The 55,415-nt window shown below is 67.7% G+C and carries 48 protein-coding genes (1 of these 48 only partly in view); 31 read left to right on the top strand and 17 right to left on the bottom strand.

What is annotated here, in order from left to right; all coding sequences use genetic code 11:
- The first annotated feature begins 497 nt into the window (after positions 1-497).
- The 11 genes from A5771_RS10530 to A5771_RS10480 all read left to right on the top strand — a co-directional run bounded on the left by A5771_RS10530 (position 498) and on the right by A5771_RS10480 (position 13,278).
- The gene (locus A5771_RS10530; RefSeq protein WP_064855154.1) at positions 498-926 is read left to right on the top strand and encodes a VOC family protein; all 429 of its coding nucleotides are present in this window, start codon (positions 498-500) and stop codon (positions 924-926) included.
- A 46-nt stretch (positions 927-972) separates the two neighbouring features.
- Positions 973-1,422 carry a hypothetical protein gene (locus A5771_RS10525; RefSeq protein ID WP_064855153.1) on the top strand — a complete coding sequence of 150 codons (450 nt, stop codon included), beginning with the start codon at positions 973-975 and terminating at the stop codon, positions 1,420-1,422.
- A gap of 10 nt (positions 1,423-1,432) precedes the next feature.
- Positions 1,433-2,959 carry a class I adenylate-forming enzyme family protein gene (locus A5771_RS10520; protein WP_064855152.1) on the top strand — a complete coding sequence of 509 codons (1,527 nt, stop codon included), beginning with the start codon at positions 1,433-1,435 and terminating at the stop codon, positions 2,957-2,959.
- Complete coding sequence (locus A5771_RS10515; protein WP_064855151.1) at positions 2,956-6,087, top strand: carboxyl transferase domain-containing protein; 3,132 nt, start codon at positions 2,956-2,958, stop codon at positions 6,085-6,087. The genes A5771_RS10520 and A5771_RS10515 overlap by 4 nt, the downstream gene beginning before the upstream one ends.
- Before the next feature lie 29 nt (positions 6,088-6,116).
- Complete coding sequence (locus A5771_RS10510) at positions 6,117-7,361, top strand: DNA recombination protein RmuC (protein ID WP_064855169.1); 1,245 nt, start codon at positions 6,117-6,119, stop codon at positions 7,359-7,361.
- Between the two features lie 9 nt (positions 7,362-7,370).
- Complete coding sequence (locus tag A5771_RS10505) at positions 7,371-8,021, top strand: TetR/AcrR family transcriptional regulator (RefSeq protein WP_064855150.1); 651 nt, start codon at positions 7,371-7,373, stop codon at positions 8,019-8,021.
- 61 nt (positions 8,022-8,082) lie between these two features.
- On the top strand, positions 8,083-8,898 hold the full coding sequence (locus tag A5771_RS10500; protein WP_064855149.1) for an SDR family oxidoreductase: 816 nt from the start codon (positions 8,083-8,085) through the stop codon (positions 8,896-8,898).
- A gap of 22 nt (positions 8,899-8,920) precedes the next feature.
- Positions 8,921-10,138 carry an acyl-CoA dehydrogenase family protein gene (locus A5771_RS10495; RefSeq protein WP_064855148.1) on the top strand — a complete coding sequence of 406 codons (1,218 nt, stop codon included), beginning with the start codon at positions 8,921-8,923 and terminating at the stop codon, positions 10,136-10,138.
- The gene (locus A5771_RS10490; RefSeq protein ID WP_064855147.1) at positions 10,135-10,911 is read left to right on the top strand and encodes an SDR family oxidoreductase; all 777 of its coding nucleotides are present in this window, start codon (positions 10,135-10,137) and stop codon (positions 10,909-10,911) included. Before A5771_RS10495 ends, A5771_RS10490 begins: the two co-directional genes overlap by 4 nt.
- A 22-nt stretch (positions 10,912-10,933) precedes the next feature.
- Positions 10,934-11,929, top strand: a complete 996-nt coding sequence (locus A5771_RS10485) for a phosphotransferase family protein (RefSeq protein ID WP_064855168.1) — start codon at positions 10,934-10,936, stop codon at positions 11,927-11,929.
- Complete coding sequence (locus tag A5771_RS10480; protein WP_064855167.1) at positions 11,926-13,278, top strand: MFS transporter; 1,353 nt, start codon at positions 11,926-11,928, stop codon at positions 13,276-13,278. The genes A5771_RS10485 and A5771_RS10480 overlap by 4 nt, the downstream gene beginning before the upstream one ends.
- A 13-nt stretch (positions 13,279-13,291) precedes the next feature.
- Here the strand turns inward: A5771_RS10480 and A5771_RS10475 are convergent, their stop codons facing one another.
- From A5771_RS10475 to A5771_RS10465, 3 genes are read right to left on the bottom strand one after another with little or no spacing between them, the layout of a single operon-like run.
- Positions 13,292-14,824, bottom strand: a complete 1,533-nt coding sequence (locus tag A5771_RS10475; RefSeq protein ID WP_064855146.1) for an FAD-dependent monooxygenase — start codon at positions 14,822-14,824, stop codon at positions 13,292-13,294.
- 2 nt (positions 14,825-14,826) lie between these two features.
- Entirely contained in the window at positions 14,827-15,450 is a 624-nt protein-coding gene (locus tag A5771_RS10470) for a TetR/AcrR family transcriptional regulator (RefSeq protein ID WP_064855145.1), read from the bottom strand.
- A gap of 52 nt (positions 15,451-15,502) precedes the next feature.
- Positions 15,503-16,258, bottom strand: a complete 756-nt coding sequence (locus tag A5771_RS10465) for an alpha/beta fold hydrolase (RefSeq protein ID WP_064855144.1) — start codon at positions 16,256-16,258, stop codon at positions 15,503-15,505.
- Positions 16,259-16,301: 43 nt separating this feature from the next.
- On the opposite strand from A5771_RS10465, the gene A5771_RS10460 reads away from it, so the two are divergent.
- Genes A5771_RS10460 through A5771_RS10450 form a run of 3 tightly spaced genes read left to right on the top strand, consistent with a single transcriptional unit; the run spans position 16,302 to position 18,804 of the window.
- Positions 16,302-17,102 carry a thymidylate synthase gene (locus A5771_RS10460; RefSeq protein ID WP_064855143.1) on the top strand — a complete coding sequence of 267 codons (801 nt, stop codon included), beginning with the start codon at positions 16,302-16,304 and terminating at the stop codon, positions 17,100-17,102.
- Complete coding sequence (locus A5771_RS10455; protein ID WP_064855142.1) at positions 17,099-17,581, top strand: dihydrofolate reductase; 483 nt, start codon at positions 17,099-17,101, stop codon at positions 17,579-17,581. Before A5771_RS10460 ends, A5771_RS10455 begins: the two co-directional genes overlap by 4 nt.
- On the top strand, positions 17,581-18,804 hold the full coding sequence (locus tag A5771_RS10450) for a winged helix-turn-helix domain-containing protein (RefSeq protein WP_064855141.1): 1,224 nt from the start codon (positions 17,581-17,583) through the stop codon (positions 18,802-18,804). Before A5771_RS10455 ends, A5771_RS10450 begins: the two co-directional genes overlap by 1 nt.
- Before the next feature lie 14 nt (positions 18,805-18,818).
- Here the strand turns inward: A5771_RS10450 and A5771_RS10445 are convergent, their stop codons facing one another.
- Together A5771_RS10445 and A5771_RS10440 are read right to left on the bottom strand one after the other, a co-directional pair.
- Positions 18,819-19,541, bottom strand: a complete 723-nt coding sequence (locus tag A5771_RS10445) for a DoxX family protein (RefSeq protein ID WP_064855166.1) — start codon at positions 19,539-19,541, stop codon at positions 18,819-18,821.
- 90 nt (positions 19,542-19,631) lie between these two features.
- Positions 19,632-19,868, bottom strand: a complete 237-nt coding sequence (locus tag A5771_RS10440) for a CsbD family protein (protein WP_064855140.1) — start codon at positions 19,866-19,868, stop codon at positions 19,632-19,634.
- A gap of 269 nt (positions 19,869-20,137) precedes the next feature.
- On the opposite strand from A5771_RS10440, the gene A5771_RS10435 reads away from it, so the two are divergent.
- The 4 genes from A5771_RS10435 to A5771_RS10420 are packed head-to-tail and all read left to right on the top strand — an operon-like array spanning position 20,138 to position 24,229.
- A complete protein-coding gene (locus A5771_RS10435; RefSeq protein WP_234783019.1) occupies positions 20,138-20,827 on the top strand; it encodes a sensor domain-containing protein in 690 nt (229 codons plus the stop codon).
- Positions 20,828-20,858: 31 nt separating this feature from the next.
- Positions 20,859-21,611 (top strand): FAD-dependent thymidylate synthase, encoded by a 753-nt coding sequence (gene thyX / locus A5771_RS10430; RefSeq protein WP_064855165.1) that lies wholly within the window; start codon positions 20,859-20,861, stop codon positions 21,609-21,611.
- A gap of 32 nt (positions 21,612-21,643) precedes the next feature.
- Positions 21,644-22,546 (top strand): 4-hydroxy-tetrahydrodipicolinate synthase, encoded by a 903-nt coding sequence (dapA, locus tag A5771_RS10425; protein ID WP_064855138.1) that lies wholly within the window; start codon positions 21,644-21,646, stop codon positions 22,544-22,546.
- A gap of 6 nt (positions 22,547-22,552) precedes the next feature.
- Complete coding sequence (locus A5771_RS10420; protein WP_064855137.1) at positions 22,553-24,229, top strand: ribonuclease J; 1,677 nt, start codon at positions 22,553-22,555, stop codon at positions 24,227-24,229.
- A 1-nt stretch (position 24,230) separates the two neighbouring features.
- Here A5771_RS10420 and A5771_RS10415 read toward each other — a convergent pair whose 3' ends face one another.
- Complete coding sequence (locus tag A5771_RS10415; RefSeq protein ID WP_064855136.1) at positions 24,231-25,040, bottom strand: mycofactocin-coupled SDR family oxidoreductase; 810 nt, start codon at positions 25,038-25,040, stop codon at positions 24,231-24,233.
- The gene (locus tag A5771_RS10410) at positions 25,040-25,357 is read right to left on the bottom strand and encodes a putative quinol monooxygenase (RefSeq protein WP_064855135.1); all 318 of its coding nucleotides are present in this window, start codon (positions 25,355-25,357) and stop codon (positions 25,040-25,042) included. Before A5771_RS10410 ends, A5771_RS10415 begins: the two co-directional genes overlap by 1 nt.
- A gap of 152 nt (positions 25,358-25,509) precedes the next feature.
- Here A5771_RS10410 and A5771_RS10405 point away from each other — a divergent pair, with 152 nt between their 5' ends.
- Entirely contained in the window at positions 25,510-28,011 is a 2,502-nt protein-coding gene (locus A5771_RS10405; RefSeq protein ID WP_207545424.1) for a DNA translocase FtsK, read from the top strand.
- Here the strand turns inward: A5771_RS10405 and A5771_RS10400 are convergent.
- Positions 28,008-29,363: a wax ester/triacylglycerol synthase domain-containing protein gene (locus tag A5771_RS10400; protein ID WP_064855134.1), complete on the bottom strand. Its 1,356-nt coding sequence runs from the start codon at positions 29,361-29,363 to the stop codon at positions 28,008-28,010. The genes A5771_RS10405 and A5771_RS10400 overlap by 4 nt on opposite strands.
- Positions 29,364-29,541: 178 nt before the next feature.
- On the opposite strand from A5771_RS10400, the gene A5771_RS10395 reads away from it, so the two are divergent.
- Positions 29,542-30,051 carry a DUF421 domain-containing protein gene (locus A5771_RS10395; RefSeq protein WP_064855133.1) on the top strand — a complete coding sequence of 170 codons (510 nt, stop codon included), beginning with the start codon at positions 29,542-29,544 and terminating at the stop codon, positions 30,049-30,051.
- Here A5771_RS10395 and A5771_RS10390 read toward each other — a convergent pair.
- Complete coding sequence (locus A5771_RS10390) at positions 30,048-30,572, bottom strand: amino-acid N-acetyltransferase (RefSeq protein WP_064855132.1); 525 nt, start codon at positions 30,570-30,572, stop codon at positions 30,048-30,050. The genes A5771_RS10395 and A5771_RS10390 overlap by 4 nt on opposite strands.
- Positions 30,573-30,627: 55 nt before the next feature.
- Here A5771_RS10390 and pgsA point away from each other — a divergent pair, with 55 nt between their 5' ends.
- The 4 genes from pgsA to pspM all read left to right on the top strand — a co-directional run bounded on the left by pgsA (position 30,628) and on the right by pspM (position 33,418).
- The gene (gene pgsA / locus A5771_RS10385; RefSeq protein WP_064855131.1) at positions 30,628-31,221 is read left to right on the top strand and encodes a CDP-diacylglycerol--glycerol-3-phosphate 3-phosphatidyltransferase; all 594 of its coding nucleotides are present in this window, start codon (positions 30,628-30,630) and stop codon (positions 31,219-31,221) included.
- Positions 31,222-31,341: 120 nt separating this feature from the next.
- Positions 31,342-31,665, top strand: coding sequence for a transcriptional regulator ClgR (clgR, locus tag A5771_RS10380; protein WP_064855130.1), 324 nt, complete (start codon positions 31,342-31,344; stop codon positions 31,663-31,665).
- 82 nt (positions 31,666-31,747) lie between these two features.
- On the top strand, positions 31,748-32,572 hold the full coding sequence (gene pspA / locus A5771_RS10375) for a phage shock protein PspA (RefSeq protein ID WP_064855129.1): 825 nt from the start codon (positions 31,748-31,750) through the stop codon (positions 32,570-32,572).
- Between the two features lie 3 nt (positions 32,573-32,575).
- A complete protein-coding gene (gene pspM, locus A5771_RS10370; RefSeq protein WP_064855128.1) occupies positions 32,576-33,418 on the top strand; it encodes a phage shock envelope stress response protein PspM in 843 nt (280 codons plus the stop codon).
- Here pspM and A5771_RS10365 read toward each other — a convergent pair.
- Together A5771_RS10365 and A5771_RS10360 are read right to left on the bottom strand one after the other, a co-directional pair.
- Positions 33,415-33,828 (bottom strand): DUF5313 domain-containing protein, encoded by a 414-nt coding sequence (locus tag A5771_RS10365; RefSeq protein WP_064855127.1) that lies wholly within the window; start codon positions 33,826-33,828, stop codon positions 33,415-33,417. The genes pspM and A5771_RS10365 overlap by 4 nt on opposite strands.
- A 6-nt stretch (positions 33,829-33,834) precedes the next feature.
- The gene (locus tag A5771_RS10360; protein ID WP_064855126.1) at positions 33,835-34,275 is read right to left on the bottom strand and encodes a limonene-1,2-epoxide hydrolase family protein; all 441 of its coding nucleotides are present in this window, start codon (positions 34,273-34,275) and stop codon (positions 33,835-33,837) included.
- 42 nt (positions 34,276-34,317) lie between these two features.
- Here A5771_RS10360 and A5771_RS10355 point away from each other — a divergent pair, with 42 nt between their 5' ends.
- Both A5771_RS10355 and A5771_RS10350 read left to right on the top strand, forming a co-directional pair.
- Positions 34,318-35,490 (top strand): glycosyltransferase, encoded by a 1,173-nt coding sequence (locus A5771_RS10355; protein WP_064855125.1) that lies wholly within the window; start codon positions 34,318-34,320, stop codon positions 35,488-35,490.
- Between the two features lie 10 nt (positions 35,491-35,500).
- Positions 35,501-35,695: a DUF3046 domain-containing protein gene (locus A5771_RS10350; RefSeq protein WP_064855124.1), complete on the top strand. Its 195-nt coding sequence runs from the start codon at positions 35,501-35,503 to the stop codon at positions 35,693-35,695.
- Here A5771_RS10350 and A5771_RS10345 read toward each other — a convergent pair.
- Positions 35,686-36,336, bottom strand: coding sequence for a TetR/AcrR family transcriptional regulator (locus A5771_RS10345; RefSeq protein WP_064855123.1), 651 nt, complete (start codon positions 36,334-36,336; stop codon positions 35,686-35,688). The genes A5771_RS10350 and A5771_RS10345 overlap by 10 nt on opposite strands.
- Positions 36,337-36,408: 72 nt before the next feature.
- On the opposite strand from A5771_RS10345, the gene A5771_RS10340 reads away from it, so the two are divergent.
- The 5 genes from A5771_RS10340 to A5771_RS24645 all read left to right on the top strand — a co-directional run bounded on the left by A5771_RS10340 (position 36,409) and on the right by A5771_RS24645 (position 42,697).
- Positions 36,409-37,620, top strand: coding sequence for an oxygenase MpaB family protein (locus A5771_RS10340; RefSeq protein WP_064855122.1), 1,212 nt, complete (start codon positions 36,409-36,411; stop codon positions 37,618-37,620).
- A 176-nt stretch (positions 37,621-37,796) separates the two neighbouring features.
- Entirely contained in the window at positions 37,797-39,938 is a 2,142-nt protein-coding gene (gene recA / locus A5771_RS10335) for an intein-containing recombinase RecA (RefSeq protein WP_064855121.1), read from the top strand.
- Entirely contained in the window at positions 39,904-40,443 is a 540-nt protein-coding gene (gene recX, locus A5771_RS10330) for a recombination regulator RecX (protein WP_109401093.1), read from the top strand. The genes recA and recX overlap by 35 nt, the downstream gene beginning before the upstream one ends.
- Before the next feature lie 98 nt (positions 40,444-40,541).
- The gene (locus tag A5771_RS10325; protein WP_064855119.1) at positions 40,542-40,838 is read left to right on the top strand and encodes a hypothetical protein; all 297 of its coding nucleotides are present in this window, start codon (positions 40,542-40,544) and stop codon (positions 40,836-40,838) included.
- Between the two features lie 119 nt (positions 40,839-40,957).
- Positions 40,958-42,697 carry a serine/threonine-protein kinase gene (locus A5771_RS24645; RefSeq protein WP_428844402.1) on the top strand — a complete coding sequence of 580 codons (1,740 nt, stop codon included), beginning with the start codon at positions 40,958-40,960 and terminating at the stop codon, positions 42,695-42,697.
- Between the two features lie 34 nt (positions 42,698-42,731).
- Here the strand turns inward: A5771_RS24645 and A5771_RS10315 are convergent, their stop codons facing one another.
- The 5 genes from A5771_RS10315 to A5771_RS10295 all read right to left on the bottom strand — a co-directional run.
- On the bottom strand, positions 42,732-44,948 hold the full coding sequence (locus A5771_RS10315; RefSeq protein WP_064855117.1) for a UvrD-helicase domain-containing protein: 2,217 nt from the start codon (positions 44,946-44,948) through the stop codon (positions 42,732-42,734).
- A complete protein-coding gene (locus A5771_RS10310) occupies positions 44,949-51,266 on the bottom strand; it encodes a DEAD/DEAH box helicase (RefSeq protein WP_064855116.1) in 6,318 nt (2,105 codons plus the stop codon).
- A 2-nt stretch (positions 51,267-51,268) separates the two neighbouring features.
- Entirely contained in the window at positions 51,269-51,787 is a 519-nt protein-coding gene (locus A5771_RS10305; RefSeq protein WP_342707868.1) for an NYN domain-containing protein, read from the bottom strand.
- Between the two features lie 629 nt (positions 51,788-52,416).
- Positions 52,417-54,276, bottom strand: coding sequence for a DUF262 domain-containing protein (locus A5771_RS10300; RefSeq protein WP_064855114.1), 1,860 nt, complete (start codon positions 54,274-54,276; stop codon positions 52,417-52,419).
- Position 54,277: 1 nt separating this feature from the next.
- On the bottom strand, positions 54,278-55,415 hold the 3' end of the coding sequence (locus A5771_RS10295) for an Eco57I restriction-modification methylase domain-containing protein (protein WP_064855113.1). The gene runs 3,548 nt beyond the window's last position; only the last 1,138 of its 4,686 coding nucleotides appear in the window; the start codon falls outside the window, past its right edge — the gene reads right to left on this strand; it ends in the stop codon at positions 54,278-54,280.

Raw genomic sequence — 55,415 nt, 5'->3', positions numbered from 1 at the left:
GTGCGACGCGCCACCAGCTCACCGATCGCCGCCAACCGGCGCGCCGAGGCCGCAGCCTCCACCCGGGACCACCCGGCGATGGCCGCCACCAGCAGGTTGTCGTCGGCATCCTCCAACGCCTCCGGCCCCGGCAACCCATTATCGAACATGTGTTCGAGTATACATGAATCCACTGACCGTGTTGACTCACCAGAAATGCGCGCGAATGGGCGATTCGTTGCCCCATTGAAAAATGCGCGCTTAGGCCCAATTGATCGGGTTGACCTTGGCCGAGCGCAGGCGGTGACGGAGACGATCGCACCGGACATGCTGGCGAGCAAGCGCGAGACGAGTCGGATTCTGGACGAGTTGTGTGCCACGACGGGTTGACATCGCAACCATGCCCGTAAGGCGCTGAAGTCTTTTGGGGGCTTCGGACAAGTCACTTCCCGGACCTACCAGCAGCGACACTACAACCGGGCACTTGACATAGAGAGGCGCCGTCTACGCTTCGCGGCATGGATCAGCAGGTGCATTTCGTCACCGTCGCTGCAACCGACCTCGATGCCACCCGACGGTTCTACGCTGCCCTGGGCTGGAAACCGCTGCTGGACGTCGAGGGGGAGATCATCTTCTACCAGAGCGCGCCGGGGCAACTGGTGGGCTTTTTCGACGCGGACAAGTTCAACGAAGATCTGGCACTGCCCGGCGACCATCCCCGGGTCTCCGGGGTCACCCTGGCGCACAACGTCAGCAGCCCGCAGGACGTGACCGCGCTGACCGAGGCCATGGCCGCTGCGGGCGGCACCGTCCTCAAAGCGCCGCAACCGGGCCAGTTCGGTGGCGTGTTCCACGCGCATGTCCAAGACCCCAACGGTCTGATCTGGGAGATCGCACACAACCCGAACTGGCGAATCGAGCCCGACGGCACAGTAAAGCTCAGCTGACGTCGTAGGGTTGCGCGGGTAGGAGCGCGAAAGGAACGACACGACGATGCCCACTCTGCTGAGCATGGCGCTGGGCGCGGCGCCGATCTTCGGTGGAGCGCTGCTGACCGCGGCGGCCGGGCAGCTCAAGGGTCCGGATCTGCGGGGGCTGATCAAGCAGGATCTCGACCTGCTCGACCGGATCCCGGCGGAGCAGGCCACGCGGCGCGCCGAGCTGCAACGCACCATCGACGAGCGGGTCGACGACCTGGTCGCCGCGTCCGATCGGGGCCGGGCCCTGCGCGCCGCGGCGCTGTCCTATCAGGGCAACTGGCGCGACGCGGTGCTGTTCCTGTGCTCTGTGCTGTTCACCTACGTCTGGTGGCACATCAACCATGAGCGTGGCAACTGGCTGCCCATGTTCGTGGTGCTGCTCGTCGCATGCGCCACGACCGCGGTCTACGCGTTGCGCGGGACGCTGCGCAGCCTGGCCCACCGCCGTCGGAGCCGGCGATGACGGGCCGCTCATGACGAACGTCGTCGAGATTTCGCGGCAGCACAACCCTTTTCCGGTGACCGGGGTGATCCGCGACCGCACCGGCGTCCCACATTATGAGCAGCTGCCGGCCACCCTGATCGATCTGCTGGCCGAGCAGGCTGAGCGCCGGCCCGACAGTGAGGCCGTGGCGGAGCTCGGTGTCGGGTCGCTGACCTATCGGCAGCTGTGGCAGCAGGCGGCGCGGGTGGCCGGCGGGCTGCGCGCTGAGGGCCTTGGGCGCGGCGACCGGGTCGGCGTGCGCTATCCCGCTGGGCTGCACTGGGTGCTGGCGTTCTGGGGGACCGTGATGGCCGGTGGCATACCGGTGGCCGTCAACACCCGCTCGGCCGCACCGGAGGTCGATTTCGTGCTCGCCGACGCCGGGGTTCGGGTGGATCTGGCGCCGGGCATCCCGCTGCCCGACGGCCAACCCTATGTGGTCGACGGGCTCGAACCGGCCGACATCGCGGCGCTGTTCTACACCTCGGGTACCACCGGGCGGCCCAAGGGGGTGCCCACCACCCACGAGGCGTTCTTGACCAACGCCGAGAACATGATGCGCTCCATGGGCCAGACCCGGCGGCTCGGCGAGGAGATGCGCACCTTGATCTCGGTGCCGCTGTTTCACGTGACCGGATGCAACTCGCAGCTGTTGGCCGCTGCCTACGCCGGGGGTGCGGCGGTGATCATGCCGGCGCTGAGCCTTCCCGAGTTGATCGCCGCCCTTCCGTCGCAACGGATTTCGTCGATGGTGACCGTGCCTGCGGTCTACGCACTGTTGCTGCGGCATCCGGAGTTCGCCCGCGTCGACGTGACCGGGGTTCGCTGGGTCGGCTACGGAGGCGCCCCGACGGCGCCGGCCCTGGTGCGCTCGCTGCGCGAGGCGTTCGGTGCGGCAACGGTGTTCAACGGATACGGCATGACCGAAACGGCGTCGCTGATGACGGTGCTACCGGACTCCGACGCGGTCGCCCACGCGGACTCGGTCGGCTATGCGGTGCCGTCGGGAGATATCGGTGTCGTTCCGATCGGTGATGATCCGGCCACCGGCGAGCTGGTGGTGCGCGGGGCGAATGTGATGAGCGGGTACTGGAAGCGGCCCGACGCCACCGCAGCGGCCATCATCGACGGATGGCTGCACACCGGTGATGTGGTCCGTGTCGACGACGCCGGCCGGGTGCACATCATCGACCGGCTCAAAGACATCATCATCCGCGGCGGCGAGAACGTCTCGAGCGTCGAGGTGGAAGCCGCGCTGCTGTCGGCGCCCGGCGTCGCCGACGCCTGCGTGCTGGCGGTGCCCGACGAGGTGATGGGCGAGAAGGTCGGCGCCGTCCTGCTCGGAGACAATATCGATGTGGCCGCGGTGCTCGACTATTGCCGCGGCCAACTGGCGGACTTCAAGGTGCCGCAATACATCACGGTGGTGGCCGAGGAACTGCCGCGCACCGCCAGCGGCAAACTGCTCAAGGGGCAGCTGCGTGCGCAGGTGCAGTGGGGTGACCCGCTGCGGTGACGACCCCGGTCCCGGCGCCCAAGACGGTGCTGATCGCCAACCGCGGCGAGATAGCGCTGCGGATCGTTCGCACCGCAACCGAATCGGGCTATCGCACGGTGGCCGTCTACGCCGAGGACGACGCCGGCAGCCCACACGTGCACGCCGCAGATGACGCGATCGCGCTGCCCGGCGCAGGTCCCTCGTCCTACCTTGACCAGGCCGCCATCCTGGCCGCCGCAGAGAAGTCCGACGCCGAGCTGATCCATCCCGGCTACGGATTCCTTTCGGAGAATGCGGCATTCGCCCGAGCCATTGAGGCGGGGGGACGCACCTTCGTCGGGCCCGCCCCGGAACTGCTCGAGACCTTCGGCGACAAGTCCGCGGCGCGCCGCGCCGCGATCGGCGCCGGCCTGCCGGTGCCGGCGGCCACCGACGGGGCCGCCGGCACCGAGCAGATCCGGGAGTTATTCCGCGCCCATCCCGGTGGAATCATGGTGAAAGCCTTGGCCGGAGGCGGGGGCCGGGGGATACGCACCGTCCGCGCTGCCGACCAGATCGAGGACGCCTTTCGGTGGTGCGCCGCCGAGGCGCGAGCCGGGTTCGGCGCGCCGACAGTGTTCGCCGAAGAACTCATCGAGGGTGCCCGCCACATCGAGGTGCAGATCGTCGCCGACGGCGTGCGGGCATCGGCGGTGGGTGATCGCGACTGCAGCATCCAGCGCCGCTATCAGAAGCTGATCGAGATCGCACCCGCACCGGGGATCTCCGCCGAATTGCGTACCGAGCTACACCGGGCAGCCGCGCGGCTGTGCTCAACAGTCGGGTACCGGGGGCTGGCGACGGTGGAATTCCTGGTCACCGGAGACGATTTCGTCTTCCTCGAAGTCAACCCGCGCATTCAGGTGGAGCACCCGGTCACCGAGGCCGTCACGGGGCTGGACCTGGTGGCGGTCCAATTCCGGATCGCCGGGGGAGCGACAGTCGACGACTTGGAGCTGCCGGCCGGCGCGCACGGGATCGCGATCGAATGCCGGGTCAACGCCGAAACGGTCGCCGCCGACGGCACGGTGCAACCCTGCGTCGGCACCGTGACGGCGTTCACCCCGCCGAGCGGGCCCGGGATCCGGGTCGACACCTACGCCCGGCCGGGCCTGACCATCGGCCCGCGCTATGACTCGCTGCTGGCCAAGGTGATCACCCACGTGCCCGGCGACTCGTTCGTAGCGGCGTTGCGCAAGGCGCGTACCGCACTGGCGGAGTTGGCCATCGTCGGCGTCGGTACCAATGTGGGGTTGCTGGACGCGGTGTTGGCCGACGAGGCGCTGCGCGACGGCGTCGTGACGACCGGTTGGCTGGACCGCCGACTGCCCGCGCTGGTGGCGGACTTGGCGCCAAGACCCGACGAGCGTCGGCCGCACACAACGGTTCTCGGCGCGGGCGAACAGGTGCTGTACGCGCCGATGGCCGGCACCGTTGTCGAGGTGGCGCCCGACGTCGTGCTGGAGGCGATGAAGATGCAGCACGTGCTTGCTGCTCCCGGCGCGACGGTGCGCGCCCTGGTCACCGTCGGGCAGGTCGTCGGCGCCGGAGACCCGCTGCTGGTGTTCGTTTCGGCAGGTGACCACGACACTGACGGCCCCGATGCCGGCCCAGAGCTGGATTCCCGACGCGGTGATCTCGATGAGGTCATCGAGCGGCACCGGCTCACCCGTGACGAAGGTCGCCCGGAGGCCGTCGCGAAACGGCACCGGCAGGGCCGTCGCACCGCGCGGGAGAACATCGCCGATCTGGTCGATCCCGGCAGCTTCGTCGAATACGGGGCGCTGGCGGTGGCGGCGCAGCGCAGCCGGCGCTCGGAGGAGGACCTGATCACCAACACGCCGGCCGACGGACTGGTCGCCGGGTTGGCGACGATCGGCGCGGCGCCGGTGGCGGTGGCCTCGTACGACTACACCGTGCTGGCCGGTACCCAGGGCATGCGCAACCACGCCAAGACCGACCGGCTCTTCGAAGTGGCTGCCCGCCGGGGACTTCCGGTGGTGCTGTTCGCCGAGGGCGGCGGCGGACGTCCCGGCGACACCGATGTCGCGGGCATGGCCGGGCTGGACCTCATGACGTTTCGCGCGCTGGCCGCGCTGAACGGCCAGGTGCCCCTGGTGGCGGTCGTCTCCGGCCGCTGTTTTGCCGGCAACGCCGCGTTGGCCGGGGTGTGCGACGTGATCATCGCGACTCCGGACGCCAACATCGGCATGGGCGGCCCGGCGATGATCGAAGGCGGTGGGCTGGGCGTGTACCGGCCCGAGCAGATCGGGCCGATCGAGGTGCAGCGCCGCAACGGGGTGGTTGCGCTGGCGGCACGCGATGAGCCGGACGCGGTGGCGCTGGCCAAACGCTACCTGTCCTACTTCGGTGAGGCGGTGACCGACTGGGCCGAACCCGATCCGAGGCTGGCCCGGCACGTGGTGCCGCAGAACCGATTACGCGCCTACGACGTGCGCCGAGCGATCGAGGCGATCGTCGACGCCGATTCAGTGCTGGAACTGCGACCGGATTACGGGGTCGGGGTCGTGACGGCGCTGGTGCGGGTGCACGGCGTGGCCCACGGGCTGGTGGCCAACAACAGCCATCACCTCGGCGGCGCGATCGACGCGGAAGCCGCCGACAAAACCGCCGATTTCTTTGCGCTCTGCGAATCGTTCCGGTTGCCGGTGGTGACGTTGTGCGACACACCGGGATTCATGGTCGGACCGGATGCCGAACGGGAGGCCACCGTGCGCCGGTTCAGCCGGATGTTCATCGCCGGAGCGCGGCTGACGGTGCCGATGGGAATGATCGTGCTGCGCAAGGGCTACGGCTTGGGTGCGATGGCGATGGCGGGCGGGTCGTTTCACGCCCCGCAGTTCACCGTCGCCTGGCCGACCGGTGAGATCGGCGGGATGGGACTGGAAGGGGCGGTGCGGCTGGGGTTCCGCAAGGAACTTGCCCACGTCGCCGATCCCGACCAGCGCCAACAGCTCTTCGACCAGCTGGTGGAGGCGGCCTACCGGCGTGGGCGGGCACTGAGCGCGGCGATGACCTTCGAACTCGACGATGTGATCGACCCGGCGCAATCCCGGGCGTGGATCGCGAGGCTGTCCGACGGCTGAATGTCGGTGCCCCGCGCTACCGTGCGGCCATGGACACGGCCCTGTTGATCCTCCTGACGTCACTCGCGTTGCTGGCGGTGATCCTGCAGGTCGTAGCGCTGCTGCGTCCCGGCGGGGCGATCGCGCCCGAGCAACTCTCCGCGCTGCGCGGCGACAGTGAGCGGGTGGAGCGAACGCTCCGCGAGGAGCAACATGCCGGGCGGGCCGAACTCGCCCAGGCCTTCCACCATTGGCAGACGACGCTGCACCGGTTCGGTGCGGCCCAGCAGGACACCCTGGAGAAGCTGGGCTCCACCCTGGATCGGCAGCTCAAGAGCCTGCAGACCGACAACAGTGCGCAACTGGAGAAGATGCGCGCGACGGTGGACGAGAAGCTGCAGGCGACCCTGGAAACCCGGCTTGCTCAATCGTTCACGCAGATCTCGGAACGCCTGGAAGCCGTGCAGCGCGGTCTCGGTGAGATGCAGACGCTGGCCACCGGGGTGGGCGATTTGAAGCGGGTGCTGACCAACGTCAAGACCCGTGGCATCTTCGGGGAGGCGCAACTGGCCGCGCTGCTGGCCGAGACGCTGACACCCGAGCAGTACGCCACCAACGTGGCCACGGCGCCGGGATCGACTGCGCGGGTGGAGTTCGCGATCCGGTTGCCCGGTGGGACCGGTGCCGGCGAGGTGCTGTTGCCGATCGACGCCAAGTTCCCGCGTGAGGACTTCGAGCGCCTGCTCGACGCGCAGGAGAACGCCGACGCCGCTGGGGAGGCGGCCGCGCGGCAGGCGTTGGTCCGGCGGATCGAGGCCGAAGCCGGAGACATCTGCGACAAATACCTCGCGCCGCCGCACACCACCGACTTCGCGATCCTGTTCCTGGCCACCGAGAGCCTCTACGCCGAAGTGCTGCGCCAGCCGGGGCTGTTCGAGCGGATTCAGGCCAAGTACAACGTCACCCTGGCCGGGCCCACGACGCTGGCGGCCCTGCTCAACAGCCTGCGGATGGGCTTTCGCACGCTGGCGATCGAGCAGCGCAGCAGCGAGGTGTGGCAAGTGCTCGGCGCCGTCAAGACCGAGTTCGGCAAGTTCGCGGCCGTACTGGAGAAGACCCGCAAGCAACTCGACACCGCCCGCAACACCATCGACACCGCCGGCGTCCGTACCCGAGCCATCGAGCGCAAGCTGCGCGGAGTGGAATCACTACCCGAACCGGAGGCCGACGCCATGCTGGCGGACCTCGCCGACTGCGCCGGCCCAATGGACGAACTTGACGTCGGATTCAGTTAGGATCTTCCGATGGACGCCGTTCCGATCGCCCCGGCCCGCCAGCTGCCGGCGACGGTGCGCGGGGCGCGCACGCGGGCGGCACTGGTCGCGGCGGCGCGCAAGGTTTTCGAGCGGGACGGCTATCTCGACGCCAAATTGATCGACATCACCAAAGCGGCCGGCTGCGCCACCGGGTCGTTTTACACCTACTTCGCCAACAAGGAAGAGATCTTCGCCGCCGTCCTCGAGCAGGCGCAGCAGGACATGATGCATCCGGGCATGGGCCGGGTGAGCGGAGCCGATGATCCCTACGCGGTACTCGAGGCGAGCAATCGGGCGTATCTGGAGGCATATCGGCGCAACGCGAGGCTGATGGGGCTGCTGGAGCAGGTGGCTCAGATCGATCCGAAGTTCCGCGCCTTCCGGTCCCAGCGCGCCGATGCGTTCATTCAGCGCAATGCCGCCGGAATCGCCGACCTGCAAGAGCGCGGGTTCGCCGCCGCCGACGTCGATCCGCTGCTGGCATCCCGGGCGCTCTCGGCGATGGTCAGCCGGCTGGCGTACAGCGTCTTCGTGCTCGAGGAGGCCACCGAGGGCGCCGGTGCGGACTTCGAGGTGCTGGTCACCACCGTCACCCGGCTGTGGGCGAATGCCCTGCAGTTCCGCTCGAACAGCAATTGAGTATGAGGCCGGATTCAACTAGGGTCACTGTCGCTGCGAACCCCAAGAGCAAGGATTGCCCATGAAGGTTGCGGAACGGGTCGCCATCGTCACCGGCGGCGGCGGCGGCATCGGCGGCGCGCTGGCGGCGGCGCTCGCCAAGGCCGGGGCGCGGGTGGTGGTGGCCGACCTGGATGCCGATGCCGCGACCGCGGTGGCAGAGGCGATCAACACCGAGCAGCCGGGCGCGGCGGTGGGTTGCGGCGGCGACGTCGCCGACACCGACGTGATCCGGGAGCTGATCGCCACGGCCGAGGGCCACTACGGGCCGGTCGATATGTACTTCGCCAACGCCGGCATCACCGGCGCGCCTGGTCTGGATGCCGGCGAAGCCGACTGGGACCAGGCCATCGACGTCAATCTGCGCGCCCACATCCGCGCCGCGCAGTTGTTGGTTCCCGGTTGGGTGCAGCGCGGTGAGGGGTACTTCGTGTCCACCGCATCGGCGGCCGGTCTGCTCACCCAGCTGGGCGCGGCCGCCTACGCCGTCACCAAGCATGCGGCCGTCGGATTCGCCGAATGGCTCAACATCACCTACGGCGACCAGGGGGTGCGGGTCAGCTGCCTGTGCCCGATGGGCGTCAACACCAAGCTGCTCTACGCCGGTGAGCAATCCGGCGAGGCGCTGGGCGATCTGGCCACCCGCGCGGTCACCGCGGCCGGCGAGGTTCTCGAACCGGCCGCCGTCGCCGACGAGGTGCTCGCCGCCCTCGACGATGAGCGCTTCCTGATCCTGCCGCATCCGGCGGTGCTGGAGATGTACCGGTTCAAGGGAACCGATTACGACCGCTGGCTGCGCGGCATGCGCCGCTACCAGAGCGGCCTGCTCAATACGTAAGTGTCCTAGGTGAGGAGTCGGCATGTCCCTGTTCGATGTCTCGGAGCGCGCAGCCAAATACCGGTCCGATCTGCTGGAGTTCATGAACTCCGCGGTGTATCCGGCCGAGTCGGTCTACGAGACGCAGATGGCCGAGGCCGGCGACCCGCACTTTCAGCCACCCATCCTGGAGGAGCTGAAGGCGCAGGCGCGCGAACGCGGTCTGTGGAATCTGTTTCATCCCCATCCGGAATGGGGGCCGGGGCTGACCAACCTCGAATACGCTCCGCTGGCCGAGATCATGGGCCGCAGTCCGCATCTGGCGCCGGAAGCCTGCAACTGCAGCGCTCCCGACACCGGCAACATGGAGGTGTTCACCCTCTTCGGCAGTGACGAGCACAAGGAGAAGTACCTCAAGCCGTTGCTGGAGGGCACCATCCGGTCGGCGTTCGTGATGACCGAACCGCAGGTGGCCAGCTCGGACGCCACCAACGTGCAGATGTCGATGGCCAAAGAGGGCGATGAGTATATCCTCAATGGCCGTAAGTGGTTCGCCTCCAACGCATTGCACGCCCATTGCAAAGTCATGATCGTGATGGGCAAGACCGACCCCGACACCGCGACCCATCGGCAGCAGTCGATGATGGTGGTGCCCATCGACGCCCCGGGCGTCACCATCATGCGGGGTCTGCCGGTCTTCGGCTACCAGGACCGGGAGGGCCACGCCGAGATCGACTTCCGTGATGTTCGGGTGCCGGCCAAAGACGTGCTCAAGGGCGAAGGCGAGGGGTTCGCGATCGCCCAGGCCCGGCTCGGGCCGGGCCGCATCCACCACTGCATGCGGGCCATCGGCATGGCCGAGCGGGCACTGGAGCTGCTGTGCAAGCGCGCCCAGTCCCGGGTCACCTTCGGCAAGCCGATCTCCGACAACGCCAACATCCGCGACTGGATCGCCGAGGCGCGCATCGACATCGAGATGATTCGCCTGCTCACCCTCAAGGCCGCCTACCTGATGGACACCGTCGGCAACAAGGCGGCGCAGGTCGAGATCGCGGCGATCAAGGTCGCCGCACCCGAAATCGCGCTGAAGATCGTCGACCGGGCCATCCAGGTACACGGTGCCGGCGGCGTCACCGACGACTTCCCGCTGGCAGCCTTCTGGGCGCACCTGCGGACCCTGCGGCTCGCCGACGGCCCCGACGAGGTGCACAAGCGCGCCATTGCCCGCCAGGAACTGGCCAAGTACAAGGAGGCACGATGACCACACCGGACCTGCGGGGACGCACCGCGATCATCACCGGCGGGTCCCGCGGCATCGGTCTGGCGATCGGCCAGCGCCTGGCCGAGGCGGGCGCCAACGTGGTGCTGACCTCACGCGATCAGGACAGCGCCGACGCGGCGGCGGCCCAGGTCGACGGCAACGCGCTCGGGGTGGCCGCGCACGTCGCCCAAGACGATGCCGCGCAGCGCTGCATCGATCTCACCCTGGAGCGGTTCGGCAGCATCGACATCCTGGTCAACAACGCCGGCACCAATCCCGCGTTCGGTCCATTGCTCGACCAGGACCACGCCCGGTTCGCCAAGATCTTCGACATCAACCTATGGGGTCCGCTGCTGTGGACGTCGTGCGCGGTCAAGGCGTGGATGGGGGAGCACGGCGGCGCTGTGGTCAACACCGCCTCCATCGGCGGGCTGAGCTTCGCCCCGCTGATGGGCATGTACAACGCCACCAAGGCCGCGCTGATCCACGTCACCAAGCAATTGGCACTGGAACTCTCACCGAAGGTGCGGGTCAACGCGATCTGCCCCGGAGTGGTGCGCACCAGGCTGGCAGAGGTGCTCTGGAAGGAGCATGAGCAGGCACTGTCCACGGCGATACCGCTGGGCCGGATCGGCGAGCCCGTCGATGTGGCCGACACGGTCGCGTTCTTGGTGTCCGACGCCGCGAGCTGGATCACCGGGCAGACGCTGGTGATGGACGGCGGCCAGATCCTCGGTGACGCAACCGGGTACCGGGCGGGCTCCGGTGGCTGAGGTTGTCGGTGTCGACCCGGCGATGGTGGCGCGCTGGATCGCGCAACTGGGCATTCCGGTCACCCGCCCGCTGAAATTCGAGCGGATCGGGATCGGGCAGTCGAATCTGACCTACCTGGTTTCCGACGCCGCCGATCACCGCTGGGTGCTGCGCCGCCCGCCGCTGGGCAAACTGCTGGCCTCGGCCCACGACGTCGCCCGGGAGGCGCGGATCCTGTCCGCCCTGGAGGACACCGACGTGCCCACCCCGCGGGTGTACGGGCTGATGCGCGATCCGGAAGATACGCCGCTGCTGTTGATGGAGTTCGTCGACGGCGTGGTGGCCGACCGGATGTCGGTGGCCGAGTCGCTGACACCGCAGCGGCGCCGGGAGATCGGGCTGTCAATGCCCAAGACCCTGGCCAAGATTCACGCCGTGGAGATCGACGCCGTCGGCCTCGCTGATCTGGCCAGCCACAAGCCGTACGCCCAGCGTCAGCTCAAGCGCTGGTCCGGTCAGTGGGAGAAATCCAAGACGCGGGAGCTGCCGGCACTCGACGACCTGACCCGGCGGCTGGTCGCGGCGGCCCCGCCGCAGCAGGAACTGACCTTGGTGCACGGCGACTTTCACCTGCGTAACGTGATCACCTCACCGCAGAGCGGGAAGGTCGTCGCCGTGCTGGACTGGGAGCTGTCCACCCTCGGCGAACCGCTGGCCGACATGGGCAGCCTGCTGGCGTACTGGCCGCAGCCCGGCGAGGAGCACATCGCCGGGGAGTTCGTCATCAGCACGCTGGACGGCTTCCCGGACCGCGCCGAGCTGGCCCGGGTGTACTTGGAGCAGACCGGGCGCGACGCGGCGACCCTGCAGTACTGGCATGCTCTGGGACTGTGGAAGGTCGCGATCATCGCCGAGGGGATCGTCCGTCGGGTGCTGGACAACCCGGAGAACAAAGCCGCTGCGGGTACCCCGATCACCGCGTGGATCGATGCGCTTGTGGACAAGGCCCGCGAGGTGGCCGAGCAAGCGGGCATCTGAAAGCGGAGTCCGACCTCGTCGACGGGGTGCCGCGCCGCCGGATCGCGGTGGCGTCGCTGGTCGGCACCACCATTGAGTTCTACGACTTCTACGTCTATGCCGCCGCGGCCGTCACCGTCTTCCCGCACCTGTTCTTCCCGTCGGGAAACGCCCGCGCGGCACTGCTGGCGTCGCTGGCGACGTTCGGACTGGCATTCGTGGCCCGGCCGGTGGGGTCGGTCCTGTTCGGCCACTTCGGCGATCGGCGCGGCCGCAAGACCACGCTGGTCGCCTCCCTGCTGGTCATGGGCGTGGCCACCTTCCTGATCGGGCTGCTGCCGACCTATCACCACATCGGCCTGGTGGCACCGGTGTTGCTGGCCGCCCTGCGGTTCTGCCAGGGGCTGGCCCTCGGTGGGGAATGGAGCGGTGCGGCGTTGCTGGCCACCGAGACCGCCAAACCGGGCCGACGGGCCTCGGCGGGAATCTGGCCGCAACTGGGTGCACCGTTGGGCTTTCTGCTCGCGACCGCGATCTTCCTCTTTCTGCTGCGATGGCCGGAGCAGTTCCTCACCTGGGGGTGGCGGATTCCGTTCCTGCTGAGCGCCGTGATGGTGGTCGTCGGGCTGTATGTCCGGGTACGGCTTACCGAGACCCCGGTTTTCGCGCAAGCCATCGAAACCGGCCAGCGGGTCGTTGCGCCGATCGCCGAGGTGATTCGCGGCAGCTGGCGCCAGCTGATCATCGGCACGCTGGTGATGGTGGCGACCTACACGCTGTTCTACACCGTGACCACCTGGACGCTGAGCTACGGCACCGGCCGGCGCCCGCCCGAGGGCACCGGGCTGGGCTACAGCTACGCCGACTTCCTGGGACTGCAACTGATCGCGGTGCTCTTCTTCGTGGGCGTGCTGCCGCTGTCGGGGGTGCTGGCCGACCGCTTCGGCCGCCGCCCGGTGCTGCTGGTCTTCACCGCGGGAATCATGCTGTACGGAACCACTTTCGGTGCTTTTTTGGCTCCGCACCGATCCGCGGGGGCGATACTGACGTTCCTGATCATCGGGATGACCTTGATGGGGTTGGCATTCGGCCCGATGAGTGCGGTGCTGCCGGAGTTGTTCCCGACCAACGTCCGCTATACCGGCTCCGGTGTCTCCTACAACGCGGCGAGCATTCTGGGGGCGGCGGTGGCGCCGTTCATCGCCACCTGGCTGGCCACCGAACATGGCGTGCGTTGGGTCGGCGGGTATCTGTCGGCCGCGGCCGCGCTGTCCTTCGCTGCGCTGCTGGTGATGCGCGAGACGCGCGACACCGCGCTGGATGGTGTCAATATCGCCGACCACGTCGGGGACGCCCTGCATCCCGGCTGATCCGGTACTGATGTCAGCGGCGTGGCGCGCCGAACCACCTCGCCAACGCGGCCTCCAGTACTGGCTGCTGCCCAGCATCGAAAGCATCTGTCGCCCAAGCAATGTAGCCGTCGGGCCGGATCAGGAGGGCCGCTGCGGGCGGCTCCGGCAGCGCAGCGCGGATGGCGTCGACTCGGCCGGCCCACGGGCGTGCCACGGTTGCCGCGGTGCCGTCGGCCAGGTCGAGCAGCACCGCGCGCCCACGGTGCAACAGCGCGGCGACCCGGCGGCCGTCGTCGAACGTAAGGTCCGGCACCTGCCACCCGGACAGTCGGTGGTCGTCGCCGACGTGGTAGCGGATATCGGTGCCGGCGAGCAGTTCGGCGATGTGCGCCGACACCTGTGGGATGGCGATCAGCTCACCGAAGAGCTCGCGCAGCGCGCCGACCTGGGGCCCGGGCGAGATCAGCGCGGTCTGGGCCATGGAGTGCATCATCACCCGCTGTCCCAGCGGCTGGCGTTCCGACTCATAGGTGTCCAGCAGTCCCTCGGGTGCCCAGCCGTTGATCTGGGCAGCCAACTTCCAGCCGAGGTTGACGGTGTCCTGCAACCCCAGATTCAGCCCCGGCCCGCCCATCGCGCTGTGGACATGAGCCGCGTCGCCGAGCAGCAACACCCGTCCGGCGCGGTAGCGCTCGGCTTGCCGGCTGTTCTGCCCGTCGATTCGGCGGAGCGCATGCGGGCCCGGACCCAACGGTTCGCCCACCGCGATATCGACGTCGAGGATGCGCTGCAGGCTTTCTCGCAGTTCGGTGATCGTCATCGGGCCGCTGTCGGTCGTCGGGCCGAACTCCAGCGTGGCCAACAGTGCCCGGCCGGGCTCGAATTCACCGAACAGCACCATGCCGCGGTCGAACCGGTTGTGGCCATGAGCTATCCGGCCGACACCGGGTATCGCCAGGCTGCGGTCGGCGGCGCGCAGGCTTTCCGGAATCTGCACGTGCGCCAGCCGGGCGACGGTCGGTGCCGTCGTACCCGGAAACGCGATCCCGGCTGTCTTGCGCACTATGCTGCGGCCGCCATCGGCGCCCACCAGATAATCGGTAGCCACCTCGTAGTCGCCGTGCGCGGAGGTGACCGTGGCCAGCACCGTGTCGTCCCGCGCGTCCAGACCGGTGAGCCGGTGGCCCCAGCGCACGGCCACGCCGAGCTCGGCGGCCCGCTCGACAAGCAGCCGCACCAACTGCGGCTGGGCCACCGGCAGCACGTACATCGGATTGGCCCGCGCGTCGCTGAAGCTGAGCGACAGATCCAGTGCCATCCCGGAGAACATCCACGCCGGAACCGGCTGTGGGGGTCCCGCCACGCCACTGAACCTGTTGTAGAGCCCCCGCAGATCGAGCGTCCGAACCACTTGCCCGACAAGGCCGTTGGCCTTCGGCTCAGAGCTGGGTCCGGGCAACCCGTCGAGCACCACTGGCCGGACACCGGCCAGCGCCAGTTCGCACGCCAGCATCAGCCCGTTGGGGCCGGCGCCCGCGATGACGACGGGGGCGTCTGCGGCCATGCTCAGACCTTTCGCCCGACCGGCGGGGGAAGCCCGGCGGCGACGTCGGCGAACGCGGAGCGCAGCAACCGCGGGTAGGCGACCGGCGGATCCAGCGTGGCGTAGGTGTCCATGGTGGCCTCGACGACTGCGTGCAGGACTGCGGCGGCCAGACGCGGAAAGGAGTCGCGGTGCGGATCAGTACCGGTGCGTTCGGCGATCACCGCGACGAACTCGTCAAACAGGGCGCGGGGGAACGCGCCACGAATATCGCTGTTCATCAGGACCTTGCGAACTTCGGCAAGCTCAGCGCGGGTCGGCGTGCTGTTCTCATCGGCTTCCGCGGCGGCGAAGTCGTCTTCGATGGGCCCGAGCACCGCCTCGGTGATCGACGTCCATAGCGCCTCGTCCCCGGGACGCTCACGCAGCAGGGCGATGCTACGTCGCAGACGTTCGGTCTGCCGGTAGGCCAGCGCCTCATACTTGGTGGAGAAGTAATTGCTGAAGGTCCGCAGCGACACCCCCGCGAGGTCAGCGATGTCTTCTCGGGTGACGTTGTCCAAACCGCGTTCGAAGGTCAGTTGCAATGCGGCGTCGGATAGCGCGCGGCGGGTATCGGCCTTCTTGCGCTCTCGCAACCCGGACATGGCGCCACGGTACAGAAATATTGCCTAATAGGCAATAATGCCTAGTGGGCAATTAGGCGCCGGGCCTAGAGCCGCCCAGCGCGTTGCCGAACACCTGCCGCATTGCCGCCCAGTGCCGGGCCGCGGCGTCGGCGTCATAGGGCGCATTGTCGGGGACGGCGAAGCCGTGCGCGGCGGGATAGAACTCGACGGTGTGCTCCACACCGGCGGCGGCCAGCGCGTCGGCCAGCGTCGCGGCGTGGGCCTTGGTGAACGAGGCGTCGTTCTCGGCGCCGGCCACATAGATGGTGGCGCGCATCCGATCGGCCGCCAGGTGCGGGCTGTCCGGGGTGTCGGTGACCAGGCCGCCGCCGTGGAACGACGCCGCCGCTGCCACCCGATCGGGAAGGCGCCCGGCCACCACCACCGAGGTGCGCCCACCCATGCAGTAGCCGCAGACCCCGAACTTCTCACCGCGCACTTCGGGCCGGCCGGCCAGATAGTCGAAGAACGCCGCCGCATCGGTCGCCATCCGGTCGAAGGTGACGCTGCCCAGCATCGACATGAGCCGGCCCCGCTCCTTGGCGTCGCTGAACGCCGTGGCCATGTCGAACGGCGCCCACTCGCCGTGCCGGTAGTACATATCCGGCAGCAACACGGCGTAGCCGGAACCGGCCAGCTCGGCGGCCATCTCGGCGAAGGTCTGCCGCACCCCGCCGGCGTCGGGATACATCACCACGCCGGGCCAGGGGCCGGGGCCCTCCGGGGTGAACAGCTGCACCGGGCAGCGCCCGTCGGGTGTGGTGATGAGGTCGGTTGTTGTGGGCATGGCTTCCGTTGTACTACGTCGCCGCGGCGCTAGGCTGGGCGGCGTGTCGATCGCCACACCCTATGAGGATCTCCTGGCCCTGGTGCTCGAGCGTGGGACCCCGAAGGCCGATCGCACCGGCACCGGCACCCGCAGCCTGTTCGGCCACCAGCTGCGCTACGACCTGTCGGCGGGCTTCCCGCTGATCACCACCAAGAAGGTGCACGTGCGCTCGGTGGTCTACGAGCTGCTGTGGTTTCTGCGCGGCGACTCCAACATCGCCTGGCTGAACGAACACGGCGTCACCATCTGGGACGAATGGGCTTCGGTGACCGGCGATCTCGGGCCGGTGTACGGGGTGCAGTGGCGCTCCTGGCCGGCCCCGAGCGGGGAGCACATCGACCAGATCGCGCGCGCGGTCGAGTTGTTGCGCACCGATCCGAATTCGCGCCGCATCATCGTCTCGGCGTGGAACGTCAGCGAACTGGACAAGATGGCGCTGGCACCGTGCCACGCCCTGTTCCAGTTCTACGTCGCCGACGGGCGGCTGTCCTGCCAGCTGTATCAGCGCAGCGCCGACCTGTTCCTCGGGGTGCCGTTCAACATCGCCAGCTATGCGCTGCTCACCCACATGATGGCCGCCCAGGCCGGGCTGGACGTCGGGGAGTTCGTCTGGACCGGCGGGGACTGCCACATCTACGACAACCACGTCGAGCAGGTGCGCCAGCAGCTGTCCCGAGAAGCCCGCGCCTATCCGAAACTGGTGTTGGCGCATCGGGATTCGATCTTCGACTACACCTTCGACGACATCGGGATCGTCGACTACGATCCGCATCCGGCGATCAAAGCACCCGTGGCGGTATGAGCGCGCTCGCGTTGATCTGGGCGCAGTCGGTGTCCGGAGTCATCGGCCGTGCCGGCGGCATCCCCTGGCGGTTGCCCGAGGACCAAGCGCGCTTTAAGGAACTCACGCTGGGGCATCGGGTGGTGATGGGCAGGCTGACCTGGGAATCCCTACCGGCCTCGGTGCGGCCCCTGCCGGGACGCACCAACGTGGTGGTGACCCGCGACCCGGACTACCGCGCCGACGGCGCCGAGGTGGTCGGCACGATCGACGCTGCCCTGGCCGATGCCGAGACCTGGGTGATCGGCGGCGCACAGATCTACGCGCTGACGCTGCCGCTGGCCACCCGCTGCGAGGTGACCGAGGTCGAGATCGAGCTACCCCGCCAGGACGCGGACGCCGTCGCGCCGGTTCTCGACGAATCCTGGCGGGGCACCTCGGGGCCGTGGCTCAGCAGCGACAGCGGCTTGCGCTACCGGTACCACAGCTACCGTCGCTGATGGCGGTGTCCCGCGCTGGGCTCACGGCTTTGCAGGCGCGCCGGATCGCCGTCGCCGCACAGGGATTCGCGGCGTTGAAGCCGCAAGACGCTGTCACCCGGGCGCACCTGAAGCGACTGATCTCCCGCATCCAGGTGCTGCAACTGGACTCGGTGTCGGTCGCGGTGCGTGCGCACTACGCCCCGGTGTTCAGCCGGCTGGGTCCCTATGACCGCGGCGTGCTGGATCGGGCCGCGTGGAGCCACAGCGCGCGGTCCCCGCGGCTGCTGGTCGAATACTGGGCGCACGAGGCGGCGCTGATGGCCGTCGACGACTGGCCTCTGATGCGCTGGCGGATGGCGCAATACACCCACGGCCGGTGGGGCAACGTAGCGCCCAACCCGGAGCTGGCCGACGATATCGTCGCCGCCATCGCCGAGCTGGGCCCGAGCACCGCCGGGCGGCTCGAGGACCACCTGGCCGCCAGGCCCAAAGGCAGCAAAGGAACCTGGTGGAATCGCAGCGACACCAAGTGGGTGGCCGAGGCGCTGTTCGCCGCCGGCGTGCTGACCACCGCCACCCGGATCGGGTTCGCCCGCCACTACGACCTGGCGCAGAACGTGCTCCCGCCCGATGTGCTCGCCCGCCAGGTCGACGACGACGAGGCGGTGCGGGAGCTGGTGCTGCGGGCGGCAACAGCACTGGGCGTGGGCACCGAGGCCGATCTGCGCGACTACTTCCGGCTCTCAGCCGCCCAGGCCAAACCGGCGATCGCGACGCTGGTGGCTACCGGTGAGCTGGAGCCGGTGGCGGTGACCGGTTGGGATGCGCCGGCCTATCTTCGTGCCGGGCAGACGATTCCGCGGACCGATCGGGGTAGCGCGCTGCTGTGCCCGTTTGACCCGCTGATCTTCTTCCGGCCCCGGGTGCAGCGACTGTTCGGCTTTCATTATCGACTGGAGATCTACACCCCGGCGCACAAGCGCCGATTCGGCTACTACGTGTGGCCGTTCTTGCTGGACGGGGAACTGGTCGCCCGGGTGGACCTCAAAGCCGACCGGACCCGCGACGCCCTGCACGTCGTTGCGGCGTTCGCCGAAGACGGCCGGGACCGGGAGCGGGTGGCGATCGCGCTGCGCGCAGAGCTGGAGTCGATGGCCTCCTGGCTGGGGCTGAACGATATCAGCGTGGGCGAGCGCGGCGATCTGGTCGCCGAGCTACGCCGAACCCGACCACGGCGGTAGACCGCAGCACCGGCTCAGCGGTGCAGGCGCCGGCGGGCGGTTTCGGCCAGCGTGGTGGCGTTTTCGCGGGCCGCGTGCACCCATTCGGTGCCGCGGTCGGCGGCGACTTCGGCGAGCTGCGAGCCCCGCTCGCCGGCCGCCTCCAGTAACGGTCCGGCCTTCTCGCCGACCCGCTCGGCGAGTTCGCGGCCGTGTTCGGCGCCGGACTGCAAGCCGGCGCTGACCCTTTCGCCGACCGTTTCAAGCACCGCATCACCGGAGGTGGTGGGTAGCGCCGTGGCCGCCCGTTCGTAGGCGTGCCGGGCGGCACGCCGGGCCCGCCAGCCCAGCGAGGGTTTTCCTTCGGTGTCCGAGGCCGCGATCATCAACCCGCCGATCAGGCTGACGTCGGTCAGTAATGCTTGGCGCTGTTGGGCCCTGCGCTGCGGGTCGGGCTCCGCCCAGAACATGTGGCCGCCTGCGCTGCCCGGAATGACCGTGCATGCCAGCGCCGCCGCCGCAATCCGCGGCATCCTGCCGCTGGCCAGTAGAAGGCCACCACCGATCTGCACCAGTGCGTTGACTCTGGCGAAAGTTTCGACGTCGGAGGGCACCTTGGCGGCTACCTCGTCCGGTAACTGCTTGAGTCCGTCGAACGCCGGGCGGGCCGTCTGGCCGGCTTGCTGCGGCCGGCGCAACGCCTCCACACCTTGACCGACAAACGCTGCCGCGAGCAGCGGACGAGCGATCCTACGCATCAACACAGGGCCTCCTGGGGAACGCAGTTCCGGCGCCTTTGCTGCGACGCCGGCGAGTCGAAACTCGCCGGCGCCGCATCGCCGGTGGGATTACTGCTCGGCACGCTGGCGCGCCTCTTCGGCTTCGGCCTTGGCCCGAGCCTTCTCGGCCTCGGCCTCTTTGGTCGCGACCTCACGTTGAGCCTCGGCCTTGTCCTGCTGCGCTTGGCCTTCCCGCTTGAGCGAGTCGTCACCGGTCACCGTCCCGGCAGCCTCTTTCACCTTGCCCTTGACGTCTTCGACGACGCCCTTGATGCCGGCTTCGGGTCCACTGTCCTTGTCACTCATGTGGTGCGCCTCTCCTCTCGGTAAAGCCTGAGCGGACGCTGTCGCAGTGCTGGCCGTCCACCCAGCAGGCGGCCCGGTGGCCGCCGATACGCCCGAATACCCGCCGGACTTACGACGTAAACTTGCGCGCCGCCGGATCGCCTCGCCTCGGGTAGTGCGCCCCGGCACCGGATTTCGCTAACCTGGCCGTTAACTGATCGGTGACGCCCTCAACTGGCGTGCGGATCCCAATGGTCGGAAACACGGGATGTGATCGCGTGCGGGGTTCGGTGTCATTGGTTTTCGGTGTTGTCGGTTGCATTCTGGTCGCCGGCTGCGGCAGTAGCGGAGGTGCGGCCAAGCCCGCCGCCAGCGCGCCGACCACGACCACCACGACCGTCACCGTCGCACCGGTGGCCGAAGAAGGCCTGCGGGCACTGTTGCTCAATCCCGACGAGATCAGCCCGGTCATGGGCGTCACCGAGATGAAGGCACACGCTCCGCACGATGTACTGCCCGACGACAGCACCACGATGGAGCCGCGGGAGTGCCTGGCCGTCGACGGAGTCGCGCAGGAACAGGTGTACGCGGGCAGCGGTTTCAGCGCGGTGCGTGAGCAGAGTGTCAGCGACGGCGAAGACAACGCCCATTTTGTCGACCAGGCGGTGGTGCTGTTCCCGACCGCCAAGCAGGCCATGGCGTTTTTCGAGGCCTCCGCCAAGCAGTGGCCACAATGCCACGAGTACACCCACACCCAGAGCGGTTCGGAGTGGAGCGCCGGGCGAATCTCGAACGCCGAGGGCGTGCTGAGCACCGTCGCGACCCAGCAGAACGCCGGCGAATCGGCGTGGCAGGCCTGCGGGCGGGCGCTGGCCGTGGCCAACAACGTCATCGTCGACGTCAACACCTGCAGCACCGACCCGAAGGACTCCGCGGTCGTCATCGCCCGGAAAATCGCCGCGAAAGTGCCGAAGGGCTGACCCCGGGCCCGCACGCCTTAAGGTGAGTGCCGTGGCCGACACAGCGCCGCTGCGCGTGCAACTGATTGCCAGGACCGAGTTCCTCCCACCGCCGGACGTGCCATGGAGCACCGACGCCGACGGCGGGCCGGCGCTGGTCGAGTTCGCCGGCCGGGCCTGCTACCAGAGCTGGTCCAAGCCCAATCCGCGAACCGCCACCAACGCCGCCTACCTGCGCCACATCATCGACGTCGGGCATTTCTCGGTGCTCGAACACGCCGGCGTGAGCTTCTACATCACCGGAATCTCCCGGTCAGCCACCCACGAACTGATCCGGCACCGGCATCTCTCGTTCTCCCAGCTGTCGCAGCGCTACGTCCCCGAACCGGACGCGCGGATCGTGGTGCCCCCCGGCATGGAAGACGACCCGGAACTGCAGCAGATCCTGGCGCAGGCCGCCGACGCCAGCCGGGCCGCCTACACCGCGCTGCTGGATCGGCTGGAAGCCAAATTCGCTGGTCAAAGCAACGCTGTATTGCGGCGCAAACAGGCCCGGCAGGCCGCCCGCGCCGTGCTGCCCAACGCCACCGAAACCCGCATCGTGGTGACCGGCAACTATCGGGCGTGGCGGCATTTCATTGCGATGCGCGCCAGCGAGCACGCCGACGTCGAGATCCGCCGGTTGGCCGTGGAGTGCCTGCGACAGCTCACCGGTGTGGCCCCGGCGGCATTCGGGGACTTCCAGATCAGCGCCCTGGCCGACGGCACCGAAGTCGCGACCAGTCCGCTCGCCACCGAGGTCTGAGCACCTCCGCGGCGCCAGGTAATCTTAGGGCCGTGAGCAGCAGCGGATTCGATGCCAAGGCGCAGCTGGGCACCGTGCTGACCGCCATGGTGACCCCGTTCAGTGCGGACGGTTCGGTGGACACCGACGCCGCTGTACGGCTGGCGAACCGCCTCGTCGACGCCGGCTGCGACGGCCTGGTCCTTTCCGGGACCACCGGCGAGTCGCCGACCACGGCCGACTACGAGAAGCTCACCCTGCTGCGCGCCGTGGTCGAAGCGGTCGGCGACCGGGCCCGCATCATTGCCGGGGCCGGCAGCAATGACACCGAGCACAGTGTCCGGCTGGCCGAGGCCTGCGCCGGGGTGGGCGCCGACGGCCTGCTGGTGGTCACCCCGTACTACTCGCGGCCCTCGCAATCCGGGCTGCTGGCCCACTTCACCGCCGTCGCCGACGCCAGCCCGCTGCCGGTGATGCTGTATGACATCCCGGCCCGCTCGGTGGTGCCGATCGCCCCGGACACCATCTTCGAACTGGCGGAGCACCCGAACATCGTCGCGATCAAGGACGCCAAGGGGGATCTGCACGCCGGAGCGCAGATCATGGCCGAGACCGGACTGGCCTACTACTCCGGCGATGACGCCCTGAACCTGCCGTGGCTGGCGATGGGCGCCACCGGGTTCGTCAGCGTGATCTCGCACTTCGCGGCCGCCCAGTTGCGCGACATGCTGGCCGCCTACGCCGCCGGCGACGTCGAGACCGCCCGCAAGATCAACGTCGCGATCGCGCCGCTGTCCAACGCGATGGCCCGCACCGGCGGGGTGACCTTCGTCAAGGCCGGTCTGCGGCTGCAGGGCTTCGACGCCGGCGAGCCCCGCCTGCCGATGGTGCCCGCGACCGCGGCCGAGATCGACGAACTGGCCCTCGACATGCGCACCGCGTCGGTCCTCGGGTGAGCACGGGTGAATGAGGACCTCAAGCCGCCGGGCCCGCTGACCGCCGGTGGTCTGCGCGTCACGGCGCTCGGCGGCATCAGCGAAATCGGCCGCAACATGACCGTGTTCGAGCACCTCGGCCGGTTGCTGATCATCGACTGCGGCGTGCTGTTCCCGGGCCACGACGAGCCCGGCGTCGACCTGATCCTGCCCGACATCCGGCACATCGTCGACCGGCTCGACGACGTCGAGGCACTGGTGCTCACGCACGCCCACGAGGACCACATCGGGGCAATTCCGTTCCTGCTCAAACTGCGGGCCGACATCCCGGTGGTCGGATCGAAGTTCACCTGCGCGCTGGTCGCCGCCAAGTGCCGCGAACACCGCATCAAGCCGGTGTTCGTCCAGGTCGCCGAGGGGCAGCGCAGCACCCACGGGGTATTCGAGTGCGAATACTTCGCGGTGAACCACTCCATCCCGGATGCGCTGGCGATCGCGGTGCACACCGGCGCCGGCACGGTGCTGCACACCGGCGACATCAAGCTCGACCAGCTGCCGCCGGACGGGCGCCCCACCGACCTGCCCGGTATGTCGCGGCTGGGCGACAAGGGCGTGGACCTGTTCCTGTGCGACTCGACCAACGCCGAGATACCCGGCGTCGGGCCGAGCGAGAGCGAGGTCGGTCCCACCCTGCACCGGCTGATCCGCGGCGCCGAGGGCCGGGTGATCGTGGCGTGCTTCGCCTCGAATGTGGACCGGGTGCAACAGATCGTCGATGCCGCGGTCGCGCTGGGCCGCCGGGTGTCGTTCGTCGGCCGGTCGATGGTCCGCAACATGGGCATCGCCAAGGATCTGGGCTTTTTGCGGGTGGAAGACTCCGATCTGGTCGATATTGGGGCTGCCGAGTTGATGCCCCCGGAGAAGGTGGTGCTGGTCACCACCGGGACCCAGGGCGAGCCGCTGTCGGCGCTGTCGCGGATGTCGCGGGGCGAGCACCGGTCCATCACGCTGACCGCAGGCGATCTGGTGGTGCTGTCGTCGTCGCTGATTCCGGGTAATGAAGAGGCGGTCTACGGCGTGATGGACGCGCTGGCCAAGATCGGTGCCCGGGTGATCACCAACGCCGCGGCGCGGGTCCACGTCTCCGGGCACGCCTACGCCGGCGAACTGCTGTTCCTCTACAACGGGATACGGCCCCGCAACGTGATGCCGGTGCATGGCACCTGGCGGATGCTGCGCGCCAACGCCGCGCTGGCCGAGCGCACCGGGGTGCCGCGCGAGTCGATCCTGTTGGCCGAGAACGGCGTCAGCGTCGACCTGGTCGGCGGGCAGGCGAGCATCGCCGGCGCGGTCCCGGTCGGCAAGGTGTTCGTCGACGGGTTGGTCGACGGCGACGTCGGCGACGCGACGCTGGGGGAGCGGCTGATCCTGTCGTCGGGTTTCGTCGCGATCACCGTGGTGGTGCGCCGCGGCACGGGCAAGGCCGTGGCGCCGCCGCATCTGCATTCGCGAGGCTTCTCCGAAGACCCCAAGGCGTTGGAGTCGGCGGCCCGCAAGGTCGAGGCGGAGTTGGAATCCCTTGCTGCCGAGCGGGTTACCGACCCGGCCCGGATCGCCCAAGCGGTGCGCCGCACGGTGGGCAAGTGGGTCGGGGAGGTCTACCGGCGGCAGCCGATGATCGTGCCGACCGTCATCGAGATCTGAGCTACCTCTTGTTGACGTAGCCGGCGTCCACCGGCAGCGTCACGCCGGTGATGTAGCGGGCCGCATCGGACACCAGCCAGAATGCGGCGTTGGCGACGTCCTCCGGCTGCAGTACCTGCACCGGCAACGCGTTGCCCATGTCCGGTCCGCCCTGGGTGTCGATGCCCTCCAGCCACTTCCGGGTGAACTCGTTGTCGATCATGGGGGTCTGCACACCGGCGGGGTGCAGGGAGTTGACCCGAATGCTGTGTGGCGCAAGTAAGTTGGCGTACACCCGCATCAGTCCGACGATGCCGTGCTTGGCGGCGGCGTAACCCAGGGATCCCGCCGCAGGAGCGGCCAGACCGACCAGCCCGGCCACCGAGCTGACCAGCACGATCGACCCGCCGTCACCGTGGGCGATCATCGGCTTCATCGCCACATCGACGGTGTGGTAGATACCGGTGAGATTGACGTCGATCACGTCCTGCCAGGCGTCCTCGCCGGCCATCGGCGCAATTCCGGCGTTGGCGATCACGAAATCGAGCCGCCCGAGTTCGTCGAGGCCGGCCTGCAGGGCGGTGCCCAGCGCGGCGCGATCCCGGACGTCGGCTTCCCTCGCCACGATGCGCGCACCGGTCTCTTCGACCAGTTTGACCGTCTCCGCCAGATCGTCGGCGGTGGCCAGCGGATACGGCACGCTGGAGATCTGTTGGCACAGGTCGACCGCGATGATGTCGGCGCCTTCGCCGGCCAACCGCAGCGCGTGGGCCCGGCCCTGGCCGCGGGCGGCGCCGGTGATGAACGCGACTTTGCCGTCCAGGGCTCCCATCACTGGCCCCGGAGCTGGCCCTTGGCCGGGTCGCCGGCCGGCAGCGGCTGCAGCATCTTGATGTCGGGCGCCCCGGCCAGGTGCTCCTTGAGGTTGCCGAACATCTCGGCGACCGCCGGCGCGGCCGAGTGCGTCTGCAATGCCTCGGCGTCCGCCCACTGCTCGATGAACACGAACGAGCCGTCGCCCTCGTGCACCGAGTACAGCTGGCAACCCGGCTCCTCGTGCACCGGCCCGGCTGCTTTCGTGCAGATCTCCCGGGCGATGTCCATCGACTCCGGCTTCATGGGGAAGGTGGCGACGACGATTACCGGCATGAAGGTCTCCTTAGACAGGCTTATGTGTGGCCCTGTCACCGTACGCAGGCGCCGTGTGATTGCTGCCACGCGGGTGACCGCGGCGCGCGGCCTCGCTCGTGACCAGTGTGGCAGATGGTGCGAATGAGGGTATTGCGGTTAGGCTTGCGGCTATGGCTAGTAAGACGGCTAGTGGGACCGGAGCTCGATCGGGAACGCGAACTAGCAGGTCAAAGGCTGGTTCGCGGGCCAACTCCCGGCCGGCCCGCGCTGCGGCCGCGCGTCGCAAACCGGCACCGCGTCGGCAACGCTCGGGACTGGCCGGGGCCGGGCTGGCCTGCGGCCGGGCCGCCCGGGCGGGCTGGCTGATGGTCGCCAAGGCGGCCGGCGGCACTGCGCGATCCGTCGGCCGCGCCCACGACATCGACCCGGGCCATCGCCGGGACGGCATTGCCCTGGCCCTGTTGGGCCTGGCCGTGGTGACCGCCGCCAGTTGCTGGCTGGACGCCGCACGGCCGGTCGGGGCCTGGATCGACACCGGGCTGCGCGTCGTGGTCGGCGGGGCGGTGGTGTTGCTTCCGGTGCTCGCCGGCGTCGGCGCCGTGCTGTTGATGCGCACCGAACCCGACCCGGAGAACCGGCCCCGGCTGATCCTCGGTTCGGCGATGGTGGCCCTGCCGATCCTGGGCCTGTGGCATCTGTGGTCCGGCTCCCCGCCGACCCCGGAAGGCCGGCTGCACGGCGCCGGTTTCGTCGGATTCGCCATCGGCGGGCCGCTGGCCGACGGGCTGACCGCCTTCATCGCCGCGCCGCTGCTGTGCATCGCCGTGCTGTTCGGGGTGCTGTTGTTGACCGGCACCACCCTGCGCGAGGCGCCCGAGGCGTTGCGCGATCTGTTCACCGCGCGCGGGTATTCCGACGACGACTACTACGACGAAGATGATTATGACGACGGCTACGATAACGACGACGCCGCCGTCGCCGAGGATGACGATGGGGCGCTCGCCGACGACGCCCCGGACTGGCAGTCGCGCACCCCGCTGGACAACTACCCGCTCTCCGAAACGGACGTAGCGCCCGCCGATGTACCCAAGCCCGCCCGCCGTAAGCCCAAGCCCAAGACGGCCAAACCGACCGACACCACCGTCGTGCTGGACCGGGTGGTGGAGGGGCCCTACACGCTGCCGCCGCTGAGCCTGTTGATCGCCGGCGATCCGCCGAAGACCCGCACCGCCGCCAACGAGGCGATGACCGACGCGATCACGTCGGTGCTCGAGCAGTTCAAGGTCGACGCCGCGGTCACCGGCTGCACCCGCGGCCCCACCGTCACCCGCTACGAGGTGGAGCTGGGGCCCGGGGTCAAGGTCGAGAAGATCACCGCCCTGCAGCGCAACATCGCCTACGCGGTGGCCACCGAAAGCGTGCGGATGCTCGCACCGATCCCGGGTAAGTCCGCGGTCGGCATCGAGGTGCCCAATACCGACCGGGAGATGGTGCGGCTGGCCGACGTGCTGACCGCGCCGTCCACCCGCCGCGACCACCACCCGCTGGTGATCGGCCTGGGCAAGGACATCGAGGGCGATTTCATCAGCGCCAACCTGGCCAAGATGCCGCACCTACTGGTGGCCGGCTCCACCGGCTCGGGCAAGTCCAGCTTCGTCAACTCGATGCTGGTGTCGCTGTTGGCGCGGGCCACCCCCGAAGAGGTCAGGATGATCCTGATCGACCCGAAGATGGTGGAACTCACGCCGTATGAAGGCATTCCGCACCTGATCACCCCGATCATCACCTCGCCGAAGAAGGCGGCGGCCGCGCTGGCCTGGCTGGTCGAGGAGATGGAGCAGCGCTACCAGGACATGCAGGCATCCCGGGTGCGCCACATCGACGTCTTCAACGAGAAGGTGCGCTCCGGGGAGATCACTACTCCGCTGGGCAGCGAACGGGTCTACCGGCCCTACCCCTACATCCTCGCGATCGTCGACGAGCTCGCCGACCTGATGATGACCGCGCCACGCGACGTCGAGGACGCCATCGTGCGGATCACGCAGAAGGCCCGCGCCGCCGGCATTCACCTGGTGCTGGCCACCCAGCGGCCGTCGGTGGACGTCGTCACCGGCCTGATCAAGACCAACGTGCCGTCCCGGCTGGCGTTCGCCACCTCGTCGCTGACCGACTCGCGGGTCATCCTCGACCAGGCCGGCGCGGAGAAGCTGATCGGAATGGGCGACGGACTGTTTTTGCCGATGGGCGCCAACAAGCCGGTCCGGCTGCAGGGCGCGTTCATCACCGACGAGGAGATCCACGCCGTCGTCACCGCGGCCAAGGACCAGGCCGAGCCGGAGTACACCGAGGGCGTCACCACCGCCAAGTCGACGGGGGAGCGCACCGACGTCGACCCCGACATCGGCGACGACATGGACGTCTTCCTGCAGGCCGTCGAGCTGGTGGTGTCCAGCCAGTTCGGCTCCACCTCGATGCTGCAGCGCAAGCTGCGGGTCGGCTTCGCCAAGGCGGGCCGGCTGATGGACCTGATGGAGACCCGCAGCATTGTCGGCCCGTCCGAGGGCTCCAAGGCCCGCCAGGTGCTGGTCAAACCCGACGAGCTGGCCGCGACCCTGATGGCCATCCGCGGCGGCGGCGAATTAGACGACGACGCCGATGACGCCGACGATTAGACGTTGACCACCAGCGCCAACCCGTGCCGGTCCCGGCCCGACCGCCTGGGCCGCTTGCTGCGAACCAGTAGGCGCCTCACCGCGGCTTCGATGCCGCGCGCGAGTTCGTCGGCGTCGGCGACGGCGTCGTAGTCGGCCAGGATGCCGAAGAACAGCTCATCGGCGTACCGCAGAATCGCCGCGCCGGTGCGCAACTGCAGCGCAATCGGCGGGATCGGAAAGACCGCGGACACGGTGCGTCCCATGATCTGCAGCGGCAGCTCCGGGCCGGCGACCGGGGCCGCCAGCGCCACCACGCTGCGTTGCGGCAACCGGGACACCAGGTTGGTCGCCCACGCGGTCATCGGGGCCGGGACCGCGCGCGCCGCCGCTCGCATCAAGTTGCTGCGCTCGGCGGCGACGGTGGCCTCGGCCAGCCGGGCATGCACTAGCCGTAACCGGACCACCGGGTTGTCCTCGTCGACCGGCAGCCGGGGCAGCAGCACCGCCTGCCGAGTCGGCACCAGGGTCCGCAGCGAACCGGGCTGCGGGCGCCGGCCGCGGCGGATCAAGATGTTGCGGTAACTCTCGGTGATCGCCGCCAGTGCCACCTCGTCGACGGTCACATCGAAGGTGCGGCAGATCTGGTCTACCTCGGCGGCGCGGACCCGAGCCGCGGTGTAGCGCCGCCGGCTCGTCAGCGGGCCGTTGAGCGGGCCGACCGGCCGCAGCAGCCCGGTCGCCACTTCCGCAGCGCCGCGCAGCATTTGCTCGGCCTGCGCGACGCCCATCATCGCGTCGACGGCGATCGAGGCCGCGGTCGACAGCGCGCCGTGCCATCCGGTGCGCGGTCCGGCGCTCTCGGCGGAATTCGCTGCGCCGGGCCGGCTGCCGTGCGCCACCCCCTCATCGGACAGTCCGGCCAGGATGTGGACGGTGGCGACCGCGTCGGCGACGCACGGGTGAACTTTGACCAGCAGCGCCCAGCGGCCGCCGGACAGGCCCTCGATCGCCCAGATCTCCCACAGCGGCCGGTCCCGGTCCAGCCGCCAGGACATCAATTCGGCCACGACGGCGAACAACTCGTCGTCGCTGCCGGGGCTCGGAACCGCGACGCGGCAGACATGGCGGGCCAGGCTGAAGTTGCCGTCGTGCACCCACTCGGGCGCGCCCAGGTCGAAGACCCGGCGCCGCAAGCGCTGGGCGAACCGGGGGCAGGCCGAGATCCGCTCGCCCAGTGTCGATATCAGCGACTCGTGATCGGGGATCGGCCCGTCCAGAACCGCCAGCGCGCCCATGCCCAGATGCGTGTGCCGGTCGGCGTCTTCCACGTGCAGCAAACTCGTGTCCAGCGGCCTTAGGTGCTCGGTCATGGCTGCCTCCGGGTGTGTGCAACTGTCAGTACCACTATCTCGTGTGCGCGATGCCGGCGGCAGGGCCGGAAGTCCCTGGTTCGCGGCGCCGGCCTCGCCAGACACGCCCCGGACACGGACCGGACACGGACCAGACACCAGAGCTTTTCCGCAACCGGCAGGGGCGTAATCTCGCCACGTGGACTGGGCACGGCTTTTCGCTTTCGACACACCGCCTTCGGAGATCATCGTCCGCGGAACCGTTATCTACATAGCGATTTACGCGTTGCTGCGGGTGGTGTTGAAACGTGAGGCGGGCACCAACGGCATCACCGATCTGATCGTTGTGGTGCTGATCGCCGATGCGGCGCAGAACGGGATGGCCGGCGGTTACCGGTCGGTCAGCGACGGCATCCTGCTGGTCGGGGTGATCATCGGCTGGTCGTACCTGCTGAACTGGATGGGTCATCGCTGGCCCGGGGTGGCCCGGGTACTGCGTCCGGGGCCGCTGCTGGTGATTCATGACGGTGTGCTGCTGCACGAGAACATGCGCAAAGAGATGATCACCGAGGCGCAGGTCCGCGAGCAGGCCCGCAAACAGGGGATTGCCGACCTCGTCGTCGTCCGCGAGGGCCGGATGGAATCCGACGGGCAGTTCAGCTTCCTGATCGGCGCGCCGCGCCGGGCCGCCGGTGTGAGCGTGGATTAAAGGACCCGCAGCATCCGGGTGTTGCCCAAAGTGTTCGGCTTGACGTAGCTCAGGTCGAGGAATTCGGCCACACCGACGTCGTAGGAGCGTTGCATCTCCTCGAACACCTCGGCGGTGACCGGGGTGCCGTCGATCTCGGTGAAGCCGTGGCGCGCGAAGAACGCCGTCTCGAAGGTCAGCACGAACACTCGCTGCAACTGCAGCTCGCGGGCGACCTGCAGAAGGCGGTCGACGAGCGCGTACCCGATACCGCGACCGGTCTGGGCCGGATCCACCGCGATGGTGCGCACTTCACCGAGGTCCGACCACAACACGTGCAAAGCACCGCAGCCCACCACGCCCTGCTCGGCGTCCTCGGCCACCCAGAACTCCTGGACCGCCTCGTACAGCGTCACCAGGTTCTTCTCCAGCAGGATTTTGCCGGCGTAGATATCCACCAGCTTCTTGATCGCCGGGACGTCGGATGCCCGCGCACGCCGGATCAGGGGCCGCTGGACCGGTAGATCACCCGCGTGGTGCACAGCTGCACAGTATCGGTTTCTCACTTCTGGCTGAGTAACGGATATTCTGTCTGCCGTGTCGGGGCAACCTCAAACCGGTCCGGCGGTGACGCGTGTCCCCGTGATCAATCTCGCCAACGCGTTGACCGTCATGCGAATGCTGTTGGTCCCCGTCTTTCTGCTGGCGCTGTTCGCCGAAGACGGCCATGACGCCAAGACCCGCATCGCAGCCTTCGTGATCTTCGTGGTGGCCATTGTCACCGACCGGCTCGACGGTGCCCTGGCCCGCAACTACGGGATGGTCACCGACTTCGGCACCTTGGCCGATCCGATCGCCGACAAGGCATTGATCGGTGCGGCGTTGATCGGCCTGTCGATGCTCGGCGACCTGTGGTGGTGGGTGACGGTGCTGGTGCTGGTCCGCGAGATCGGGATCACCGTGCTGCGGTTCGCGGTGCTGCATCGCGGCGTGATCCCGGCCAGTCGCGGCGGGAAACTCAAGACGCTGGTGCAGGCGGTCGGGATCGGGCTGCTCGTTCTGCCGCTGACCGGTCCCTGGCTGGTGACGGCCTGGGTGGTGATGGCCGCCGCCGTGGTGCTGACGGTGGTCACCGGCGTGGACTACCTCAGGTCGGCGCTCGCCGATCTCGGCGAAACCGACCGCAGCTGAGCGGAGACGAAGCCGGGACCGCCGAATCAAACCGGCGATCCGGGAACCCGCAGGGGCGTCGCGGGCGTTGACCTTGGTGACTGTCGGTTTTGCAGGGTTGACCTGATTGAGGAGTACACGATGACGGCTTTGCTGCGGGAATCGGTCGGCGAGGTGTTGCGCCAGGCCCGGATGGCGCAGGGGCGCACACTGCGCGAGGTGTCGGATTCGGCGCGGGTCAGCCTGGGGTACCTCTCCGAGGTCGAGCGCGGCCGCAAGGAGGCGTCCAGCGAGCTGCTCAACGCGATCTGCGCGGCGTTGCGGATCCCGTTGTCGGCCGTGCTCTTCGATGCCGGCAACCGGATGGCGCGGGCCGAGCGGGCCGAGCGGAACGTCGGGGTCAGCCGCATCGATGCCGGTACCAAGGTGGTCATCCCCCCGATCCGGGCGATGGCCTCTGCGTGACGTGTCGAAGCTTCACCCGGGTACCACCGAACCGATAAGTTGGCGGCAGACCGCATCGCAAACAACCAGACGGAGCTGACTGATGGCCAACCCGTTCGTCAAGGCGTGGAAGTACGTGATGGCGCTGTTCAACGCCAAGATCGACGAGCACGCCGATCCGAAGGTGCAGATCCAGCAGGCGATCGAAGAGGCGCAGCGGCAGCACCAGGCGCTCACCCAGCAGGCCGCCCAGGTGATCGGCAACCAGCGGCAGCTGGAGATGCGGCTGAACCGGCAGCTGGCCGACATCGAGAAGCTTCAGGTCAACGTGCGTCAGGCGCTGACGCTGGCCGACCAGGCCACCGCGTCCGGAGACAGCGCCAAGGCCACCGAATACAACAACGCCGCCGAGGCGTTCGCGGCTCAGCTGGTCACCGCCGAACAGAGCGTGGAAGACCTCAAGGCGCTGCATGACCAAGCGCTGACCGCTGCCGGTCAGGCCAAGAAGGCCGTCGAGCAGAACGCGATGGTGTTGCAGCAGAAGATCGCCGAGCGCACCAAGCTGCTCAGCCAGCTCGAACAGGCCAAGATGCAGGAGCAGGTCAGCGCGTCGCTGCGGTCGATGAGTGAGATCGCCGCGCCCGGCACCACCCCCAGTCTCGATGAGGTGCGCGACAAGATCGAGCGGCGTTACGCCAACGCACTCGGCGAAGCGGAACTGGCGCGAGGGTCGGTGCAGGGCCGGATGCTCGAGGTGGAACAGGCCGGGGTGCAGATGGCCGGCCACTCCCGGTTGGAGCAGATCCGCGCGTCGATGCGCGGTGAGTCACTACCGGCCGGCGGCACCGCCGCCGCACCGGCCCCACCCACCCCGGCGGCTCCGCAGTCGGGCGCCGACCTCACTCCCGAGAATCCGCTGGACCGGTAGTCGATGGCCGTGAGAGTCGGAGGGCTTAAAGGCCGGAGCCGGGGCGCCTTACTTCAGCGCGCCGTCGACCGTGCCAGCGAAGCCGCCGACATCCTGGCCGACAAGCTGGGTGCGATCGCCGATCCGCGGGCCAGATTGCTGCGCAAGCGTCGGTGGTCGCTGCGTTTGGGAGTGCTCTTCGCTGCCGCCTGCGGGTTCTGGTTGGCTGTGACGGCTGTCCTGGCGTCCTGGGCCACCCCGTGGTGGGTGCTGCTGATCACCGGGCTGGTCGCCGCGGGCGCGGCCGCCCCGGCAACGCTGCTGTTGCTGCGGTACCGCTGGCTGCGCTCGGTGCCGCTGCCCGCGGCGCGCACCGTCACCGCGCGGCGCCTGCCGCCGCCCGGGTCGGCGGCGCGACCGGCGATGTATGCGCTGGGCGCCTCCGAGCGCGGCATGGTGTCGCTGCTGGGCGTACTGGAGCGCGGCCGGCTGCTGCCCGCCGGTGAGATCACCGAACTGACCGCCGCCGTCAACGGGGCCGCGTCGACGATGGCGGCCACCGCCGCCCAGGTGGTGTCGATGGAGCGCGCCGTGCAACACAGCGCGCAGTCGCGGGAATACCTGGTGCCGACGATCAACGCGTTCACCGCTCAGTTGAGTGCCGGCGTTCGTCAGTACAACGAAATGGTGACCGCCGCAGCGCAGCTGGTCGCCTCGGCGAACGACAGCTCATCCACGCCGTCCGGCGATCCGATGAATTCGCCGATGTCCCAGCAGCGTTACCGCGAGGAGCTGACCACCGCGACCGACCGCATGCTGGGTTGGGCGCAGGCGTTCGACGAACTCGCCGAGCTGCCCCGGATCTAGATGTCGTCGCTTCGCTGATCGACTGATTCGGGCCGCGCGCCGTAGCGTTCGGCGTAGGACCGGTGGATGTGGGCGTCGCGCTCGCGCTTGCGTGCGTCGGCGAGTTCCGGGTCGAGCCCGTGCATCCGCAGCATGTGCTTGCGCCACACCTTGTTGAGCGCATGCGAGAACAGGATCGCCATGAACCAGATCGGAAACGTCATGCTCACGTGCGTCAGGAAGTCGGTCGGCAACAGCCAAAACGGGATCAGGATCAGCGTCGTCGGCACGACGGCGCGCATGATCATCCGGGTGGTGGCGCCGGGGCCGGCCAGGTCGTTGCGGACCCAGTCCCGCATCTCCGGCGGCAGCGGGCGGCCGTAGCAGTACCGGAGATATTGGATCGCGCTGGGTCGTCGGCGGGTGGTCAATACGGCCTACCAGCTCGGGCGTAGCGCGGGAAAGACGGTCGCCGCCACCGCCCGCAGCGTCGCCTTGAACATATCGAAGAAGTCAAAGTAGTCGCGCCACAACGTGATACGCCCGTTGTGGACCTCGAACACCCCGCACACCCAGAATTGCAGCCGAAGCGGACCGAAGGTCAGCGCATCGGTGCGCTCGGTGAGCACCGCCGCGCCCTCAGCGGCGACGCGGTGGATTTTCACATCGAAGGCCGCCCGGCCCGCCATCCGGCGGAACACCCCGATGGTGGCGCTGCGGCCGTAGATGGTCGGCAACCCGACGTTCTGATACACCACGTCCTCGGCGAGTGCCGCCGCCGCGGTGTCGAGATCATCGTCGGCGAGGGCATCGAGGAACGTCTCCACCGTGCGGACGTTGTCGGCCGTCGCGGTCTGCTGGACACTCGGTTCGGTCATGCCTGCCAGCCTAGGCCCGCCGGGCTGTGGCACGGTAGGCCGATGCGCATCGTGGTAGTCGCCGGGCCCGACCCCGGCCACGCGTTCCCGGCGATCGCGTTGTGCCGGCGCTTCGTCGCGGCTGGGGACGCGCCGACGCTGCTGACCGGGGTGCAGTGGCTCGACACCGCGCGCGCCGCCGGGGTGGACGCCGCCGAGCTGCTCGGCCTCGATGCCACCGTCGCCGACGACGACACCGACGACGGGGAGAAGCTGCACCGGCGGGCGGCCCGCATGGCGCAGCAGAACCGCGAGCAGCTGCGGGCGCTGGCACCGGACCTGGTGGTCTCCGACGTGATCACCGCCTGCGGCGGAATGGCCGCCGAACTGCTCGGCATCCCGTGGGTGGAACTCAGCCCGCATCCGCTCTACCTGCCGTCCAAGGGGTTGCCGCCGATCGGCAGCGGGCTGGCCCCCGGCCGCGGGGCGCGGGGCCGGCTGCGCGACGCGGTGATGCGGTCGCTGACCGCACGATCGGTGCGAACCGGTCTGCGGCAGCGCGCCGAGGCCCGGGCGGGTATCGGCCTGCCGGAGCGCGACCCCGGGCCGGTGCGGCGCCTGATCGCCACGCTGCCGGCCCTCGAGGTGCCGCGGCCGGACTGGCCCGCCGAGGCAGTCGTCGTCGGGCCGCTGCACTTCGAGCCGACCGAAGAGCTGCTCACGGTGCCGCCGGGCTCTGGCCCGCTGGTGGTGGTGGCGCCGTCCACGGCGGCGACCGGGGCTGCCGGGCTGGCCGAGCTGGCGGTGCAGCATCTGGTGCCCGGCGACGCGCTGCCGGTGGACGCCCGGATCGCGGTGTCGCGGCTGAACGGCCCCGAGTTGCCCCTGCCGCCGTGGGCCGTCGCCGGTCTGGGACGCCAGGACGAACTGCTGTCCCGCGCCGATCTGGTGATCTGTGGCGGCGGGCACGGCATGGTGGCCAAGTCGCTGTTGGCCGGCCTGCCGCTGGTGGTGGTGCCGGGCGGGGGCGACCAATGGGAGATCGCCAACCGCATCGTGCGCCAGGGCAGCGGCCGGCTGATCCGGCCACTGACCCCGGCCGCGCTGACCGAGGCGGTGCGCGCCGTGCTGGCCTCACCTGGTTACCGCGACGCCGCACGACGGGCCGCCGACGGGGCCGCCGAGGTGGCCGACCCGGTGCAGGTGTGTCACGAGGTACTTGCGCGCGCTGAGTAGGTTGGGACGCGTGCGCCTGACCGAATTTCACGAGCGGGTAACGCTGCGTTTCGGTGCGGCCTACGGCGCCACGGTGCTGACCGACCACGTGCTGGCCGCGGTAGGTGGCCGGACCGCCGCGCAGGCGATCGAGGACGGGGTGGAGCCCCGCGACGTGTGGTGGGCGCTGTGCGCGGACTTCGACGTGCCGCGCGATCAGTGGTGAGAGTGGTCGTGCGGGGCCACGATGCTGCGGACCAGGGCCACAGACAGGTCCGAGCACACGGCAGCCAGTTCGGCGGGGGACTCGACGGGGTCGGCCAGCCAGGCTTCGATGATCTGGTTGACGCCGCCGACGATGAACAAGGCGCCGCGGCGTAACTCCGCCGGCGGCGGAGGTTCGCCGTCGAGGACGCCGGGCGCGTGCTCGACGATCGAGTCGGTGATCAGGTCCAGGATGTGGGCGCGGTGCTCGTTGAGTCCGGGGACGGCGGACAAATCGCTGGTGGCGATGCGGTGAATGTAGGGGTCCGCGGCGATGAGGTCGAGAAAGGCCGTCAGCGCCGAGCGCAGCTTGTCGGTGAGCGTGCCGGGATCACCGACGCCGGCGGTGACCATCGCTTCGAGCAACTGGTCGCGGACGTCGTCGGAGACGGCGAACAGCAACGCGTCCCGGTTACTGAATTGTTCGTAGAAGTAGCGCGGGATCAGCCCCGCGGCGGTACAGACGCCGCGGACGGTGACCTCGCTCAGGCCGGATTCACCCCAGATTCGGCGGCCCGCGGCCAGCAGCTTGCCCCGGCGTTCGGCACGGCGGTCGACCGCGCTGATGCCGCCGTAGTCGCGCACCACTCCCGGGCGTTTCATTGACATCACCCTACCTGCGGCTTAGATTTGGAACACAGCTGTTATCCAAAGTGTGCGCAGGAGGCTTATCCGATGAACTCGCCGGTTCCCGCCCGTCACCCGGATGCCCCGGGTGCGGTCCCGTTCGGCATTCGGGTGTTTGCCGGTCTGCTCCGAATCGCCGAACCGACCCCGCAGCGCTGGGACGAGATCGGTGCGGGACTCAACGTCGGCGACGAACCAATGCAGCGGCTGGTCGAGTGGATGTCCGGCGTCAAGGAGGCGCGGCCGATCTTCGAGACGATCCTGACCCACGGCCTGGCCGCCGTGCCGGATGCCCCGGAGCCGTTGCGGGAGTTCTTCGAGGAGTTCGAGCCGATCCCGGACTGGGTCGACCTCACGCTGGTGCGCCGTGGGCAACGGGCATTGCGCCGCGGCGGCGCTGACGGGACCTACATCGCCCGCGACGTCTCGTTGCTGGGCGGCTACCAGTTCTCCTCGTTCAACAAGACCCTGCTGCGCACCGGTGTGCTGGAGAAGGGCTCGAACAAGCGGTTCGCCGAGACGCTGCAGTGGGCGATGGACGTCAGCTCCGAGGGCGGCCTGGAGCCCCTCGGCGTCGGTTACCAGGCCACCATCCGGGTGCGATTGATCCACGAGTACGTCCGGCGGCACGTGGCGGCGCTGCCGGACTGGTGCAGCGAGGAGTGGGGACTGCCGGTCAACCAGACCGACATGGCCGCCACCCTGGTGGGTGCGCTGATCGCCCCGCCGGCGGGCGGGCTGGGGATGGGACTCGTGCTGCCCCCTGCCGAGCTCGATGCCATCGCGCACCTGACCCGCTACGTCGGCTGGCTGATGGGGGTGCACGACGAGTGGCTGCCCCGTAGCTTCCGCGACGCCATCCGGGTGCTCTACCACACCCTCGGCGCATTGTCGGCGCCCGATGAATCCACCAGGCAGCTGGCGGTCCCGATGGCCGACGATCCGCTGCAGTGGCACTACCGCGGTATGAGCGGCGTGCGGCGTCGTATCGCCCGGGCGCAACACCTGTCGGTGACCAGCGGCTTCCTGGGGCCGCGGGCGATGCGGGAACTGGGGCTGCCGGCCTATGTGCTGCCGTGGTATCCGGTATTGCGTCTGCCGGTCAACCTGGCTCGCAGTCTTGCGGCGCTGATCCTGCCCGGTGGGCTGGACCGGGCGGCTTTGCGCGGCCGACGCGAGCAGGAGCAGTTCATGGCCACCATGATGGGCACCGAGAACACCGCCATCGGGGCTTCGGCGCATGTGATGCGGGTGGCGTAAGCGGGCCTGTCTGCGGCCGAAAATTCGACACGCCGACACGCCGCGTGTCGGACTTGATTCGAACACCCGTTCGCCTACTGTGGATGAAGTTCGCCGGGTTGTCGGACCCTATCGCTAGCGTCACGGCCAACCGACCGAGAACCGGTCAACCGAACACGAACCACAGGAGAGACATCATGGCGCAAGCACCTGACCGCGAGAAGGCACTCGAACTGGCGATGGCCCAGATCGACAAGAATTTCGGCAAAGGCTCGGTGATGCGCCTCGGCGACGAAGTGCGTCAGCCGATCTCGGTCATCCCGACCGGGTCGATCGCCCTGGACGTGGCGCTGGGTATCGGCGGTCTGCCCCGCGGTCGGGTCGTCGAGATCTACGGGCCGGAGTCCTCCGGTAAGACCACGGTGGCGCTGCACGCGGTGGCCAACGCTCAGGCGGCCGGCGGGATCGCGGCGTTCATCGACGCCGAGCACGCGCTGGACCCCGAGTACGCCAAGAAGCTCGGTGTGGACACCGATTCACTGCTGGTGTCTCAGCCCGACACCGGTGAGCAGGCGCTGGAGATCGCCGACACGCTGATCCGCTCGGGCGCACTGGACATCCTGGTCATCGACTCGGTGGCCGCCCTGGTGCCGCGCGCCGAGATCGAGGGCGAGATGGGGGACAGTCACGTCGGCCTGCAGGCCCGGCTGATGAGCCAGGCGCTGCGGAAGATGACTGGCGCGCTGAACAATTCGGGCACCACCGCGATCTTCATCAACCAGCTGCGGGAAAAAATCGGTGTGATGTTCGGGTGCATGAACTATTCCACCCGCGTGACGCTTGCCGACGGCAGTACCGAGAAGATCGGCAAGATCGTCAACAACAAGATGGACGTCGAGGTGTTGTCTTACGACCCCATCGCAGACCAGTTGGTGCCGCGCAAGATCGTGAACTGGTTCGACAACGGGCCCGCCGAGAAGTTCCTGCAGTTCACCGTCGAGAAGTCCGGCGGTAACGGCAAATCGCAGTTCGCCGCGACGCCCAACCACCTGATTCGGACCCCGGGCGGCTGGACCGAGGCCGGTGAACTGATCGCCGGCGACCGAGTACTGGCTGCTGAACCGCACCTGCTCAGCGACCAGCAATTCCAGGTCGTCCTCGGTTCACTGATGGGTGACGGAAACCTCTCGCCCAATCGGTGTGACCGCAACGGCGTCCGGTTCCGGTTGGGGCACGGCGCCAACCAGGTGGAGTACCTGCAGTGGAAGACCGCGCTGATGGGCAACATCGGTCACTCGAAACGGGAGAACGCTGCGGGGTCGCACTTCGTCGATTTCACTCCGCTTCCCGAACTGGGCGAACTGCAGCGCGCGGTGTACCTCGGAGACGGTAAGAAGTTCTTCTCCGAGGACTACCTCAAAGCACTCACCCCGTTGGCATTGGCCATCTGGTACATGGATGACGGCTCGTTCACGCTGCGCTCCAAGGGATTGCAGGAACGGACCGCCGGCGGTAGCGGGCGCCTCGAGATCTGCGTGGAGGCGATGTCGGAAGGCACCCGGACCCGGTTGTGCGATTACCTGCGGGACACCCACGGGCTGGATGTGCGTCTGCGACTGTCCGGCACGGCCGGCAAGGCGGTGTTGGTGTTCTCCACAGCCGCAACGGCCAAGTTCCAGGAATTGGTGGCGCCCTACATGGCACCGTCGATGGAGTACAAGCTGTTGCCGCGGTTCCGTGGCCACGGCGCCGTGACGCCTCAGTTCGCCGAACCCGCCCAGCACTTGGTGCCGGCCCGGGTACTTGATGTCCACGTCAAGCCGCCGACTCGGTCGATGCACCGCTTCGACATCGAGGTGGAAGGCAACCACAACTACTTCGTCGACGGCGTGATGGTGCATAATTCGCCCGAAACAACCACCGGCGGAAAGGCTTTGAAGTTTTATTCCTCAGTTCGGCTGGACGTCCGGCGGATTGAGACGCTCAAAGACGGTACGGACGCGGTCGGCAACCGCACCCGGGTCAAGGTGGTCAAGAACAAGGTCAGTCCGCCGTTCAAGCAGGCTGAGTTCGACATCCTGTATGGCCGCGGCATCAGCCGCGAGGGATCGCTGATCGACATGGGCGTGGACCAGGGCTTCATCCGCAAGTCCGGCTCCTGGTTCACCTACGACGGTGAGCAGCTCGGACAAGGCAAGGAGAACGCCCGTAACTACCTGCTGGAGAACGTCGACGTGGCCAACGAGATCGAGAAGAAGATCAAAGAGAAGCTCGGCATCGGTGCCGTGCTGACCGATGGTTTGGTTGATGACGTCCTGCCCGCTCCCGTCGACTTCTGAGTCGTCCGAGCCTGCCGAACCCAAGCGCGAGGAGCAGGCGAAGTCACTGTGCCTTCGCCTGCTCACCGCTCGGGCTCGTACCCGCGCCGAGCTCGCCGGGCAGCTGACCAAACGGGGCTACCCCGACGACGTCAGCGCCCGGGTGCTCGATCGGCTGGCCAAAGCCGGCCTGATCGATGACGCTGATTTCGCCGAGCAGTGGGTGCGCTCCCGGCGCGAACACGCGGGCAAGGGCAAAAAGGTGCTGGCTGCCGAACTGCGCACCAAGGGCATCGCCGAAGACGTCATCGCCGGGGCGCTGGCCGATATCGACGCCAGCGCCGAACGCGCCCGGGCCGAACAGCTGGTGGTTGGCAAACTTCGTCGCGAGACCCTCGGTGAGGACGACACCCGCGTTACCCGGCGGCTGGTGGCCATGCTGGCCCGCCGGGGCTACAGCCCGTCGATGGCCTACGACGTGGTCCGTGACGAGCTGGCAGCCGAACGGGAGCGGCGCCGGGTTTGAGTCCGGTGGGTGCACGCGGGCTGTACTGCAGACCGCTCCCTTAGACGGCGGCCGGTGACAACCAGGCCGTGCCCGACGCAGGCGCTACGGTACCCGGTATGGCGAAGGATGGCTGGGAGATCTGGAAGGTGATGACGGCCGGCGGTGAGCTGGAGTGGCTGGGGTTGACGCGCCCTGGCGCGCGAGCGGTGATCGACCGGGAGAAGGTTTGGACGTTGGTGCCGAAGCTGCGGGTGTTCATCGCCAACTGGTTCATCACCGAGGACTTCGTCCACCAGGAGGGCCCGTGGGTCTACGAGAATGTCGAGCCGGCGAGGCGCGCGCCCTTGTCGGTGACGTTCCCGACCCTACTGCTGAAGACCTCAGGAGAATCACTCGGCCGGAACAGGTGCTGACACTGGGCCAGATCGACAGGCATACGGTGCTGAAGGTACTGGGGACGAGGGCGGATAGCGCGTTGGATCGACGGAGTTAGGTAATGGAGTCCGGCAACAGCGCAAGCACTCAGTAATATGTGCCCGTGCCGTTGGCTCCCGGATCAACCTTCGCTGGGTATGCGGTCGTGCGGCTACTCGGTTCCGGTGGAATGGGCGAAGTTTACCTAGTAGAGCATCCTCGTCTGCCACGCCATGACGCGCTCAAAGTCCTACCAGCCGATATCTCGTCGGATCCCGAATACCGGGAGCGGTTCAGTCGTGAAGCTGATCTGGCGGCCGGCTTGTGGCACCCCAACATCGTCGGTGTACGCGATCGTGGTGAACACGAGGGCCAACTGTGGATCACGATGGAGTATGTCCCAGGCATCAATGCCGGCGACCTGCTTCAACAGCGCTACGCCGCCGGTATGCCAATAGCTGAGGTCAGAAAGATTGTCGGCGCGATAGGTCGTGCATTGGACTACGCGCACGACATGGGGCTACTGCACCGCGACGTCAAGCCTGCCAACATCATGATTAGCGAACCTGATGGACGGGAACAGCGGGTCATGTTGGCCGATTTTGGGATCGCCCGCACAATGGGCGAAATCAGTGGTTTGACGGCCACCAATATGACGGTGGGCACCGTCGCCTACGCAGCACCCGAACAATTGATGGGAGAACACCTGGACGGTCGTGCCGACCAGTACGCACTTGCGGCGACCGCATATCACTTGTTGACGGGTTCGCGGCTATTCCCAGATACAAATCCCGCAGTAGTCATCGCACGCCACCTGAACGCGCCACCCCCATTAGTCGGGAGTTCGCGTCCCGAACTCGCAGCAGTAAGCCATGTCTTAGCAACCGCTTTGGCTAAGAGCCCCGAAGGTCGTTACGATCGCTGCAGTGAATTCAGTGCAGAGTTCCAGGCGTCTGAATCAAGCGCCGACACGGTTCAAGCCACGACATCAGTGGCGACTTCCGTACCTCGATCAAAGCAGCGTAGTCTTCCCCGGAAGTGGCGGGCACTCGCTGGCGTGGTGCTAGTCGCTGCCATATTGTCCGTGATCGGCCTTTTGATATTTCAGGCATCAAAAAACCAAAGTACTTCGGCTCAGGCACCCACTATTGACACCCCCGTAGCTGCTCCAGTTTCGCAGCCAATGTTGGCATCATCTCCCACCGCGTCCATCACCACGAGCGCCGTCCCAGAACATCCCGCCGCAACGCAGCTGGCGATGGTCGTGGCGGTTAACGAAGCCGGAGAACGGGTTAACGGCTTCCAGGAAGAACCGCCGGATTCTACAAACACAGTGTCCTACTGTTCTACGCAACCATCTCCTGGCATAACTCACGGCGTATATGATTGTTCGCCGAATGCTGCCGATGCGCACGTGTGTTGGCCGGCATCTGCAGGAACTATGCTTTGCCTGGTTAATGAAGACCCTTGGAAGAAGATGCTTCGCCGCTACACGATAGACATAGATAGGCAGTACGGGCCGTCAAATCCGCTGACGACATATGATTCAGGCTTCGAACCCTGGCCTATCGCATTAACTCTCGACGACGGTACACGGTGCGGGCGCGGTGCTCGTAGAAGATATCCGTCGCGCGATGACGGCTATTTCCCGGCATTCGATTGCGGGCCGGCAGGGGCCGTGCTTGCCTTGGCGGAAGGGCAGGATAATGGTGTTGACCGGTCAAGCCCTTCCTGGACAGTAGCGGTCGGATTTGTTGGTGATGCATGTGGCCCGCTGCTGGACCGTGTTTGTTCGCATTTTCCGCCGCCAAAGGTTCATACGGTCGCAACGGCATTTTTCCCCGGCATTGAGAGATGACGTCTATTGACAGTCAGCTGATTTTTTAGCCGTATCACTTTCCGGCCGGCAACAGCTCGCTCGGCTTCCCGACGTACACCACCACCAACTCATCCCGCGCCCGGGTCGCGGCAACATAGAGCAGGGAACGCTCCCGGCGTTTCGCGTCGGCGCGGTCTTCCTCGGGAAGCGATTCGACGAGATACCCACGCGGAAGGGCCTTGTCGCTGACCCCGACTAGAACCACCTTGGCGAATTCCATGCCCTTGGCACGGTGCATGGTCATCACGATCGGGGTCTTGGCCGGCCCGGCGCTGTCGCGGTCGACGAAGGCGACGGTCACGCCGCGATCGCCGAGCGCACGCGGCAGGCTTTCGCCCTCCTTGCGGGTCGGTACCAGCAGGCCGATGCTTTCCGGTGCGGTCCCGGCGTCGATCCAATCGCGAACCAGATCTCGTACCTTGCCGTACTGCTCGGTCAGCGAACCGACCGCAACCACCTTCGGGCTGGGTCCGCGCCGCGAGGAGCGATAGCCGGCGGTGGTGTCCTCCTGTTCATCCAGGTCGGTGAACTGTTCCCCGGACAGGATTCCCAGTGCGTAGTGCAGGTTCTGCTGAGTTGTTCGGTAGTTCAACGTCAACCGCCGGGATCTGCCGACGATGTCGATGCCGTAGCGGCTCAAGACGATCCGCTGACCGTAAATGCGCTGGTGGGAGTCCTCGGCCAGGAACAAGTCGTTCGGCCCGTGCTCGGCCAGCGCCCGGACCAGTTGGAGTCGGCAGGGGCTCAGGTCTTGGCCCTCATCGACCAGCACGTGATCGGCGGGACGCTCCCCGCCGCCGTTCAACACGGAGGCGGCGATCGCCGCCTTCTCATCGAAGTCGGTGGCGCCTTCGGCGGCTGCACCGGCCCGGTAGGTCTCGATGATGTTCCACACCGCGTTGCGTCGGGACCGGTTAAGCGCCACCCCGCGGCCGGTGCGGCGCGCCTTGAGGTACTCCTCGCGTGTGGTGATGTGATTCGGCAGCACCACGGTTGCGTACTCGGCTTCCAGAAATGCTGCCGAACATAAGTTTTCGGGTAGCTCACCGGCGTGGGCGTCGGCTGCGGTCGCCCAGGCTTGGGAACCGGTCAGTTTGAGTACCTGTGCGGTCCGCGCGCCGAGCACCTGGCTGACGGCGCCGGGCTGCCCGTCGGTGCCGGCGAGGGTCTGCGGTGCGGTCGCCAGGATGCGGTGGGCGATGGCGTCCACCCCGGCCACATAGATCCCGGATTCACCCAGGTCGGAGGCCAGCTGCACCGAGGGATCGAGTGTCTTGAGCTGGTGGCTCAGCGCATCGGCCAGCGTGCGGTTGAAGGTGGTCAACACGATGCGGGCGTTCGGGTTGCGGCGGTGGAGGTTTCGTGCCCGATGCAGCAGCACCACGGTCTTGCCGGTGCCGGCCCCGCCGGTGAGCCGGAAGGAGTCTTTGAAGTCGCGGGTGGTGTATTTGCGCTGTTCGGGATGGAGAAAGATCCGCCAGGCGGTGATGTCGGGGTTCTCGATGGCGGCGCGCAGTTCTTCGTCGTCTTCGATGAACGCGAACTGCATCCGCGCCGCCGGGTGCTGCATCGCTTCCAGGACGGCGTCGTCGTCGTTGGCATCCACTGTCGCCGGTTCGCTCAGCTGGTATTTGGCCCGGATCTCATCGAAGGACTCGCCGGTGTAGAGATCCAACAGGGCGCTACCCTGCCACGCCGCCGGGGCCGACGCCGCATAGTCCAGCAGAGCGTCTTCTCCCACCAGGTCCAGGGCGCCGGCGGCGAAGGCGGCGTCGATGCCCAGGGTGGTCAGATCCTCGACGGTGTACTCGCGGGCCCGCAGGCTGCGCTCACTGTCGGCCCCACTCGCTGGGGCGGGAATCTGTTGCGGTGCAACGGTGGGAGTCGCAGGAGCCACGTCGTCGACCGGGATCAGTTCGGCGATGCCGTTGCGCGGGTTGATGTCGAGCTTGCGGGTTTTGGCGATCGCAATCGCCTCGTCGTGCGGATAGGTGCCGGCGAACACGTAGGACGCCTCGTGCTGGCGGCCCTGCAGCTTGAACAGCACCGCGCGATAGGACAAGTCCACCCGGCCGGTGCGGGCCCGCGAATCGACCGAGTTCTTGATCGGTTCGATGTGCAGGCCGCCGCCGGTGTCGTCCTTGGCCAGCTTGGCCAGGAAGCTGAACGTGAGCTTCTGTAGGCTGCCGTCGAGCTTGTCGAGGCCGGGTCCGAGGATGATCTGCGGCACTTACGTCACTTCCTGTTCCAGGGCGGTCTTAATGATGTCGGGTTGCGGCTCGCACACGGTCCAGCCGGCGGCGTCGAGTTCCTGACGCTCGTCGTCGTCCAACCCGACGGCGACGGCGATCTTGTAACGCGGCCAGGAGATCTCGATTGGAATGCCGTCGACCTCTTCGCCGACGTCGGGCACCGGGAGGTCCGTCTGGGCCAGGGCCTCGATCAATTCCCGGCCGTCACCGATCACCTGCTCGTACGCATCCCGCCACCCCCCGGCCAATTCCACCGTGCCAGCCGTATTCGCCGCGGGTACCGGGGCGGCCGACTCCGCCGCGTGCCGCCGGGTGGTGATGACGGTCGGCAGCATCCGGAAGTTGAGCAGATTCGACCAGCGCAGCCACTCCCGCCAGCCGTCTTTGGCATCGGCAGACAATGCGGCGTCATCGTCGTCGAGCACCACCGTGATCTCGGTGGACTCCGGCCCGCCCGGCATCCGCACCGCGAAGCCGAACCCGCCGAAGTGCCAGACGAAGGTGTTGCCGGTTGGCTCGGGTGTCAGGGTGCCGTCGATGCCGGCCAGCGCGAGTTCGTCCAGCGGCCCGGCGCCGGCGCGGATACCGGCCGCTGGCCAGATGCTGATCAATCCCAGCGCCGGCAGCCAGTCCGACAATCGTTGGCGGGCATCACGGGAGGGAGACTGAATCCAAGCCACCAGCAGGTCGATGGCGGTGCCGAAGACTAGATCCAGGGTGCTCTTGCCCAGCCGGTCACCAGCGAGCTTGAGCACCTGGCCTTCGGCGTCGGTCCGCAGCGCCGGTGACGCCACCGGGATCTCCTCGACGTCTTGGTGGGTGACGGCGATGACCTGGTATCCGGCGTCGCGCAGGTTGCGGCGTTTCTCGGCGTCATCGGCCAACCGATTATGGACGGTCGAGGCATGAAAGAGCCAGCCGTCGGTGAAGATCGCGGTGGGCGGGATTCCGCCGCGTGCAGACGCCAGGATGAAATCCGGCCGGCTGCCCCGCACGTACTCCTGCGGCCGCAGCGTCCACCGGTTGGCCGAGCCCAGCGTGATGTCCCAGGCGATCCCGAGGTCGGTGGGTTTTTCGATGACCGTCGCGCCGAGCGCTTCCAGCCGGCTGCGCAACACGACCCGAAATCGCTTCTCCAGCTGGGATTCCGGGTCGACGACGCCGGGCTCCTCCTGGGTGACCACCCACCCCATCGTGTCGGGAACGACAAGGTCCTCGCCGGGCCGAAACTCGCGTCCGGCCAGCAGCCCGGCCAGGTGCCGGGCGGCAACCGACCGGGAGGTGTGGCCGACCAAACCGGGGGGAGTGAACGGCAGCAGGCAGCGTTCGCACGCCAGCCGGCCGTCATCGGCGCAGTCGCAGGTGCTGACCACCAGCCAGGCGCGGTGCAGCAGATCCCAGACGGTGGCCGGGTCGGTGAACTCGGTGAGATAGCCGGTGCCGCCGGGCACGGTGTCGTGCAGCAGCAGGGCGTGGTCGGTGCGCCCGTCCGGGGAGGGATCGACGATGGTGGTGATCTGAAGGTGGTCGGGGTCACCGCCAAGCTGCTCGCGCAGCCCGAGCAGCACCGCCGCCGACAGTGACGGGGTGGCGAAGTTGTCGCCGAGGGTGATCCACGACGGCAGCCGCAATACCAGGCCCTCGGTGATCAGCGAGCGGGCCAGCGCCAGGCTCGTGGTGGTCTCGTCGACCGCGTCACGCAGCGAACACCAGGGCCGATGCTCGCTGCGGCGGTTTGCGCCGCTGTGAGTGTCGAGCTTGCCGCATTCCGAGCAGACCCGAAACAGGGCCGAGTCGATCTCGTCGCCGGCCAGCAGACGCTTGTGACCGCCGATTCCGCTGCGGCCCAGGTTGATCCAGCGAAGCGACAGATTGCGCAGGTGCTTGGCCCCGAAGCCGGCCGACTCGACGAACCAGCGGGCGGTGACGTTGTCGGGGTCGATGTCGGCCAGCGGTGCCACGGTGAAGCGTTCCCGGGTGCGCTCATCGGTGCTGTCGTCGATGGTGGCTTCTTCGCGGCGGATGATCGCCGAGACGTTCGCCAGCTCGGCGACCGGCAGTCGTTGGCTGGTGTCGGTGATGGCGTGTGACCCGCAGCGTGGACACCCGGTGGGGGCGCCGCCCGTACCGTCGAGCGGTGCGACGTAGCCGCAGCGCGGACAGCACACCCAGGTGCGGACCTCTTCGCCGTCGGGGCCGAGGTCGATCGCGTCGATGCCGATCGCAAAGGCGTTGGAGTAGAACGTCGATCCTGGCGCGAAGTCGCGCAGTGCCTGCGCCGAGGCGCGGCTGAGTTCGAACTCGGAGTGTTCGTACTGTTGACTCTCGGGGTTGATCCAGTTCACCGACACCGCCAGCGTTACTGAATCGTCGAGCAGGGTGTAGTTGGGCAGCAGACCGAACGACTCCAGTGCGCTGATCCAGTATTCGGAACGCAGTTCGGCCAACTGCTTGCCGAGCAACCTGACCGCGGCCTGGGCGGTGCGCAGTTCGCGTTTGTCGTCAGCGGAGTCGGTGGTGGCCGCGCGTTTCTCCAGATCGGGCAGCACCTGTTCGGCCGCGGCCTTGCGGTGGGTGAGGGTCTCCAGGCGGTGATTCCAGCGTTGTGAAGCCTGGTGGCAGCGGGTGGCGAACTCACTGGTGCCGGCGGTGTCGGCTTTCGCAAATGCGCGGAGCCGGTCGGTGACGCCGGCGTCGAGGCCGGCGAAGCCGGACAGGAACGCGTCGACAAGTTCGTCGGCGCGGGTCTCGGCTTCGCTGATCAGCGCGCCCAGGTAGCTGTCGGGGCCGGTGGAACGCAACGCCTGCGGGGTGGTGCGCGGGTGCGGGGCATCGGGCCGGCGGGCCAGCACGTCGGCTACCGATGCGGTGAACTGGCGGCGCAGGATCTCCTCGGCGTCCAGATAGGTTGCCGGAGGACGGACTTCGCCGTTGATGGTGCGGTCGGGCTGCGCGAAGCGGGGCAGTTGATCGCCGCGTCCGGTCACGTACGCCAATGCGAGGGCGTTGCCGGTGAGCCGGCCGGCGCGGCCCACCCGCTGCAAGTAGGAGGCCACCGATTTGGGCAGCGACGACAGCAGCACCGCCGACAGGTCGCCGATGTCGATGCCCATCTCCAGGGTGGGGGTGGCGACCAGTACGTTGGGGGCATCCGGTGGAGGATCGGGCTTTTTGAATTCGGATTCGTAGGCCAGTCGGGTTTCGGCGGGCAGCAGGCTGGTGTGCTCGCGGGCCACCACCCGGCGAATGTCGGTGGCGCCGTACATCTGCCGGTAGAAGTTGTCTTCGATCTGATGCCGGCGCAGCCGGCCACGGCAGCGGGCCACCAGGCACGGCGCGTCGTCGAGTTGGTCGATGCCGGCCGGGTAGCTGTGCACGGTGTTGCGGCAGGTGTCGCAGACCAACGCGATCGACGACGACGCCAACTCGGCATCGGTGACCACCCTGGCCACGATCGAGGTGGCCGGCAGGTGGAAGGTCTGCCCGCCGCTGACGGTGGTGACCTCGCCGAGCACATCGCGTTGGCGCAGCCGGGTGAACAACAGCCGCGACAGCACCGCCGCCTCGCCGGCGGGCAACCCGAGCACCTTTTTCGTCCACAGGGCGTACCAGCCGCGCGCCGAGCCGACCGGCTCCAGGTCGGTGACGCGCGCGCCGCCACCGGAGACCGCGAAGCCGGGAGCCGAGTTGCCTTTGCCGAAGCCGGGCATGCCTTCGCCGCGGCGGCGCCCCCCGGTGACCCACCACCGGTTGCCATCTTCACGGCGGAACTTGTCGAACCATTCGTGCTCGATCGCGCCGCGGGTTCGCAAATGTTCCAGCACGCCGCGCACCCACGCCACCAGCCGACCGTCGGGCAGCCCGCCCAGGATTTGCTGAGCGCCGGCGTCCTCGATCGCTTCGGCTGCGGCAGCGCGCAGTACCGCGGGGGAGACGTCGACATTGACCAGCGCCGCACCGGTGGTCTCCAGGGTGCGCCCGACCGCGGAGCGCAACCCGAATTCCAATTCGATGTCCAGCAGCAGGCGGCGACGCACGAAGTTGCGGGCCTTCGCCGAAACCCTGGGCTGACGCCAGAACTCGGCGAACGCCGCCCGCTCGGCCAGCTCCGGGGGCAGCAGACGATAGCGGGCCGCCGGGTCGGCGCCGGCGAGTTCGATCATCCGATGCGACAGCGACTCCAGGTCGGTCTCCCCAGCATCGAGAGCCTGGCGGACCAGGGTGCGGAGGGTCAGTGCGTGTGAGCGGGACTGCACGAACCCGGCCCGGTGCGCGGCGTCTTGGACGCTGTCGGTGAATACCAGCGCCCGCTTCTCCCGGGCGTCGAGTTCTTCGGTGCCGAACACCGTCGACAGCGACACCGAGAGCATGGTGGCGATCGCCGAACCCAGAAAGCGGATGCCGTCGGTCTGCCGGCACGACGGGCAGGTGTCGTTGGTCGAATCGGCGCCCGCCGAATCGCCGCAGTGCACCAGCACCGGCAGTGCGGCGCCCTCGGCCAGCTCCTGCTCCGACGGTGTCTCGAAGGTGATCCGCCGCTCGGGCACCAGCAGCCAGCCCAGCTTCGACGGCGCATCGGCGTCGCTGTCCTGGTCGCCGTCGGCGGCGTAGGCCGCCTCGACAGGGGCATGAATCAAGGCGCGGAATCGGTCATCGCCGCGCAGCCGGCGCCGGCGGATGGCGGTGTCATCGACATCGAGCTCCCAGCCGGTGGGTGCAAGCGCCACCGCCCAACCAGACCGGTTGCAATGTCGGCAATACAACGCCGGTAGATAGCTGACGGCCGGGGCATCGGGGCCGCCGACGCGCACACCGTCGTCTTCCCAGATGAAATGCGGGGCACCGGTGGCCGCCCGATCCAGCCGGGTCAGTTCACGAATCCACAGGTGCGCCTCCACCGATGCCGCACCCCGGCCTTGGCGGGCGCGGACATGGCTCAGCGTGTCGATGAACGCGGCTAGGACTGCGCGCTGTTGCGCTGCGCTGTCGGGGCCGGTGGCTTTGACGCCGGCGAACACCTTGGCAGCGAGTGGGTCCAGCCCCGTTGCGGCAGTGGCCGACTCGATCAGCGTGGCGAACACGCCGTGGGCCTTGACCAGATCCAGCACCAGCGCGTCGTCGGTGACCATCGCGGTGGTCAGCGCGGCGTCGTCGCCACCGTCGTACAGGCCGCGCAGCACGGCAAGCGCTCGCGAGGCCGGCTCGGTCTGATCCCTGACCGCAGCGGCGATGTCCGCGATGCGGGCGTCATCCATCTCAGGGATCCGCCAGCCCGCCGCCTCGACCCGGGCCTTCGCATCGCCGGCCCACTCGGTGATGTTCAGCCGGGATTCGGTGATGACCGCGTCGGCGGCGAACGGTTCCCCGAAGACGGTAGCGGCGAAATTCAGCATCGCCGAGGGGTTTCCGCCGTCGCCCAGCGTCGCCGAGGTCGCCACCGGGGTGATCCGGCCCAGGGGCCGTTCCCGGTCGGCGGTGCTGAACGCTGGATCATCGGGTGCCCAATGGCTTTTCAGGGTCAAACCGAGCCGGCGCAGCAGCATCGACACGTCGGTGCCCTGCGCGCCGTCGTAGGTGTGAAACTCATCGAGCACCAGGTACTGGAGGCTGGCCGCGCTCTGGCGCCACAAGTCGGCGTCGGCCGGGCGCAGCAGCAACTGGTCGAGCATCTTGTAGTTGGTCAGCAGGATGTCGGGGGCGGTGTCGCGGATGACCTCGCGGTCGGTGATCAGCCCCTCATCGGTGACCGTGGTGCGTTGCGGGCCGGCGTCGCCGGTGTAGAGCGCCGCGGTGATCCCGGCCAACTCGCCGTGCTCGGTGAGCAGGTGCGCGAGCCGGCCTGCCTGGTCGTTGGCCAGCGCGTTCATCGGATAGAGGATCAGCGCCTTCATCCCGGTCACGCCTGCTCGTTTGGCCCGGCGCACATGGTCGAGGATCGGGTACAGAAACGCCTCGGTCTTGCCCGATCCGGTGCCGGTGGTCACCAGGGTCGGCTGCGGGCGTTGACCGTCGCTGAGTTGGTAGGTGCTCAGCCGGGCGAACGCCGCGGCCTGATGCCCGTACGGGACGTGGCCTTCGTAGAAATCCAGGTGCTCGCGCCAGCCCTCGTCGGCGGGCCGAAACGGCAGCCGCACCCGCACATAGGGGCCGCGGAACATCCCGGTGTCCGGGTGGGAGAGGAAGCCGTCGAGCACGGCGCGGGCATCGGGGTCGGCCAGCGCGAACGTGGTGCCCAGGTAGTCCAGCAGGCTGCGGGTGATCGCGGTGGCCTGCGACAGGGGGAGTAGCTCAGCCATGGCTACCAGCCGGCCGGCTTGAAGAAACGCCCGACGGGATTCGGCAACTGATGCTGCCGGTAGTCCTGGGCAGACAGCTTCCGCCACCAGTGCCGACCAGGCCCGTCATCACGATCGCCCTTCAATGCACCGGCAAGTTGCTTGGTTCCTGGGTTGACGGTCCCGACGGGCACGACTGATCGGGCAATTGATAGCGGCAACGCAAGGTCTGAGTCATTGGACACGACGATCGCGGCATCAACCTCCCGGCGAAACACGTCAGCGAGGAGATGTGTCGCCACATTGACGTCGGAACCCTTCTCCTCTCTGTTCCTGACCGTGGCCATGAACATCCCACCGTTGGGACCGGACACCCGTGATATCGGTAGCCCCTGCCAGGACTCAAACCCCGTCGGCTGGATCACCTCGGCGCCGCCGGTTCCCACCTTGCGCGCCAATGGCAGGTTCTTCGGCCACGCAACGTAGCGCCCCAGCTGTAGGACATCAATTGACTGATGCTCACGTAGTGCCTTGATATACAAGGCCTGGTCCCTATGGGCACCTTGGTTGTCCGCTGGGTCCACGTAGGCGGTGCAGTACACGATGCGCTCTATAGTCGACCCACTCCACCCGGCAAGGTCGTTCGTCAGACTTCTGATGTCGAGCCATCGCCATCCCGCGGTGCCTCGACCACAGTGATCACGCATCCCGTAGTACAGGTTGAACGCATCGATGTAGACGCCTACTCGCACGAGGGTTTACGTTAGCGGGTCCCCGCGACAAAGTGCCTCAACGAAAAGACCCAGCCCTGCGAAAAGGACTGGGTGGATGTCCCCAAGTTAGTTGCGTGCCAGCATCAAGTCAAGTCACACGCGCCCCATCAGCAACATTTTGTTGGCTGAGGTCGGCGGCAGTCCGTACTGGCCACCGACGGCGGCCGAGCACCGCCGGCAGCGGGTACGCCAGCTCGACGACATCCGCCACTGCAGTAATCGCGGCATCGCAATGGTCCGGCGCCGATCGCGCAGCCCTCGTGGACGGCGTCGTTGCGTCTGGCTGCAAGGAGGGGCGGCGCCTGCGGCCGGGGTAGCGGACCGTACGGGACGCCGCAGCGTGCGCTGCGGCTGGCGAGGTCAGGTTGATTCGCTACAGCAGCCCAACCCGATTGGCGCTATGCGCTGCCGGCCGCCGCGGCGAGCAGGTCGTCGGGATTCCAAATCAGCTTGGCTATCTCCCGGTAGAGGTCTCCGCGTTCGACGATGTCCGCCGCCTTGAACTCGTCATATGCCTTGAACGGCAACCCGCTGTCTTTGATGAATCGCGTGAAGCCGGGATTCTTGACGTAGCTCTGCGAGTTGAGGCTCGAGGCGAGGAGGTTTTCCTTGTAGTAGTGCGACAGCTTCTTCTTGTAGGTGCCGTCGCCATAGCTGGCATTGAACTGCTTGGGCAGCAGGAGAAGATCACCGATCCGGTTGCGCTGACGGGCGAAATCGGCTTCATGGCTGAACTCGTCCTTGTGGCGTTCGGGGCGATCGGCCCAGATGTGCTCGACCTCGTACTTCACCTTGCCGCCGTTGGTCAGCGCGATGTAGCGCGACGCCTGACCGGATTCGACGGTGATGTAGTCGGTGATCCGGGCGAGAATCCGATGAAGTTGCCCGCGGTTCTGCTGGTGCACGTACAGGTCGTCGTTGCTGTCGAACGTCTCCTCAACCTTCTTGAGGTAGTCGCGCAGCGTCGTGGCGAGGGCATCGGCATCGCAACCGCGGATGTCCCGCATGACATTGAACATGGCGTACTGCATCGTCGAGTAGGCCGTCGATCGGAAGTTCCAGATCCGCCAGGCCAGGAGAATGTCGGCGAACCTTCCGACGATCTCCAGCTTCTGGTCAATCACCGCCTGACCGTCCTCGACCCGTAGCGGCGCCAGGAGGAGCTGGTTCTGCAGGGTGAACCCGAAGTCGGCGTTGTAGCGGATGAATCGCAGTGGACTGTCCGGATCGAACTTCCCGGTCGTTGCTTCGAGGATGCGTCCGTACTGGCGGCTGTAGAAGTCGAAGTCGCGGATGACGAAGCGGTAGAAATCTTCGCTCCTGTCGAGACCGACAGCGGTGTGTTCAGCGCGCAGCCAGCGGTGGAACTCGGTACCGATCCGATCCCAGTCCTCGGGGCGGGCGCCCTTCTTCCGCTCCCGGATCTTCTTGGCGTACTGGCTGCGCAGCCAGGTTTTGAGGAAATCCGATCCGGCGTCATCCGCCTGCTCGTTGAGGACACGCAGCCGCTTGCGCCACAGTTCGTTGGCTTTGGTGCGCGGGCCACCGTCGTCCATGTTGGCCAGCAGGTAACCCTTGAGCATGTCGGCCGAGGTGAGCTTGAGGCCGCGATCGTTCATCGTCTCGAAGATCGCATAGGCGTCATCGTCGGTGTAGGCGGTGATCTGGACGAGTTGGACGCGGTCTTTGAGCCAGTCGATGAAGTACGGCAATGCCGTCTCCTTCAACTCCTCGGGGAACCGCTCATCGAGTTCTGCGTACCGATCCACGAGGGTGTACACGGACTCGGGTGCATCGTCTGGTGGCTCGTACTCGCCGGATTCGAAGAGGGCGGCCATGCAGTCGTTGCGGTCGGGAACGTCGAGGTTGAATGATTTCTCCCCGAATTTCACCGACAAGATCAGCTCGTCGATGTCCACGACATCGTCCCGTTCGAGTTGCAGCCGTCGCAGGTAGGCCAGAAACAAGGTGAGGCTGGTGAGGCGTTGTTGCCCGTCGACGATGAAGGGCTGGCTGCCCTTCTGGGAGATGATGATCGACCCGAGGTAGTAGCCGGGATACTTGGCGACGTCTTTGCGGGCGTGGTTGGGTTCGTATATCTCAAGGAATCTCGTGGTCAGGTCCGTCACGAGGTCGGCGAGTTGCTTGGACTGCCACTTGTATTCGCGCTGGTAGTAGTCGATCGAGTACTTCTTCTTCTCCAGGATCTCGGCCACGGTCTTGGCGACAGCGTCGATGGCGCGGTTGGCATCCTTCACGTCAGGCTCCTTCTTGGTTGAGCCGCCGCGCGAATTCGGCGTAGGCGGTGCGCATGTCGGCTTCGCGGTCAAGGAACCGGAACGGCAGTTCGTAGGTGTAGGTGTTGCCGGCGGCGTTGGTGGCGGTGCGTTCCTCGGCGGTCAAGTCGTCGCCTTTCTTGCGCCACACCGACAGCACCTCGTAGGGGACCAGGCGGCCGTTGATGTCATAGAGGTAGGTGTTGCGGTCGTAGCCGTAGAGCACCGGGAACTGGGTGCGGTACACCGTGCACAACTCGTCGGCGGTCAACCCGAGGCCCAGTGCCACGAGGGCGTCGATCTCCACCAGGGCTTGACGACGGTCGGCGGCGATGCGCAGCGGGGTGTCGTGGGCCCAGTCCGGTTCGATGGCTCCGAGGGGTTGGCGACGGGTGTGATTGAAGCCGCCGGCCCAGTCGTCGGATTGCATTGCCGGGTCGAAGCATTCGCGCCACAGGTCGGTGTAGGCGTTGGTGACGCAGTTGAGGCGGAGGGCGCGGAGGATGAGCAATGGCTGTATGCAAGGGTTCCTCGCCAGCGGAAGACGGCTAACGGTGCTGAAGCGGATGCTGGATTTTGGAGCGGCACGCACAGCGAAGTCCGCTACAAGTGACGACAGCATAGCGGCCGCGATCATCAGGTCGGACTGGCTCGACGCGGCCACCGAATATATTGATTGCCTCACGTGCACTGGTCCGGGTGGGATAACCGCCGAAATGAGCGTTCGTTCGTTGGTGTTTGCTGCCATGCTCCGCCATGCCACACGGTACTGGTCGCGGGCGCGGATCGGCTGACCATTAATTTCCCATGACATATAACCGCTGCGGAACGCGGACGTCGTGCGAACCGGTTTGTAGGTGGTGGCCGGGATCGCATCAACAGCTGAGGCTTCGAAGTCAGTAGGTGACCAGTCTCGATTTGATTTCATGGTGCGGTTCGGCGACTTGTTGAGTGGGGTAGCTACATACAAGTGCGGGCCCTGCAGGATGACGTTGTCCCACGCACTCGGGATCTCCCATCGAGCATCGAATAGGCCTGCCTCTCGGTCAGTTGTTTCGTCCCATCCCCGAAAGAACAGAAGTTCACGCTCGCCGAGGCGCGGAGCGTTCGCCAATTGCGTC

The organism is Mycolicibacter sinensis, assembly GCF_001667375.1.
In the GTDB taxonomy this organism is placed as follows: Bacteria; Actinomycetota; Actinomycetes; order Mycobacteriales; family Mycobacteriaceae; genus Mycobacterium; species Mycobacterium sinense_A.
The sequence above is the reverse complement of the archived record's forward strand: the minus strand, read 5'-3'. Positions and strand labels throughout refer to the sequence as shown.

Excerpts from the sequence above, each read along its gene's own strand:
- A5771_RS10485 (WP_064855168.1), top strand. The coding sequence starts at position 10,934 with ATGGTGGCGCGCTGGATCGCGCAACTGGGCATTCCGGTCACCCGCCCG.
- A5771_RS10310 (WP_064855116.1), bottom strand. The coding sequence starts at position 51,266 with ATGGCTGAGCTACTCCCCCTGTCGCAGGCCACCGCGATCACCCGCAGC.
- pspM (WP_064855128.1), top strand. The coding sequence starts at position 32,576 with ATGGCCGTGAGAGTCGGAGGGCTTAAAGGCCGGAGCCGGGGCGCCTTA.
- A5771_RS10400 (WP_064855134.1), bottom strand. The coding sequence starts at position 29,363 with ATGACCGAGCACCTAAGGCCGCTGGACACGAGTTTGCTGCACGTGGAA.
- A5771_RS10450 (WP_064855141.1), top strand. The coding sequence starts at position 17,581 with ATGGCGGTGTCCCGCGCTGGGCTCACGGCTTTGCAGGCGCGCCGGATC.
- A5771_RS10445 (WP_064855166.1), bottom strand. The coding sequence starts at position 19,541 with ATGCGTAGGATCGCTCGTCCGCTGCTCGCGGCAGCGTTTGTCGGTCAA.
- A5771_RS10415 (WP_064855136.1), bottom strand. The coding sequence starts at position 25,040 with ATGGGAGCCCTGGACGGCAAAGTCGCGTTCATCACCGGCGCCGCCCGC.
- A5771_RS10360 (WP_064855126.1), bottom strand. The coding sequence starts at position 34,275 with ATGACCGAACCGAGTGTCCAGCAGACCGCGACGGCCGACAACGTCCGC.
- A5771_RS10530 (WP_064855154.1), top strand. The coding sequence starts at position 498 with ATGGATCAGCAGGTGCATTTCGTCACCGTCGCTGCAACCGACCTCGAT.
- A5771_RS10510 (WP_064855169.1), top strand. The coding sequence starts at position 6,117 with ATGGACACGGCCCTGTTGATCCTCCTGACGTCACTCGCGTTGCTGGCG.
- A5771_RS10465 (WP_064855144.1), bottom strand. The coding sequence starts at position 16,258 with ATGCCCACAACAACCGACCTCATCACCACACCCGACGGGCGCTGCCCG.
- A5771_RS10520 (WP_064855152.1), top strand. The coding sequence starts at position 1,433 with ATGACGAACGTCGTCGAGATTTCGCGGCAGCACAACCCTTTTCCGGTG.
- A5771_RS10340 (WP_064855122.1), top strand. The coding sequence starts at position 36,409 with ATGAACTCGCCGGTTCCCGCCCGTCACCCGGATGCCCCGGGTGCGGTC.
- A5771_RS10505 (WP_064855150.1), top strand. The coding sequence starts at position 7,371 with ATGGACGCCGTTCCGATCGCCCCGGCCCGCCAGCTGCCGGCGACGGTG.
- A5771_RS10455 (WP_064855142.1), top strand. The coding sequence starts at position 17,099 with ATGAGCGCGCTCGCGTTGATCTGGGCGCAGTCGGTGTCCGGAGTCATC.
- A5771_RS10410 (WP_064855135.1), bottom strand. The coding sequence starts at position 25,357 with ATGCCGGTAATCGTCGTCGCCACCTTCCCCATGAAGCCGGAGTCGATG.
- pspA (WP_064855129.1), top strand. The coding sequence starts at position 31,748 with ATGGCCAACCCGTTCGTCAAGGCGTGGAAGTACGTGATGGCGCTGTTC.
- A5771_RS10490 (WP_064855147.1), top strand. The coding sequence starts at position 10,135 with ATGACCACACCGGACCTGCGGGGACGCACCGCGATCATCACCGGCGGG.
- A5771_RS10525 (WP_064855153.1), top strand. The coding sequence starts at position 973 with ATGCCCACTCTGCTGAGCATGGCGCTGGGCGCGGCGCCGATCTTCGGT.
- A5771_RS10440 (WP_064855140.1), bottom strand. The coding sequence starts at position 19,868 with ATGAGTGACAAGGACAGTGGACCCGAAGCCGGCATCAAGGGCGTCGTC.
- recA (WP_064855121.1), top strand. The coding sequence starts at position 37,797 with ATGGCGCAAGCACCTGACCGCGAGAAGGCACTCGAACTGGCGATGGCC.
- A5771_RS10345 (WP_064855123.1), bottom strand. The coding sequence starts at position 36,336 with ATGAAACGCCCGGGAGTGGTGCGCGACTACGGCGGCATCAGCGCGGTC.
- A5771_RS10325 (WP_064855119.1), top strand. The coding sequence starts at position 40,542 with ATGGCGAAGGATGGCTGGGAGATCTGGAAGGTGATGACGGCCGGCGGT.
- A5771_RS10355 (WP_064855125.1), top strand. The coding sequence starts at position 34,318 with ATGCGCATCGTGGTAGTCGCCGGGCCCGACCCCGGCCACGCGTTCCCG.
- A5771_RS10500 (WP_064855149.1), top strand. The coding sequence starts at position 8,083 with ATGAAGGTTGCGGAACGGGTCGCCATCGTCACCGGCGGCGGCGGCGGC.
- A5771_RS10475 (WP_064855146.1), bottom strand. The coding sequence starts at position 14,824 with ATGGCCGCAGACGCCCCCGTCGTCATCGCGGGCGCCGGCCCCAACGGG.
- clgR (WP_064855130.1), top strand. The coding sequence starts at position 31,342 with ATGACGGCTTTGCTGCGGGAATCGGTCGGCGAGGTGTTGCGCCAGGCC.
- A5771_RS10405 (WP_207545424.1), top strand. The coding sequence starts at position 25,510 with ATGGCTAGTAAGACGGCTAGTGGGACCGGAGCTCGATCGGGAACGCGA.
- A5771_RS10495 (WP_064855148.1), top strand. The coding sequence starts at position 8,921 with ATGTCCCTGTTCGATGTCTCGGAGCGCGCAGCCAAATACCGGTCCGAT.
- A5771_RS10470 (WP_064855145.1), bottom strand. The coding sequence starts at position 15,450 with ATGTCCGGGTTGCGAGAGCGCAAGAAGGCCGATACCCGCCGCGCGCTA.